Source organism: Blastococcus sp. SYSU D00868, assembly GCF_054050575.1.
In genome coordinates, this window is sequence record NZ_JBJGZO010000027.1 from 1 (window position 1) to 56,250 (window position 56,250).

A 56,250-nucleotide genomic window follows, 5' to 3' on the forward strand; every position below is an offset into this window, starting at 1 on the left:
GGGCGCGGGGCCCGCCCGAGGGGGGGGCCCGCCGCCGTCGGGGTATGGGGGCGGGCGTCAGTGGGCCTTGGCCAGCGTCCCGAGGTAGAGCTCGATCACCTTCGGGTCGTGCATGAGCGACTCGCCGGTGTCGGTGTAGGCGTTGCGGCCCTGGTCGAGCACGTAGCCGCGGTCGCAGATCTGCAGGCAGCGGCGGGCGTTCTGCTCGACCATGATGATCGACACGCCGGTGGCGTTGATCCGGCGGCACCGGATGAACACCTCGTCCTGGTAGGCGGGGGAGAGGCCGGCCGACGGCTCGTCGAGCAGCAGCACCGACGGCGACATCATGAGGGCCCGGCCCATGGCGACCATCTGCCGCTCGCCGCCGGACAGCGAACCGGCCTTGCCCTTGCGCCGCTCGCCGAGCAGCGGGAACAGGTCGATGACGTAGTCGAACCGCTCCTGGAACGTCTTGGGCCGCAGGTAGACGCCCATCTGCATGTTCTCCTCGATGGTGAGCGAGGGGAACACGTTGTTGTTCTGCGGCACGTAGCCGACGCCCAGCGACACCAGCCGGTGGGCCGGCGCCGAGGTGATGTCCTCGCCGCGCAGCGTCACCGTGCCCGAGCGGACCGGGATCAGCCCGAAGAGGGTCTTGAGCAGCGTCGACTTGCCGGCCCCGTTGGGGCCGATGATGCCGACCAGCTCGCCCTCCTGCAGGTAGAAGTCGGCGCCGCGGAGGATGTTGACCCCGGGCACGTAGCCGGCGACCAGGTCGTCGGCGCGCACGAGCGCCCCCTCGGCGAGGCGCACGTGCTCCTCGCGCGTCGCGGCCTTCTCGGCCGGGGTGAGCTCGGTGGCGCCGGCCGCGGCCTCGTCGGCGCGGGTGACGTCCTCGCCGGACTCGTCGACCTCGAACAGTGGCTCGCTCATCGCTGGGTCCCCTCGCGGTCGGTCTGCTCCGAGCTCAGGACCTCGCCGTCGGTGCCCTCCTCGGAGGCGATGGCCGCCTGGGCCTCGGCGAGCACCCGGTCCTCCTCCTCGACGGTCAGCGGCGCGTCGTGGTGGGCGCCCAGGTAGGCGTCGACGACGGCCTGGTTCTGGCTGATGGACTCCGGCGGGCCCTCCGCGATGACCTGGCCGGCGGCCATGACCACCACCCAGTCGCTGATGTCCCGGACGACGTCCATGTCGTGCTCGACGAAGATCACCGTCATGCCCTGCTCGCGCAGGTCCTTGACGTGCCCGAGCAGGCTCTGGGTCAGCGCGGGGTTCACGCCGGCCATCGGCTCGTCGAGCATGACGACCTTCGGGTCGCTCATCAGCGCCCGCGCCATCTCGAGCAGCTTGCGCTGACCACCGGACAGGGTGCCGGCGAAGTCGTCCTTCTTGGCGTCGAGCTTGAACCGGGCGAGCAGGTCGAGCGCCTTGGCGGTGTTCGCCTCCTCCTGCTTGCGCCAGCTCCCCGGCCACAGCGAGCGGAAGAAGCTCTCGCCGCGTTGCTCCTTGGCGCCGAGCAGCATGTTCTGCAGCACGGTGAGCCGGGACAGCGCCTTGGTCAGCTGGAAGGTCCGGACGACGCCGAGCCGGGCGACCTGGTGCGGCGAGAGCCGGCCCAGCGGCCGGCCGTCGAACGACCACGTGCCGGCGTTGGGCTGGTCGAACCCGGTGAGCAGGTTGAACAGCGTCGTCTTCCCCGCGCCGTTGGGGCCGATCAGCCCGGTGATCCCGCCGCGCTGGACCTCCAGGTGGTCGACCGACACGGCGGTGAGACCGCCGAAGGTGCGGGTGACGCCGTCGACGACGATCGCCGGGTCGGGCTTGGCGACCCCGACCTCCCAGGGCACGTCGCGCAGCGCGGCCTGGGCGAGCCGGGCCGGTGCGGCGCCGCCCGGGGCGGCCCCGGGCTGCTGGGAGGCCGCGGTGGCCCCCGTGGGCTGGTCAGCGGGCATCGAGCATCACCTCTCGTCGGTCACCGAGGATGCCCTGCGGTCGGAAGATCATGAGGAGCATCAGGCCCAACCCGATGATGATGAACCGGATGTAGGCGATGTCGGTGGCCGAGAGCAGGTCGCTCCACTCGAACAGGCCGAAGAACGAGTTGCCCTCGCCCACCAGCGCCGCCAGCGCGCTGTCGGAGAACGCGATGATGAACCACAGCAGCATCGCCCCGATGACCGGGCCGGCGACGGTGGCCGCGCCCCCGAGGATGAGCGCGCCGTAGGCGAGGAACGTGTTGGCGTTCTGGTACTGGTCCGGGTTCTGCGACCCGGTGCCGACCGCGTAGACCATCCCGCCGAGGGCACCGAAGACGCCGCCGAGCACCAGGGACTGCATCTTGAACGCGTAGACGTTCTTGCCCAGCGCACGCGCCGCGTCCTCGTCCTCACGGACGGCGCGCAGCACGCGGCCCCACGGGCTGCGCATCAGCGCCCAGACGAGCAGGCAGGACAGCAGCACGATCGCCCAGCCGACCGTGATGACCCACAGCTCGCTGCCGCGCCACCGGGTGCCGAGGATGTCGAACCGGCCGCTGACCGACCACGGGCACAGCGTGAAGAAGCTGCTGTTGAAGTCGAACAGGCCCTCGGTGCTGCCGGTGATCTCCGTGGAGCCCACCGACCGGAACAACAGCCGCAGGGCCTCCGCCGTCGCGATCGTGACGATCGCGAGGTAGTCGGCGCGCAGCCGCAGGGTGGGCAGGCCGAGCAGCAGCGCCAGGATCACCGCCGCGCCGAGGCCGACGACGACGCCGACCCAGAACGGCAGGTCCCACTGGGCGACGGAGATGGCGATGCCGTAGCCGCCCACCATCGCGAAGGCGATCTGCCCGAAGTTCAGCAGGCCCGTGTACCCGAAGTGCAGGTTCAGCCCGATCGCGAGCAGCGCGAAGAAGACCGCCTGGTAGGCGAACATCGCGCGGACGCCGAGCTGGAACGCGTCGAGGAGCTCTCCCACGGCCGGTCAGCCGATCCGTGCGCGGCTGCCCAGGATGCCCTGGGGCCGGATCATGAGGATGACGATCAAGAGGAGCAGACCTCCGACGTACTTCATGTCGTCGCGGATGACGAGCGTGGACATCTGCACGAACACGCCGACGATGACGCTGCCGACGAGGGCGCCGTAGGCGGTGCCGAGCCCGCCGAGGGTGACCCCGGCGAACATCAGCAGCAGCAGCCGGAAGCCCATGTCCCACTGGATCTGGTCCGACAGCCCGAGGAGCACGCCACCGAGCGCGGCGAGGGCGCCGCCCATGACCCAGACGACCAGGATGACCCGGTCCACGTTGATGCCGGAGGAGGCGGCCAGGTCGCGGTTGTCCGCGACGGCGCGCATCGCCTTGCCGATCCGGCTGCGCTGCAGCATCAGCGCGACGCCCAGGAGGACCACCAGCGAGATGATGATCGAGTACAGGTCGCGGTCGGTGAGCGCGAAGGCGCCGTAGTCGCGCGCCCGCTGGGACTGGTAGTCCAGGTAGGGGTTGGACCGGCCGCCGTAGATGACCTGGATCAGGTAGCGGACCGCCAGCGAGAGGCCGATCGACACGACCAGCGCCGCGACCAGCCCCGTCCCGCGCCGGCGCAGCGGCCGCCACAGCCCGATCTCGTTGAGCGCGCCGATCAGGCCGCCGACGACCACCGCGATCAGCGCCGAGGCGATCAGCGGGATGCCGCCGTCCACGTTGAGGTAGAAGGCGACGATCGCGCCGATGGTGACCAGCTCGCCGTGCGCGAAGTTGGTCAGCCCGGTCGTGCCGAAGATCAGGGACAGGCCCACCGCGCTGATCGCGATCAGCAGGCCGAACCGCAGGCCGTCGACGAACAGCTGGACGGCGAGGATGCGGTCGCTGCCGCCGCGCTCGCCGGTGTTCAGCCCGAAGTTCACCGGCTCGCGGCCGTTGAGCTCGACGGTCACCGTGCGGGTGTCGCCGCCCCCGCCGAGCTGGACGCCCTCGGGCAGGTCGTCGGTGTCGAGGGTGACGACGTACTCGCCCGGGCCGGGGACCGGGACCGAGAAGCGGCCCCGCTCGTCGCTCTGGGCCTCGCCGACCTCCTGGCCGTCGGCCGTCTCGACGGTGACCGTGACGCCCTCGATGGGGCCGGTGGTGTTCGTCGTGAGGGTGCCACGCACCTGCTCGTTCTCGGCCGAGGCGACGCCGGGGGTGAGGGCGGCGATCGACAGGCCGAAGAAGGTGACCAGCAGGACCCTCAGGAGGATCCGCCCGGCGGACGATCGGTGGCCGGGGGTACCGGCCCGTCCCGCGGAGGGGGACGGCGTCCGACGGGGGTCTTCCCGGCGGACGCGCTCTGGCGCGTGCGTCACGCGTGCTCCCTGCGTGTGAGTGGAGCACGGAAGGTAACCCAGAGAAGTTGCAAGTCTGTTCCGTCCCCGACCAGCTGTGACCGTTCCGCGACCAGCCACTCCCGTCACGCCCGTCCCGCGACGGCGCGTCACGGCGACCGCCGGGGCCGTCGGTGCCACCCTGCGCGCACCGTCCAGGGGAGGCATCCGGTGCCCGCATCCGGTTCTCGGTCCCGCATCGCGACGCGCGTGGCGCGTCCCGACGACCTGCCCGCCGTCCTCGCGCTGGTGCGCCAGCACCGGGCCGAGTCGCACGCCGAGGGCGTCCTCACCGGCCAGGCGCCCGGCAGCGCGGCGGCGGACGGGTTCCGGCGGCTGCTGGCCGACCCCGGCCACACCGTCGTCCTCGCCGTGCTGCCCGGGGCCGACGCGGGGGACGGCGCCGGGGGCGGCGCCGGCGAGCAGGTGGTCGGCCTGGCGGTCCTCGGCGTCGACCCGCTGTCGCGGGTGCTGGGCCTGCCGCAGGTGACCGTCGACAACCTGGTGGTGCACCGGGACCACCGGCGGCGCGGGGCGGGTACGGCCCTGCTGGCCGCGGCCGCCGAGCACGCCGGGCGCTGCGGGGCGGCGCACGTCGTCGCGGCGGTCGGGCCCGAGGCCGAGCGGCAGCGCTTCTTCGCGCGGATGGGCTTCGCGCCGCTGCACACGCGGCGCATCGTGCCCCGCGAGAACCTCCTCCGCGCGCTGGCGGGCTGGCAGCGCGGCCGGCCCCCCGTGCCGGCGCCGCGCCGGGTGACCGCCCGCCGGCGGCTGCCGGTGCCGGGCCTGCCGCTGGCCGCCCCGCGGGCGCGGGGGGCCTGAGGCGGGTCGCCCGCGAGTCAGGCGTCCAGCGTCATGCAGGTCAGCCGGGCGGTGGCGGTGACGCGGCCGGCGTCGTCGGTGACCTCGACCAGGAAGGTGGACAGCGAGCGCCCCCGCCGCACCGGCGTGGCCACGGCGGTGACCGTCCCCGAGGTGGCGGCCCGGAGGTAGCTCGCGTTGAGCTCGATGCCCACCACCCGGCGCTGCGGGCCGGCGTTGAGCGCCGCCGCCCACGAGCCGACCGACTCCACGAGCGCGCAGGTGGCGCCGCCGTGCAGCAGCCCGTAGGGCTGCTCGTTGCCGGCGACGGGCATCGTCGCGACCGTCCGGTCGGGGTCGAAGTCGGTGATGCGGATGCCGAGCTTGTCGTCCAGCGGGCTGCTCTGGCCGGCCGGGATCCAGTCGGGCGGGGCGAGGACGGTCACGGGACGGCACGGTAGCCAGCGGCCGCCGCGCCGCCGGGTCCGGCTCCTCCGCGGGTCGGGCCCTGTCGGTGCCCGGACCTAGGATCGCGGGCGATGTCCGCACCGGTCACCACCTCCGCGCCCGCCGCCCCCTCGACCCCGAGCGGGCCGCGCCCCCGCCTGCTGCTGCTCGACGGGCACTCGCTGGCCTACCGGGCCTTCTTCGCCCTGCCGGTGGAGAACTTCTCGACGACCACCGGCCAGCCGACCAACGCCGTCTACGGCTTCACGTCGATGCTGATCAACGTCCTGCGCGACGAGGCGCCCACGCACCTGGCCGTCGCGTTCGACGTCGGCCGCAAGACCTTCCGCAGCGAGATCTACGCGGAGTACAAGGCCAACCGGTCGGAGAGCCCCACCGACTTCCGCGGCCAGGTGAGCCTGATCCAGGAGGTGCTCGCCGCGCTGCACGTGCCGGTGATCACCGCCGAGGGCTTCGAGGCCGACGACGTCATCGCCACGCTGACCGTGCAGGCCGTCGACGCGGGCATGGACGTGCTGATCTGCACCGGCGACCGCGACGCGCTGCAGCTGGTCAACGAGCACGTCACCGTCCTCTACCCGCGCAAGGGCGTCTCGGACCTGACCCGGTTCACGCCCGAGGAGGTCGAGGCGAAGTACGGCCTGACCCCGGTGCAGTACCCGGACTTCGCGGCGCTGCGCGGCGACCCGAGCGACAACCTGCCCAGCATCCCGAGCGTGGGGGAGAAGACCGCGGCCAAGTGGGTCCGCGAGTACGGCTCGCTGGACGCGCTGGTCGACCAGGTCGACACCGTCAAGGGCAAGGTCGGGGAGAAGCTGCGCGAGCACCTGTCCTCGGTGCTGCAGAACCGGCGGCTCACCGAGCTGGACCGGCGGGTGCCGCTGGAGGTGGGGCCGGTCGACCTCGCCGTCCAGCCCTGGGACCGCAACGAGGTGCACACCCTCTTCGACAACCTGCAGTTCCGGGTGCTCCGCGACCGGCTGTTCGCCACCCTCACCAGCGCCGAGCCGGAGGTCGAGGGCGGCTTCGAGGTCACGGCCGACGAGGTCGCGCCCGGCGGCCTCGGCGCCTGGCTGGACGCGCACGCCCGCGGCCGCACCGGACTGGTCTTCCGCGGCACCTGGGGGCGCGGCACCGGCGAGCTGACCGGGCTGGCGCTGGCCGCCGGCGACGACCACGCCACCTACGTCGACCTCGGGCCGGACCTCGACGCGGCCGACGAGCAGGCCCTGTCCGACTGGCTGGCCGACGCCGACCGCCCGAAGGTCGCCCACGACGTCAAGGGCCCGCTGCTGGCGGTCTGGGCGCGCGGCTGGGAGCTGAACGGGCTCATCAGCGACACCGCGCTGGCCGCCTACCTGGCCACCCCCGGTCAGCGCTCGTTCGACCTCGCCGACCTGGCGGTGCGCTACCTGCGTCGCGAGCTCAAGGACGCCGCCGCGCCGGAGGGCCAGCTGACCCTCGACGGGATGGGCCCGAGCGAGGCGGACCTGGCCGCGGAGGCCGCGCACGCCGACGTCCTCAAGGCGGTGGCGGTCAACGACCTGTCCGACGCGCTCGAGCAGCTGCTCGGCCAGCGCGACGCGGACGGCCTGCTCGGCGACATCGAGCTGCCGCTGACCCGCGTGCTCGCGGCGATGGAGTTCCGGGGCATCGCCGCGGACCTGGACTTCCTGCACGAGCTGCAGCGGGAGTTCGCCGAGGGCGTCGCCGCCGCGGCGGCGGAGTGCTTCGCCGTCATCGGGCACGAGGTGAACCTCGGCTCGCCCAAGCAGCTGCAGGCCGTGCTGTTCGACGAGCTCGGGCTGCCCAAGACGAAGAAGATCAAGTCGGGCTACACCACCGACGCCGAGGCGCTGACCTCGCTGCTGGCGCAGACCGGGCACCCGTTCCTCGAGCACCTGCTGCGGCACCGCGACGTCACGCGGCTGCGTACGGTCATCGACGGGCTGATCCCGATGGTCGACGACGGCGGCCGCATCCACACCACGTTCCAGCAGACGATCGCCGCGACCGGGCGGCTGTCCTCGACCGACCCGAACCTGCAGAACATCCCGATCCGGACGGCCGAGGGGCGGCGCATCCGCCAGGCGTTCGTCGTGGGCGGCGGCTACGAGTCGCTGATGACCGCCGACTACAGCCAGATCGAGATGCGGATCATGGCCCATTTGTCCGGCGACGAGGGGCTCATCGAGGCGTTCACCTCGGGGGAGGACCTGCACTCGTTCGTGGCGTCGAAGGCCTTCGACATCCCGATCGAGCAGGTCGACCCGGAGATGCGCCGGCGGATCAAGGCCATGAGCTACGGCCTGGCCTACGGGTTGTCGGCGTACGGCCTCGCCCAGCAGCTGCGGATCACCCCGGAGGAGGCGCGCGGGCAGATGCACGCCTACTTCGAGCGCTTCGGCGGCATCCGCGACTACCTCGACTCCGTCGTCGGCGAGGCCCGGCAGACCGGCTACACGGTGACCACGCTCGGCCGGCGCCGCTACCTGCCGGACCTGACCAGCGACAACCGGCAGCGGCGGGAGATGGCCGAGCGGATGGCCCTCAACGCCCCGATCCAGGGGTCGGCCGCCGACGTCATCAAGGTGGCCATGCTCCGGGTCGAGGCCGCCATCGCCGCGGAGGGCCTGCGGTCGCGGATGCTCCTGCAGGTCCACGACGAACTCGTGCTCGAGGTGGCGCCGGGGGAGCGGGAGGCGCTGGAGACGCTCGTCCGCCGCGAGATGGCCGGCGCGGCGCAGCTGTCCGTGCCGCTGGAGGTCTCGGTGGGCTTCGGCAACAGCTGGGACGCGGCCGCCCACTGACACCGCGGTCCTCCGGACCGCACCGCGGCCAGGTGCCGTCCCCGGCCTGCGCTGAGCCGCTGCCCGTGTCCCGGTCGGGGGGGCCGCCGGGGGCCCCCCCCCCGGCCCCCCCCCCCCCCACCCCGCCCCCCCCCCGCCCGCCGGCCGGCGCGCCCCGCCCCCCCCGCCCCCCCCCCCCCCCCCCCCCCCCCCCCCCCCCCCCCCCCCCCCCCCCCCCCCCCCCCCCCCCCCCCGACGCAGGGACGGTCAGGACTCGAACGCGGCGTCGATGAAGTCGTCGACGTTGTCGGCGGTGACCACCGGGGCGTTGAGCACGATGGTCCGGGGCACCCCCTGGGAGTTCAGGTCGGACACGCTCTTGTCCTGGGCCACCAGGCGGGCCAGCCGGACACCGTCGGCCGCCTGGGTGTGCGGGTAGATGACGGTCGCCTGGAGGACCGAGTCACCGGACTGGATCTCCCGCATGGCGTTCGCCGAGCCCGCGCCGCCGACCATGAAGAACTCGTCGCGGCCGGCGTTCTCGATCGCGGCCAGGACGCCGACACCCTGGTCGTCGTCGTGGTTCCAGATCGCGTCGATCTGCGGGGCGGCCTGGAGGAGGTTGGCCGCCTCGGCCTCGCCGGACTCGACGGTGAACTCCGCCGCGACCCGGTTGCTCACCTCGAGGCCGCAGTCGGCCAGCGCGTCGGCAAAGCCCCGGCTGCGGTCCTGGGTCAGGGGCAGCGAGTCGATGCCGGCGATCTCCGCGATCACGGCGTCGGGCTGGTCGCCGAGCTGCTCGCAGATGTAGGTGCCGGCCGAGACGCCCATGCCGTAGTTGTCGCCGAGGATCGTGGCGCGGGCGGCGAAGGGGCTGTTGAACTCGCGGTCGACGTTGATGACCGGGATGCCGGCCTCCATGGCCTCCAGCGCGACGGGCGTCAGGGCGTCGCCGTCGAAGGGCAGCAGCACGATCGCGTCGACGCCGTCGTTGATGAACGTCTCGACCTGGGCGATCTGGGCGCTCACGTCGTTCGTGCCCTCGGCGACGATCAGCTCGACGTCGTCGTACTCCTCGTCCACCGCGCGGGCCGCCTCGGTGATGCCGGCCATCCAGCCGTGGTCGGCCGCCGGCGCCGAGAAGCCGATGCGGACGGTCTCGCCCTCCTCGTCGTTGTCACTCGCGGCGTTGTTGCCGCCGCCGCCCGAGTTCTCCGGCTCGTTGCCGGTGCAGCCGGCGACCAGGGCGCCGGCGCTCAGCAGGGCGGCCGCGGTGAAGGTCATCCGGCGGAAGGGACGCAGCCTCGCTGCAGACATGGGTTCTCCTCAGGTGTTCGCCTCCCTGGCTGGTCCGCCAGGTCGTGCTCGTCGGGGATTGCGGGTGCGGTGCTGGGTCCGGCGGGCGGGCACCCGACGGGTGGTGCTGGCCGGCTGCGGCGGTGGAGACGCCGCCAGGCGGTCAGGTCAGGTCGGGTCCGCGCCGGGGCGGGCGCCGCCGGGGCCGCCCGGGTCGCCGGTGCCGCCGGAGACCGCGCCGGCCGGACTGCCCTGGACGACGGGTCCACCGGAGGACCCGTCCTGGCCTGGCCGGCGGAAGGTGAAGCTCCCGGTGGCCAGCCGCTGCTGGAGCAGGACGGCGGCGACGATGATCACGCCGCGCGCGACCGCCTGCGCGGAGCTGGACAGGTCGTTGAGCGTGAAGACGTTGCCCAGCGTGAAGAAGATGATCACGCCGAGGACGGTGCCGACGATCGTGCCCCGGCCGCCGATCAGCAGCGTGCCGCCGATGACCACGGCGGCGATCGCCTCCAGCTCCCACAACGTGCCGTGGGTCGAGCTGCCGGTCGTCGTCCGGCCGATGATCATCACGGCCGCGATGCCGCAGGTGATGCCGGAGAGCACGTAGAGCTTCACCGTGTGCAGCTGCACCCGGATCCCGGCGAGCCGGGCGGCCTCGGCGTTCCCGCCGACGGCGAAGGTGCGCCGTCCGAACGTCGTCCGGTTCAGCAGGATCCAGCCGGCCACGGACACCAGCGCGAAGATGATGACGAGCGTGGGGACGCCCAGCACGTCGCCGGAGAAGAAGTCGAGGAAGCCGTCCTCCCGGACGATCTGCGTCCGCCGGTTCGCGATGATCTCGGCCAGGCCCCGGGCCGCCGTGAGCATGGCCAGGGTGGCGATGAAGGCGGCGAGCTTGCCGTAGGCGATCACCACGCCGTTGACCAGGCCCGCGACCGCGCCGACGACGAGCGCCGTGACGACGATGACGATCCAGTGGACGTCCTCGGCGAGCTGCTGCGTGGCCAGGGTGGTGGCCCACACCGACGCCAGCGCCGCGATGGCACCGACCGACAGGTCGATCCCGCCGCCGATGATCACGAAGGTCATGCCGATGCTGACCACGCCGACGATCGAGGCGCCCCGCAGGATCGTCAGGATGTTGTCGACGTCGGCGAAGCGGTCCCCGGCGGTGATCAGTCCGACGGCGCAGAGGATGACCAGCGCGACGACGAGGCCGAGGTTGCGGCCCACCGGCCCGGACATCAGACCCGGTCCCCTGCCGGGCTCCCGGCCGCGTCCGGCTGGTGCCGCGGACGCGTCCGCCGACGTCCCGGTCGTCGCCGTGGTGCTGCTGCTCATGCCACGTCCCCTTCGTGCTGCATCGTCATGGACACCGGGGTGCCCTGGTGGGCGGTCCCCTCCATCACCAGGTCGAGCACCCGGTGCTCGTCGAGCGCGTCGGCCCGCTCCTCGGCCACGACCGCGCCGTCGGCGATCACCAGCACCCGGTCGGCGAGCCCGAGGACCTCGGGGATCTCGCTGGAGACCACGACGACGGCGACGCCCCGGTCGGCCAGGTCGCGCACCACCGCGTAGATCTCCGACCGCGCGCCGACGTCGACACCGCGGGTGGGCTCGTCGAGGAGCAGCACGCGGCACTCGCGCAGCAGCCAGCGGGCGAGGACGACCTTCTGCTGGTTCCCGCCGGACAGCGTGCGGACCTCGCGGTCGACGTCGGCGGGGCGCACCTCCAGGGCACGCACCTGCTCGGACGCCGCGGCGCGCTCCGCTCCTCGGGCGAGGAAGCCGCCGCGGGCGAAGCGGGCCAGGCTGGAGATGCTGATGTTCCGGTAGACCGAGTCCCCGAGCAGGAGCGCCTGGCTCTTGCGCTCCTCCGGCGCCAGCCCCACGCCGGCGGCAACCGCGCCCCCGACGTCGCCGTTGCGCAGCCGCTTGCCGCCGACGCGGACGGTGCCGGCGGTCGCGCGCCGGGCCCCGAAGACGGTCTCCAGGATCTCCGAGCGCCCGGCACCCACCAGGCCGGCGAGCCCGACGATCTCGCCGGGGCGGACCGCGAAGGAGACGCCGGAGAAGGACCCCCGCAGGGACAGGCCCTCGACCTCCAGCAGTGGCGGCTGGTCGGCCACGACCGGGCCCCGGCGCTCCGGGAAGACGTACTCGATGGTGCGGCCGGTCATCAGCGTGATGACCTCGCGGGTCGGGGTCTCGCGCGCCGGCAGGCCCGTGGCCACCGTGGCGCCGTCCTTGAGGACGGTGATCCGATCACCGATCTGGCGGATCTCCTCCAGCCGGTGGGAGATGTAGACGACGGCGACGTCGTGGGCCGTCAGGTCGCGGACGACCGCGAACAGCCGCTCGACCTCCTCGTTGTCCAGGACCGCGGACGGCTCGTCCATGACGATGAGGCGCGCGTCCTGGGACAGCGCCCGGGCGATGCTGACCATCTGCTGCGCGGCGGCGGAGAGCGAGCCGACCTCGGCGGTGGGCCGGATCTCCGGGTGACCGAGCCGGGTGAGCAGTCGGGAGGCCGCCGCGTTGGCCACCGCCGGCCGGGTGAGCCCGAACCTCGCCTGCTCGCGGCCGAGGAAGATGTTGTCGGCCACCGTGAGGCCGGAGACCAGGTCGAGCTCCTGGTAGATCGTGGCGATGCCGAGGCTCATCGCGGCCTGCGGGCTGCTGAGGCTCACCTCCTCGCCCCGCCAGGTGATCCGGCCGGCGTCGGGCTGGTGGGCCCCGGCGAGCACCTTGATCAGGGTGGACTTGCCGGCCCCGTTCTGACCGAGCAGGCAGTGCACCTCGCCGGCGCGCACGTCCAGGTCGACGCCGCCGAGGGCGCGGACCCCGGGGAACGTCTTGACGATGCCGTGCATCTCCAGCAGCGGCGGCTGCGCCAGGGACGTCGTCACCGGGCCTCCTGCGGGTCGGGGGTCCGCGCAGCCGACGTCCTCCGGGCGACCCGGGGCACTTCTGCTCAACGCTGACCATTAGTGCGTGCAGGCGTGAACATATGGGCGGAGTCACAGGTGGTCAAGCGACGACCGGGGAGTTACCGAACCGCAACCTGGCGGGAACGCCCGGGGGGCCGGGGCCGGGCGGACGGGGCGCCCCGTCCGCGCGCAGGTCAGCGCGCGAGCGCCTGGTGGACCGAGTCCTCGTCGAGGAAACCCTCGATCGCCATGAGCGCGGCGCCGACACGCCCGGAGAGGTCGGGCGCGCTGCTGACGCTGATCTCCAGCGACCGGGCCGCCAGCGGCATCGAGCGCCGGTAGACCGCCTCGCGGATGCCCGCCAGCAGCGGGATGCCGGCCTGGGCGACCCCGCCGGTCATGACGATCCGGTGCGGGTTGAAGAAGTTGACCAGCGCCGCGAGCACCGTGCCGATCGTGCGCCCGGCCGCCCGGACCAGCTCCAGGGCCGGGCCGTCGCCCTGCGCGGCGAGCTCCACCACGTCCCGGGTCGTCGTGACCGGCAGCCCCATGGCCAGGGCGTCGCGCAGCAGCGCGCCGCCGCCGGCGATCGCCTCGAGGCAGTTGACGTTGCCGCAGCGGCACACCACCTCGCGCCCGTCGGGCTGGGCGACGTAGATGTGCCCGATGTCGCCGGCGCTGCCCTGCGCGCCGCGGTAGACGCTGCCCTCGACGACGACGCCGCAGCCGATGCCGGTGCCGACCTTGACCACGAGCACGTCCTGGTCCGAGCCGGCGACGCCCATCTCCCCGAGGGCCATCACGTTCACGTCGTTGTCGACGAAGACCGGGCACTCGAAGCGGCGGAACGCGTGCGGGATCGGGTGGTCGTGCCAGCCCGGCATGATCGGCGGGTGGGACGGCCGCCCGGTCGAGAACTCGACGGGGCCGGGCACCCCCACCCCGACGGCGCGGACGTCGGCGGCCGACAGGCCCGCCTCGTCGAGCACCAGCTGCGCCAGCCGGTCGGCCTCGACGAGCACCGGGCCGGGCCCCTCGGCGATGTCGATGGCGTGCCCGGCCGACGCGATGAGCTGGGCGGACAGGTCGGTGACCGCGACGTCGACGCTGGTCACCCCGAGGTCGACGGCGAGCACGCAGCCCGCCCGGCTGTTGAACCGCAGCAGCGTCGGCGGCCGGCCGCCGGTGCTCCAGCCGCGGCCGCCCTCCTCCAGGAACCCGGCGGCGATCAGCTGGTCCACCCGGGCGCTCACCGTGTTGCGCGCCGCGCCGGTCAGCGCCACCAGCTCCGCGCGGCTCCGCGCCCGGCCCGTGCGCACGTGGTGCAGCAGCGCGCCGGCGGAGGCGGAGGTGGCGGTCATGACGTCATCGTGGCACGCCCGCCGTCCCCCGCCCGCCGCTCGTGTCCCCGACCCCCGCCCGCGCCGCCCGCAGCAGGGCGGCGACGTCGGCGGGGTGCGTGTGCACCGTCATGTGCACCGCGCCCGGCAGCTCGACCAGCCGGCCGCGGGCCGCGGCGGCGGCCACGGCGGCGGCGAACGGCCGCGAGCACAGCCGGTCGCGGGTGCCGCGGACGACGGTCACCGGGACGGCCACGTCGTGCAGCCGGGCGGCGATCGGGTCCGGGGCCGCCCGCCGCCACAGCGCCGCCATCGCCCGGGGGCCGGTCGTGAGCCACTGCGCCAGCACGAGCGGCACCTGCCACCACGGCTCGGCCCAGGCCGTGACCAGCCAGCGGCCGGCCAGCCCGGCCGGGGAACGCAGCCGCGGATCGGTGGTCGGGCCGAGCAGGACGACGGCCGCCACCCGCGGGTCGGCCGCGGCCGCCGCCACGACCTGGCAGCCCTGCGAGTGGCCGACCAGCACGACCGGTCCCGGGCCGAGCGCGGCCCGCAACCGGGCGGCCAGCGCGTCCAGGGGCGGGACCGGGCCCCGCCGCCCCATCCCGGGCAGCGGGACGACGTCGGCGTCGACCCGCGCGCGCACCCCGGTCAGCGACCGGCCGTCGAGGCCCAGGCCGGGCACGAGGACGACGCGCACCGGGGGCATCCGTCCGGTCTACCGGGCGCGGGTCCCGGGCGCGATCCGGTTCACCCGCGTGAGCGGGGAGGACGCGGGTAGAGGCTCTGACTGTGTCCCGAGTCGCCCGGGTCGGAATCGGGCGGGGCCCGAGTTGGAGTGGGAGGATGGAGTCATCATGACGACATCACGAGCGGCCACCGAGGCGAACGACCGCCCCGGAGCGACCACCACGTCCGGGCGACCGCGGGTCGTCATCGTCGGCTCCGGTTTCGGCGGCCTGTTCGCCGCCAAGGCGCTCAAGCGCGCGCCGGTGGACGTGACGGTGATCGGCAAGACCAGCCACCACCTGTTCCAGCCGCTGCTGTACCAGGTGGCCACCGGGATCCTGTCCGAGGGCGAGATCGCCCCGGCCACGCGCGAGATCCTGCGCGGGCAGCACAACGCCCGGGTGGTGCTCGGCGAGGTCACCGACATCGACCTGGCCGCCCGCACCGTCACCTCGACGATCCTGGGCCGCACGACGGTGCACCCCTACGACGAGCTGATCGTCGCCGCGGGCGCCGGGCAGTCCTACTTCGGCAACGACCAGTTCGCCGAGTTCGCCCCGGGCATGAAGAGCATCGACGACGCCCTGGAGCTGCGCGGCCGGATCTTCGGCGCGTTCGAGCTGGCCGAGCTGGCCACCAGCCAGGAGGAGATCGACCGGCTGATGACCTTCGTGGTCGTCGGCGCCGGCCCCACCGGCGTGGAGATGGCCGGGCAGATCGCCGAGCTGGCCCGCCGCACGCTGCGCCGCGACTTCCGCAACATCGACCCGACCCAGGCGCGGATCATCCTGCTCGACGCCGCGCCCAAGGTGCTGCCCAGCTTCGGCGAGAAGCTCGGCGACCGCGCCCGCCGGCAGCTCAACCGCATCGGCGTGGAGGTGCAGCTGGGCGCGATGGTCACCGACGTCGACGCCGACGGCCTCACGGTCAAGGACGGCGACGGGCAGGTCCGCCGCATCCCCGCCGCCACCAAGATCTGGGCCGCGGGTGTGCAGGCGTCGAACCTGGGCCGCAGCCTCGGCGAGCAGTCCGGCGCCGAGGTGGACCGGGCCGGCCGGGTGTCGGTGCAGCCCGACCTCACGCTGCCCGGGCACCCCGAGGTGCACGTCGTCGGCGACATGATGAGCCTGGACAAGCTGCCCGGTGTCGCCCAGGTCGCTATCCAGGGCGGCCGCTACGCCGCGAAGGCGATCCAGCTGCGCCTGGCGGGCAAGCCGGCGCAGCAGCCCTTCCGCTACAAGGACAAGGGCTCGATGGCGACCATCTCCCGCTTCTCCGCGGTCGCCGACATCAGCCGGTTCAAGTTCGAGGGCTTCATCGCCTGGGTGCTGTGGCTAGTGGTGCACCTGATGTACATCGTCGGGTTCAAGAGCCGCATCACCACGGTGTTCCACTGGCTGATCAGCTTCCTGGGCCGCGGCCGCTCCCAGCGGGTGGCCACCCAGCAGCAGGTCTACGGCCGGCTGGCGCTCGAGCAGCTGGGGCCGGACTTCTCGGTCTCCAAGACCGGCGGCCCCAAGGACGGCGAGGCGGCCGGGCGCGAGGACGTGACGGAGCGCCGCTCGGCCTAGCCGGGCGGGCCGAGCCAGGCGTCCAGCGCGGCGGTGACCAGGGCCGGGGTCACGACGTGGCCGCCGTCGAACTCGTCGTAGGTCACGTCGTAGCCGGCCCGCGTGAGGTCGCCGGCCACCCGGCGGCCGCACCGGTCGACCGGCAGCACGCGGTCGCCGGTGCCGTGCGCGACCCAGATCCGCGGGCGGCCGGTGCGCGCCGGGGCGGCCACGAAGCCGGGTGAGAAGGCGAGCACCGCGTCGGCCAGGTCGCCGTTGACCAGGCCGAGCGAGAGCGCGTAGGACGCGCCGTCGGAGAAGCCGCCGAGGGCGATCCGGCCGACCGGCTGCCGGGCGAAGACCTGCTCGAGCGCGGCGTCGAGGACGGCGACGTCGCGGCCCAGCCGGCCGGCCACGAGGTCCCACGTCACCGCGACCGACGACGGCGCCAGCACGAGCGCCCCGTGCGCGGCCGCGGGCCCGCCGACGGCGGCCAGGCCCTGCGCCGCGGAGCCCCCCGCCCCGTGGAAGAACACCAGCAGCGGCCGCGGGCCCGGCGCCCGGGCGGGGACGAGCAGCCGGGCCTGCGCGTCCGGCCCCAGGTCGAGCGCCCGCTCCCCCGGCGGGTGCGGCACCGCCGCCGGCGCGGCGGGCGGCCGGCTGGACAGCCGGCCGCTCGCGGCCCGCCGTGGGGCGGTCACGCCGAGCCGGGCTCGGCCATCTTCGCGTGGGCCGCGGACTTGAGCCTGTCCGGCAGCACGCTGTTCGCCGCGGCCTGCGCCTTGGTCATCAGCGACCCCGCGACGACCTTGTCCTTGCCGGCCATCAGCGCGTCGAAGCCCTGCTTCGCCACCTGCGCCGGGTCGTCCTTCGGGCCCTGGCCGAGCTTGGTGTCGAGCAGGTCGCCGCGCTCGAAGAACTCGGTGTCGGTGGGCCCGGGCATCAGCGAGGTGACGGTGACGCCGGTGTCGCGCAGCTCGGTGGCCAGCGCCTCGGCCAGCGACTGGACGAAGGACTTCGAGGCGTTGTAGACCGCCTGGTGGGGCCCGGGCATGGTCGAGGCGATCGACGAGGTGAACAGCACCCTGCCCTCGCCGCGGGCGGCCATGTCGCGGAGGAACAGCTTGGCCAGCCGGAAGGTGGCCGTGACGTTGAGGTCGATGATCGACTGCTCGTCCTCGATCGGGTTGTCGACGAACGGCCCGCCCTTGCCGACCCCGGCGTTCAGCGCCACGGCCGCGACCGGCCGGCCGGTGGCGGCGACCGCGGCGTAGAGGCCCTCGACGCCGTCCCGGGTGCGCAGGTCGGTCCGCACCGCGGCGACGTCCACGCCCTCGGCGCGCAGCTGGTCGGCGGCCGCGGCCAGCTCGGCGTCCTCGGCGTTGACGACCAGGTCGAAGCCGTGGGTGGCGAACTGCCGGGCGAGCTCGAGGCCGATGCCGCTGGAGGCGCCGGTGACGACGGCGAGGGGGCGTGAGGTCATGGGGTCTCGTTACCCGGGGCGGCGGTGGGGACACCCGCCGGCTCCACCGCCCCCTCCGCCACCACCTGCGCCGCGACCGCGCGCAGGTCGCCGGTGCGCCGCCAGGCGGTGAGCTGGCGGGTGGCCGACGTGCCCCGGTCCAGCAGCCGCTGCAGCAGCCCGGTCACCTCGGCCCACTCGCCGGCGGCGCGCAGGTCGTCCTCGAGCTCGCCGAGGAAGCGGTCGAGCAGGGCCCGCGCCGGGAGCAGCTCGCCGCGCACCGGGTCGAACAGCTCGCCGCCCAGCCCGTCGCGGGCGGCGCGCCACCGGGCGGCCCGCAGCAGCTCCGGCCGCGGGTCGGGGGCAGGCTCGCCGTCGGCGGCCCGCGCCGCCAGCACCCGGACCAGCGACCGGACCAGCCCGGCGTGCAGCACGGCGTCCTCGGGCGAGGTGCACACGTCGGCGATCCGGAACTCGACGGTGGGCAGGTGCGCCGACGGCCGGACGTCCCAGTACACCTGCGAGGCGTCCGCGACGACGCCCGCGGCGACCAGGCCGGCGACGACCTCCCGGTAGGCCGCGGCCGAGCCGAGCTGCTCGGGTGCGCCGGCGTGCGCAAAGCGCCCCCACCACACGGTGCGGAAGCTCTGGTAGCCGGTGGCCAGCCCGTCGTGGAACGGCGAGCTGCCGGTCATCGCCAGCAGCAGCGGCAGGTGCGGCCGGGCCCGGTCCAGCACGGCGACGGCGGTGTCGGTGTCGGGGACGCCGACGTGCACGTGGCAGCCGCAGATGTCCTGCTGCCGGGCCAGCACCCCCCACCGCTCCCCCATCGCCCGGTAGCGGTCGGCGCCGGTGAGCGGCTGCTGCTGCCAGCTGCCGAACGGGTGGGTGGAGGCCGGCAGCAGGACCAGGCCGTCGCGCGCGGCCGCCGCGGCCGCGTCCCGCCGGGCGGCGACCAGCTCGGCCCGGACCTCGGCGAGCGTGGTGCACACCTCGGTCGTCGTCTCCAGCTGGGTGGTGACGATCTCCGGGTGCACCCGGCGGCCCGCCTCCCCGGCCAGCGCGGCCGCCACGGCCCGCGGCGCCGGGGTGAGCGCGAGCGTCCCGGGGTCGACGCAGTGGAACTCCTCCTCCACGCCGAGGGTGACCCCCACCGGGCCGGTCACGGCTCGGCGTACCAGGCGAAGCCGAGGCCCGGCACGACCACCCGCCCGCCGCCGGCACCCAGCGGGCCGTCGCTGCCGTGCACCCAGGCGAGCGTGCCGAAGCCGGTGACGGTGTCGGCGTCCACCGCGCGCGGGCCGGGGGCGACGTTGGCCAGGCCGACGAACGCGCCGCCGCGGGGGTGCCGGCGCCGCCACGCCAGGACGGCGTCGTCCCCGGCGTCGAGCAGCTCGGCCTCCACCCCGCCGCGCAGCGCCACCAGCGACCGGCGGACCTCGCCCAGCCGGCGGACGGCGGCGAGCACCCGCCCCTCGAGCGTCGCGGGGTCCCGCGCCCGGTCGGCCGCGGCCCAGTCCATCGGCGGGCGGTGCATCCACCGGTTGTCCGGGGCGCGGGCCGGGTCGGCGAGGTAGCCGGCGTCGTTGCGCAGCGCGAGCTCGTCGCCCATGTAGAGCAGCGGGATCCCGCCCCACGCGTAGACCACGGAGTACAGCAGGACCAGCCGGCGGATCCCGGCCTCCAGCGCCGCGGCGTCGCCGGCCTCCAGTGCGGCCTCGATGCCGCACAGGGAGGCGGTGGACCCGGAGATCCGGGCGTCGCCGGTGGCCTCGTTCTCCTGGAACGGCGCGCCGCGGGCGAACGACCCGGGGAAGCGGCCGGAGTAGAAGTCGTTGAGGAAGCGCCGGTGCGCGAAACCGTCCAGCCCGACCGCCGCGGCGTCCTCGTCGGTGACCGCCCAGCCGATGTCGTCGTGCCCGCGCACGTAGGTCACCCACGTGGTGGTCGGCGGGACCGGCCGCATCCGGCCCAGCGCGTGCCGGGCCAGCCGGACGTCCCGCGTCGCGAGGCTGCTCCACAGCTGCACCATGAGCGAGTTGTGGTACGCCAGCTCGCACTCGGGCCGGTACCGCTCGTGCGCCCCGAGGTAGGGCACGAGGTCGTCGGGCGCGACGATCGCCTCCGCCTTGAACACCACGCCGGGCGCGGCCAGCCGGGTCAGCGCGTGCAGCAGCTGGAGGAGGGTGTGGCCCTCCGGCTGGTTCTGGCAGGTGGTGCCCAGCCGCTTCCAGAGGAACGGGACGGCGTCCATGCGGAAGACGTCGACGCCGCGGTTGGCCAGCCAGGTGATCTCGCCCAGCATCGCGAGGGTGACCTCGGGGTTGGTGTAGTCGAGGTCCCACTGGTAGGGCCAGAACGTCGTCCACACCCAGCCGCCGGCGCCGTCGCAGGCCTCGGGCACCCAGCTGAATGACCCCGGCGCCCGGTCGGGGAACACCTCGGGGATCGTCGCGTCGTAGGCGTCGGGCATCGTCCGGTCCGGGAAGGCGGTGTAGAAGCCCGCGTACGCCGGGTCGCCGGCCAGCCAGGCCCGGGCCCACGGGTGCTCGCGCGCCGTGTGGTTGACCACCAGGTCGATGCACAGGCTCATGTCCCGCTCGTGCAGCGCCGCCGCGACCGCCTCGAGGTCTGCCATCGTGCCCAGCCGGGGGTCGACGGCGCGGTGGTCGGCGACGGCGTAGCCGCCGTCGTTCTCGCCCTCGCGCGGGCGCAGCAGCGGCATCAGGTGCAGGTAGGTGGTGCCCAGGCCGGCCAGGTGGTCCAGGTGGCCGGGCAGCCGGTCGAGGGTGCCGCAGAACCGGTCGACGTAGCAGACGTAGCCCTGCATCCGCGCCCGCAGGAACCAGCCCGGGTCGATCTCCCGGCGGCGGTCCAGCCGCCGCAGCTCCGCCGGGCGGTCGGCCGCCGCGGCCAGGACGACGCCCAGTGCCCGCGCCAGCAGCGCGTCCGCACGGTCGGCGCCGTAGAGCGCCGCCAGCGGCTCGTGCACGTCGAGGAGGGCGAGGTCGGCGCGGGCGAGGAAGGCGTCGGCCTCGGCGCCGAGGGCCGCCTCGGCGTCGGCGGCCAGCCCGGGGCGCAGCGCGGCCCACGCCCGCGCGGCCGCCGCCCGCCCCTCGGCGGTGGAGGCCGTCACCGGGCCCGTTGCGATCGGTCTCGGCGGCTGCTCACCCGGCCAGTATCTCGGCGGTGTTCGCCCACGGCAGAGCGGCGGCACGGCGGCCCCGGCAGGGCGTTCACTGGTGCACGTAAGCGTGTAATCACCGCCAGGGAGGTCGCCGTGGACCAGGACACCGCCGCGCTCGACGCCTACTCGGCCACCGTGACCGCCGTCGCGGCCGAGCTCGCCCCGCACGTCGCCGCCCTCGCCGTCTCCGGCCCGGGCGGGCGCGGCGGCGCCGGGTCCGCCGTCGTCGTGCCCGGCGACCGGCTGCTGGTCACCAACGCCCACGTCGTCGGGTCGGCCCGCACCGGCCGCGCCGTGTTCTCCGGCGGCACCGAGAGCGACGTCGACGTCGTCGGCGCCGACCCGCTGTCCGACCTCGCCGTCGTCCGCGCGCGCGGCCCGGTGCCCGCGCCGGCGGCGCTCGGCGACGCGGCCGGGCTGCGGGTCGGTCAGCTCGTCGTCGCCGTCGGCAACCCGCTGGGCCTGGCCGGCTCGGTCACCGCGGGGGTGGTCAGCGGCGTGGGCCGGTCGCTGCCGACCCGCGACGGCCGGACGGCGCGGGTGGTCGAGGACGTGATCCAGACCGACGCGGCGCTGAACCCGGGCAACTCCGGCGGGGCGCTGGCCGACTCGGCCGGCCGCGTGGTCGGCATCAACACCGCCGTCGCCGGCTGGGGGCTGGGCCTGGCCGTGCCGGTCAACGCCACCACCCGGCGGATCCTCGCCGCGCTGGAGACCGACGGTCGGGTGCGCCGCGCCTACCTCGGTCTGGTGAGCACGCCGGCGCCGCTGCCGGCGGACCTGGCGGCCCGGACCGGACGGCGGCGCGGGCTGCGGGTGCTCGACGTCGTCCCCGGCTCGCCGGCCGCGCGGGCGGGGCTGCACGCCGGGGACCTGGTGCTCGAGGCCGGCCGCTCCCCCGTCGCGGAGGCGCAGAGCCTGCAGCGGCTGCTGTTCGCCGACGCCATCGGCGTCCCGCTGCCGGTGACCGTGCACCGCAACGGCGCGATGGTCGACGTGGTCGCCGTCCCCACCGAGCTCACCGGCTGACCCACGGCCTCCCCCCATGGGGGCGGTCGGGGCCCTCGACCTGCAGCACCTCCCCGGTCCGGTCGATGCTGATCGGGACGAGAGGCGGGGACGTGCACGGAGACCGGGCCACCGGTGTGGGGCTGCTCGCACTGCTGTACGGCGTGAGCGGGCTGCTCTGCGCCGCCGGCGCGCTGTGGCCGATGGACCGGGACTCCCCGGTGGCCCTGCTCGGCGTCCTGGCCCTCGTCGGCCTGGGCACCGCGGCCGTGCTGTGGTTCCGCCGCGCCGACCTGCCCGACCGCGGCGTGCACGTCGCGCTCGCCGCGGTCAGCCTGCTGATCGGCGCGCTGGCCTGGCAGTCGGTGACCGCCGCCGGGGTCGTCGGGCTCGGCCCGGCCATGGTCGCCGTCGGCGTGTTCACCGGCCACTTCCTGCCCGCGCGGGCCGCCCGCATGCACGTCCTGCTGCTGCTCGTGGCCGCGACCGCCGGCGCCGTCGCCGCCGCGCCCGGCGGCTTCACCTCCCCCTGGATCACCACGGTGACGACGGTGGTGGTCCTCAGCGAGGCCCAGCTGCGGATCTCCGTCCAGCTGCGGCACGCCGCCGGCACCGACCCGCTGACCGGGGTCGCCAACCGCCGCAGCTGGGAGGCCGAGGCCGGCCGCGACCTGGCGCACGCGCACCGCAGCGGCGAGCCGCTGACCGTCGCCGTCCTGGACCTCGACCACTTCAAGGCCGTGAACGACGAGGACGGCCACTCCGCCGGCGACGACCTGCTGCGCACCCTGGCGACCGCGTGGAGCCGTGAGCTGCGCGGCGCCGACCTGCTGGGCCGCTACGGCGGCGACGAGTTCGTGCTCTGCCTGCCCGGCACCGACGCGGCCTCCGCGCGCGAGCTGGTCAGCCGGCTGCGGGCCAGCCACCCGGCGCCCTGGTCGCTGGGGACGGCGTCCGTGCGCCCCGGCGACACCCTCGACGACCTGCTCCGCCGCGCCGACGAGGAGCTCTACCGCGCCAAGCGGGCCCGCACCCGCTGAGGCCGGAGGACCCTGGCCGGGCACCGGCCGGCCCCGGCAGCGTGGCCGCACGCTGCGCGGAGGGAGTCGGCCATGCCCGGGATCGTCGTCTGCGGCGGAGGGGTGGTCGGCCTGGTCGCCGCCATGACGCTGGCCCGCGACGGCTGCGACGTGACGGTGCTGGAGGCCGACCCGGACGGCGCACCGGTGACCGCGGCCGCGGCGTGGGACTCGTGGCGGCGGCACGGGGTGGCGCACTTCCACCAGCCGCACACCCTGCACGCCCGCTTCCGCGAGGTCTGCGACGCCGAGCTGCCCGGTCTCACCGACCGGCTGCGCGGCGCCGGCTGCGCCTCCGTCGACCCGCTCACCCCGATGCCGCCGGGGATCACCGACGGCGCGCCGCGGCCCGGCGACGAGCGGTTCCGCGTCGTCACCGGCCGCCGCCCGGTGGTCGAGTCCGCCGTCGCGGCGGCCGCCGAGGCGCAGCCCGGGGTCACGGTGCGGCGCGGCGTGCGGGTCGCGGAGCTGCTGACCGGCACGCCGGCCCTGCCCGGCATCCCGCACGTGACGGGTGTGCGGACGACGACCGGCGAGGTGCTGCCGGCCGACCTCGTCGTCGACGCCGGCGGCCGCCGCACCCGCTCCGGGGAGTGGCTGGCCGGCATCGGCGCCCGGCAGCCGCTGGTCGAGTCCGAGGACCTCGGCTTCGTCTACTACACCCGCTACCTCACCGGCCCGACGCCACCGGTGCGGCGGGGCCCGCTGCTGGTGCCGCTGGGCAGCCTCTCGGTGCTCACGCTGTACGCGGACAACGACACCTGGTCGGTCACGCTGTTCACCCGCACCGGCGACGCCCTGCTCAAGGGGCTGCGCGACCCGGCCGCCTTCGACCGGGTGGTCGCCGCCTGCCCCCTGCAGGCGCACTGGCTGGACGGCCGGCCGCTGAACGGCGTCCGGGCGATGGCCGGCACGCTGGACCGCCACCGCGGCTTCCTGGTCGACCGCCGCCCGGTGGTCACCGGCTTCGTCGCGGTCGGCGACGCCTGGGCCTGCACCAACCCCTCGGCCGGCCGCGGGCTGAGCATGGGCGCGGTCCAGGTGCAGCTGCTGCGCGCGGTCGTGGCCGCGCACCTCGACGACCCCGCGGCCCTGACCACGGCGTTCGCCGAGGCGACCGCGTCGGCCGTCGAGCCCTTCTACCGCAGCCAGGTGGCCGCCGACCGGGTCCGCGTCGCGGAGATGCGGGCGCTGGCCGAGGGCCGCCCGGCGCCCCCGGCGACGTCCCCGCTGGCCCGGCTCCAGGCCGGCTCGGCGACCGACCCCGAGCTGTTCCGCGCGCTGCTGGAGATCATCCTGTGCCTGGCGCCGCCGGGCGAGGTGCTGGCCCGGCCGCTCGTGCGGGACCGTCTGGAGGCGCTCGGCGACGTCGTCCCGCGGCCGTTCCCGGGCCCCGACCGCGCCCGGCTGGCGGAGCTGCTGGCGGGGTGATCAGCCGCGGCGCCAGTCGTCGGACCGCAGGTGGGAGCCGGCCATCGGGCCCATCTGGAGCATGCCGCCGTCGACGGGCCACGACGCCCCGGTCACGTAGCCGGCCGCCGGCGAGGCCAGGAACGCCACCACCGCGGCCACCTCCCGCGCGTCGCCGGGGCGGCGCAGCGGCACGCCGGGGCGCTCGTGGCCCGGCGCGGTCGGGTCCTCGTCCTCCTGGCCGGTCATCGCCGTGGCGATCTCGCCCGGCGCCACGGAGTTGACCGTGATCCCGTGCTCCGCGAGCTCCAGCGCGGCCACCTTGGTGAGCAGGCCGAGCCCGCCCTTGGCCGCGCAGTACGCCGCCGCCCCGACCCGCGGGGCGACCTCGTGCACGCTCGTGATGTTGACGATCCGGCCGCCGCGTCCGGCGGCGACCATGCGGCGGGCCGCCCGCTGGAGGCAGAGGAAGGCGCCGTCCAGGTCGGTGGCCAGCACCTCCCGCCAGGTGCCGAGGTCCAGGTCGAGCAGCGGCGTCATGTGCCCGGTGCCGGCGTCGTTGACCAGGACGTCGAGGCCACCGAGCTCGTCGGCCAGCTCGTCGACGACGTCGGCGGCCTCGGGCAGCCGGGTGAGGTCGAGCGGGCGCAGTTCGGCGCGCCGGCCCAGCGCCCGCACCTGCTCCACCGTGGCCCGCCCGGCCGCCTCGTCGCGGTGCCAGGTGACACCGACGTCGTGGCCCTGCTCGGCCAGCGCCACCGCGACGGCCCGCCCGATCCCCGACTCCGACCCCGTGACCACCGCGACCCGGTGCGCGTGCTCCGTCATGACTGGTCCCCCATGACCGCGACGCTAGGGACGGTCGGCCGCTCCCGCAGCCCGGGAGAAGCGCGCGCCCCACGACCGCACCCGCTCGACGAGCTCCGGGGGCTCGACGACGGTGAACTCCGCCTCCGTCGTCCCCAGGGCGAACACCGCCCACTCCAGCGCGTCGGACTCCATCGACACCCGGCAGCGGCCCGCCCCGTCGTCGGTCACGGTGGCCCAGCGGCCGATCCGTTCCCGGACCTCGCCGGCCGGGGCGCGGACCACCGCCGTGACCGGCGTCCCCGGCCGGTTGCCCAGCCCGGCCTGCACGAAGGCGACGACGTCCCCGCCCGGCAGCGACCGGGGCGCGAACCGGGCGCCGGTCGCCCGCGGGCCGGTCAGCCGGTCGAGCCGGAAGGTGCGCCAGTCGCCGCGGCCGGTGTCGTGGGCGACCAGGTACCAGCGGCGGCGCAGCGGCACGAGCCGGAAGGGCTCGACCAGCCGCTCGCTGCGCCCGCCGCGGGCGTCGGTGTAGTCGAAGGTGAGCCGGACGGTGTCCCGGCAGGCCTGCGCGATCGTGGTGAGGACGGCCGGGTCGACGGCGGTGTCCCCGCCGGCCCACGGGACGGCGGCCGTGGCGGCGGCCAGCGCGTCGACCCGGCGGCGCAGCCGCGGCGGCAGCACCGGCACGACCTTGGCCAGCGCGCGGACCGAGGACTCGGCCATGCCGGCGACCGCCGCCTGCGCCGCGGCCTGCAGCCCCACCGTCAGCGCGACCGCCTCCTCGTCGTCGAGGACCAGCGGCGGTAGGGAGGCCCCCGGCGCCAGGCGGTAACCACCCGCGACGCCCGGGGTCGCCTCGACGGGATAGCCCAGGTCGCGCAGCCGCTCGACGTCCCGGCGCAGCGTGCGCAGCGAGACGTCCAGCCGCTCGGCGAGGTCCGCGCCCGCCCAGTGTCGGCGGTCCTGCATCAGCGAGAGCAGGCGCAGGGTGCGGTTCCCGGTGTCGGCCACGAGACGAGATTGTCGGCCAATGCGGTCAGGAACTGGCACCGATGGGGGAGAGACTCGTCCCATCGGAACCCGACGGCGAGAGGTGACAGCCATGACCAGCACCACGAGCACCCTGACCCGCGAGCGCGCCGACATCCTGGAGACCCTGCGCGCGCACCGCCTCTTCCTCCGGTACACCGTGCAGGGGCTGACCGAGGAGCAGGCGCGGGAGCGCACCACCGCCAGCGAGCTGACCCTCGGCGGGCTGGTGAAGCACGTCGCGCACTGCGAGGCGAGCTGGGCGGAGTTCATCGAGCACGGCCCCGCCACGATGGCCGGCCCCGACGACCCGGAGCAGATGGCCCGCTGGCAGGCGGAGTGGCACATGGCCGACGGCGAGACGCTGGCCGACGTGCTCGCGCACTACGACGAGGTGGCCGCCCGCACCGACGAGCTGGTCGCCTCGCTGCCCGACCTCGACGCCGACCACCCGCTGCCGCCCGCGCCGTGGTTCGAGCCGGGGGCGCGCCGCTCCGCGCGCCGGGTGTTCCTGCACATCGTCGCCGAGACCGCCCAGCACGCCGGGCACGCCGACATCCTGCGGGAGTCCCTCGACGGCCAGAAGACGATGGGCTGACCGCGGTCCCCCGCCGGCCAGGCCCGGCGGAGCGGACCGCTCCGCCGGGCACTCAGCCGTCCTCCTCCAGCTCCCGCACGCGGGCCTCGGCGCGGTCGCGCGCGGCGGCCGCGTCGCGGGCCTGCCGCTCGGCGGTGGTGCGGTGCCGCTCGGCCCGGCGCAGGACGGCGGCGACCTCCCCGGCCTCCTCCTCGACGCGGGCGAGCTCCGCGGTGAGCTCGTCGACGCGGGCCTGCAGCCGCTCGTGCCGCTCGTCGAGCTCCCCGGCACGGTCGCGCTCCTCGGCGGCGCGGGCGGCGGTCTCCTCGGCCAGCGCCGCCGCGGCCGCCGCCTCCTCGCGCGCCTCGGCCAGCTCCCGCCGGCGCTTCTCCTCGGCCGCCCGGCGGGCCTCCTGCTCCCGTTCCCGCCGCCGCTGCTCCTCCCGCGCCCGCCGGTCGGTCGCGTCCTCGCCCCGCTTCGGTCGCGCCCGGCCCGCGGGCGCGGGCGCCGGGTCCGGCACCACCCGCAGCTGGGGCCGGATCCCGGTGACCCCGCCCATCCCGCTGTAGGACAGCGGCGAGGTCAGCCGCCCGGCCAGCACCGCCTCCCCCGCCTCGGGATCGGCCATCGCCGCGCGCAGCGTGTCCTCCACCTGGCCGGCGACGGCGGTGCTCACCGCGTGTCCGCGCTCCCGCGCCCGCGCCGCGGCCTGCCGGGTCAGTGCGGACAGCAGCTGCCCCCGCTGCGCGTTCAGCGCCCGCAGCTGGTCGCCGGCCAGCGAGTCCTGGGCGTCGCGCAGCAGGCCGCCGAGCTCGACCAGCGCCTCGATCTCGTCGCGGTGGGCCCGCACGAGCACGTTGACCACCCAGGCGGCGGTGGAGGGCTTGGGCAGCGCGCCGATCGTCCTGGCCAGCGCCCGGTCGCCGGCCGCGCGGGCGTCGTCGACCAGGGCCGTCCGGGCCGCGACGAACTCCTCGGGGGGCACGGCGTACAGCTCGTCGGCGACGTCGTCCAGGTCCACAGCCGTTTCGTAGCACCCGCCGCGCCGGACGCGCGCGCCCGTCACGCCGGCCGGACGATGCACAGCAGCCCCGGTCCGCGCGCGGCGGTCCGGGGCTGCTGCCACTCGGGGTGCCCGGCAGAGGCCGGGCGGATCAGCCGAAGATCAGCACCCCCAGCACCGTGGCGGCGATGAGGCCGGCCATGACCGGGACGAACAGGAGCCGGGCCAGTTCCACCGCGGACACCCGGCAGAAGCCGGCGACCGCGAGCAGCGAGGACCAGGCCACCAGCGTCCCGCCGCCGGACCAGATGTTGCCCATCTGCCCGATGGCGGCCAGCGTCGGGCTGCTCACCCCGGAGCCCTCGGACAGGGAGCCGGCCAGCGCCCCCGTCAGCGGCAGACCGGAGAAGCCGGAGCCGTCCAGGCCGGCGACCACACCCACGAGCATGATGCCGAGCGCCGTGATCAGGCCGCTCTCCGGCAGTGCCTCCTGCGCCTCGGTGACGAGGTCGAACAGCAGGCTCGGGCCGGTCTCGTCCTCGGGCAGACCGAGGATCTGCCCCGAGAAGTCGCCGCTGCCGATGAAGAAGAACCCGGCGATCGGCAGCACCACACCCATCGCCTTGAAGGCGAAGACCAGGCCGTCGATGATGTGGTCGGCCGCCGTCTCCAGCATCTGGGCACCGCTGCGGGCATAGGCGGCCGCGAACATGATCAGCACCGCGATGCCACCGACGAGAGCCGCCGCCTCCCCGCCCGCGAGGTCGTCCACGTCGTCCGAGACCGTGGCGACGATCAGGTAGATGACCAGCGCCAGATAGGCCAGCGGCACGATGATGGCGAACGCCTTGGAGGCCAGCGGCTTCTCCACCGGCTGGATGGTGTGCGCCTCCGCCGGCACGGGGCCGCCGGCGGGGGTGCCGACCAGGGCACGGCCCTTGCCGAGCCGGGTGGCGATGGTCTCGGCCTCGTCGCGCGGCGCGGTCCCGCCTCCGCCGGTGGTGCTGGCGGCCCCGACCAGTTCTCGCTGGCCGCTGGCCGACGGGCCGGCACCACCGGTCTCGTCGACCGGCAGTCCGCCGCCCGGGCGGCCGTGTCCGCCATGGCCGCCGGCCGGCAGACCCTCGGCGGCGTCCTCGATCGCCTCGGCGTCCGCGCTGCCGGAGCGGCGGTCGCCCGCGGCCTCCCACTCCGCCAGCAGGGCGTCGGACGGCTGGCGCATCTTGCGGAACTCCATCGCGTAACCGATGGCGATGGCCACGGCGCCGACGATCAGCGACAGGACCAGCGCCCGGTCGGCGACGAGGGAGACGTCGTCGATACCGGCCGTGGTGGCCGACAGCTGCGGCGCCACCCCGATGATGTAGTCCGACGACAGGGCCATGCCCTGGCCGGCGACCGCCACGGTGAAGCCGATGGCCAGCGGCCGGAGGCCCGACCGGACCGCCACCGGGATCAGGACGGCGCCCACGAGCGGCACGGCCGGTGTCGGCCAGAAGAACAGCGAGATGAAGTACGTGACGATGATCAGCGTCCACCAGGACAGGTGCGCGTTGCGCATGACCTTCCGGAAGGGCGCGACCATCCTCCGGTCGGAGCCGAGGCCCTCCAGCGACCGCAGCATCGCCGTGACCATCGCGATGATCAGGAAGATGTTGAACAGCGCTGTCGCCGCCGCCAGGCTGGCGTTGAACACGGACGCGATCCCGGTCAGGAGACTCCCCGACCAGACCAGTGCGGTGAGGAACGTGGCCAGCACGGCTGGGACCACGATGTTCTTGCGCATGATCATCGTGGCGAGGATGACGATGACCCCCGCCAGGAAGACCCAGTGCGCTGCTTCGAGTTGCATCGACGCCCCCAGGGGTGAGCCCAATGTGATGGACAGCACCGTCCCGGACGGGGGGTGTGACGTCCATCAGCGAAGTGCACATCCGCCCGACCCCGGAATGTGCAGCGTGCCGTAGGAACGTTCATCCCGTGTTGGCACGCTGTGCACACGGAACGAAGGGAGTGGGCGTCTCGTGACCTCGATCCGCCAGGAGCGACCCGTCCGGCCCCGCACTCCCCCGACCGGGAGTCAGCTGCCACCGCGCGCCGGGTGGTTGCTCGCCGCCCTGCTGGGCGCCACGTTCCTCGGCACGGTCAGCAACAACATCGTCAACGTACCGCTGCGGCAGATCACCGACGACTTCAGCAGACCGGTGAGCCAGGGCGTGCTGGTGGCCTCGGCGACCGTCCTCGTCCTGGCGGTCGCCATGCCGACCACCGGCTGGATCAGCGACCGCCTCGGCCGGCGCCGCACGCTCGTCCTGGCCATGTCCGTGCTCACCGTTGGCACCCTCGGCGCGGCACTGGCGCCGAGCCTGGGGCTGCTGGTGGCCAGCCGCGCCGTCCAGGGGATGGGGTGCGCGCTGGTCCCCGTCGCGGTCATGGGCACCCTGGCCCGCACCTGGCCGGACGATCGCCGCAGCCGGGTGATGGGCGCCTGGGGGGCGGCCAACGGCATCGGCCAGGCGGTCGGCCCGCCGATCGGCGGCCTCCTGGCCGACGCCTGGGGATGGCGGTCGATCTTCTGGATCCTGCTGCCGGTGACCCTGGGCGTACTGGTGCTGGCCTGGACCATGATGCCGCGCGACCCGGCCCAGAAGGTGTCGCTGGACGTGCCCGGCGTCGGTTCGCTGACCCTCTCCGTCGCGGCGCTGATGGCGGCGGTCACCATCGCGCCGCAGGACGGCGTGCCGCTGTGGGCCCCCCTGGCGGCCCTCGCGCTGGGCCTGGGCTCGCTCGCCTGGTTCGTCGTCCACGGGTTGCGCCGGCCCGCCGGCTTCGTCGACCCGCGCCTGCTGATCGAGCGGCGCTGGCTCCGCAGCGCGATGGGCGTCTTCGTGCAGCAGGTGACGCTGTTCTCGGTGCTGGTCGCCGTCCCCCTCCACCTGACCGGGGTCGTCCGGCTCTCCGGGACCGTCACCGGGTTGCTCGTCTTCCTCCTGCCGCTGGTCTGGGCGGCCTCCGCGCCGCTCATCGGGCGGCTGGCCGACCGCACGGGACCCCGGCCGGTGCTGCGGGTCGGGCTGGTCGTGCTCGTGGTCGTGTCGGTCACGCTCGCCGTCTTGCTCGGTGACCGGTCGACCGCGACCCCCGCCTTCGCCGCCGTGCTGGTCGTGGCCGGCCTCGGCGTCGCCCTGGTGCAGACGCCGTCCCTGACCGGGGCGACCCGGTCCCCCGCTGGCCAGAAGGGCTCGGGGCTGGGGCTGTTCAACATGATGCGGTTCGTCGGCGCCTCGGTGGGCGCCGCCGCGGTCGCGGCCGCCTACCCCGGCCACCTGGACTGGCTGTTCGGCGGCTGCGCGGTGATCGCCGTCCTGGGTCTCGCGGTGAGCTTCACCGGCCGGGAGGTGCCCGACGACACCCCGGCACCCGAGCCTGCCGAGGGACCCGCCGGCACCTGAGCCCGGCGCCGCCGACGCCGGCCCCAGGGCTGCCGGGAACGGACGGCCGACGATCGTGCCCGTACCGGGCCGCCGTCACACTGGTGATCGTGCACACCGTCCGCCCCATTCCCTGTGCAGACCGCCCGTGACCCGGGTCACGGTCCTCGCTAGCGTCCAGCTCAAGATCAACCACTGGACCGGTGACCGACCCGGCGCCGACCTGGGCAGACGTGCGCCCTGGTGCTCCTCCGGGTCCGGCACCGTCGCGGAATCGGAGGCATCGTGACCGCTGCACACTGGGTCTACCTGGCCGGGGTGGCCTCGCTGATCGTCGTCATGGTCATGCGCAAGAACGTGATCATCCCGGCGATCGTGGCGACGCTGCTCACCACGTGGGTCTACACCGGCGACTTCCTGAACGCGCTGGGCTCGGTGTTCAGCGCCAGCATGGTCGCCACCACCGAACTGCTGAACATCTTCCTCGTCCTGGCGGTCGTCTTCGCGCTGCTGGCGGCCATGCGGTCGATCGGCGCCGACCAGCGGATGATCGCCCCCGTCGCGAAGCTCATGAAGAACGGCCCCGTCTCCTTCGTCGTCCTGTTCGTCGGCACGTACCTGCTCTCCCTCGTGTTCTGGCCCACTCCGACGCTGGCGCTGATGGCGGCGGTCGTCCTGCCCGCGGCGGTGCGCGCGGGGCTGTCGCCGCTGGCCGCCGCCATGGCCATCGCCATCGCCGGCCAGGGCATGGCGCTCGCCTCCGACTACGTCATCGGGGTCGCGCCGAGCCTGTCCGCGGCAGGAGCCGGCGTCCCCGCCGACGACATCGCCGACCGCGCACTGGTCCTCAGCTGGATCGTCGGCGCCGTGGCCATCGGCATGACCTACGTCCTGCACGTCCGCCGGCGTACCCGTGCCGTGGCGCGCGCCGGTGGCGGCACCGGCGAGGAGCCCACGTCCGCTGCCACCCTGACCGTCGAGAGCGTGCCCGCCGCGGTCGGCGAGGCGATGACCACCAAGCACGAGCCGCAGGCCACGGCGACCCGGCCCCGCGTGAGCGCGCCGGCCGGCGGCGGAGGCACCTGGGACGGCGCGGGCAACGGGCACGCCGGCCCCGGAAACGGCCATGCCGGCAACGGCAACGGCAACGGCAGCACGAGCGACCGCACGAGCGAGGGCGCGACCACCGGCGGCATCGCCGGCTTCTTCAGCCGCGGGGAGGCGACCGTCCCCGACGGCCCCCGCGCGCGGCTGTTCGCCATCGCGGTCCCGGTCGCCTTCGCCGCGCTGGTGCTCTACATGCTGCTGGGCAAGGTCACCGACCTCGTCCCCGAGGTCGAGGCCGGCTGGGGCGCGGCGCTCGTGGGCGGCCTGGCCGTGGTCCTCATGCTCGGTGTCAGCCTCAGCTCGGGTGGCGACGGCCTGGAGCGCGCCGGCGAGCACTTCGTCGGCGGGCTCGTGTTCGCCTTCAAGGCCATGGGCGTCGTCATCCCGGTGGCAGGTTTCGTGCTCGTGGGCATCTCCGACTTCGCCGGCCGGATCATGCTGCTGCCGGAGGACGCCGAGGCGCCCGGCTTCCTGTTCGACGCCATCGCCAGCGGCGAGCGGTTCATCCCCGACAACGGCGTCGTGGTCATGTTCGCCATGCTGCTGGCCGGCATGCTCATCGGCCTGGACGGCTCCGGCTGGGCCGGCCTGCCGTTCACCGGCGGGCTCGCCGAGGCCTTCGCCAACTCCACCGGCGGCGACACCGCCACCCTGGCGGCGATCGCGCAGAACGGCGCCAGCTGGACCGGTGGAGGCACCCTGCTGATCTGGTCCTCGCTCATCGCCGTCGCGGGCCTGACCGGGGTGCCGGTCAGCACGCTGGCCCGCAAGCTGTTCGTCCCCGTCGTCAGCGGGCTGCTGGTCAGCGTGGTCGTCGCGGCGGTGATCTGGTGAGCGCACCCGCCGCCCGGCCGACCGTGCGGGCGTTGGCCGCCGACGTCCGCGGACGCCGTCGCTCGCCGCTGGAGGTGCTCGACGAGTCGCTGGCCCGGATGGCCGCCGTCGAGCCCACCGTCCGCGCCTTCGTCGCGGTCGACGAGGAGGCGCTGCGCACCGAGGCCGCGGCGATGTCGGCCGAGGCCGCGCGGGGGCAGCTGCGTGGGCCGCTGCACGGTGTGCCGGTCGCCGTGAAGGACCTGATCGACGTCCGGGGTCTGCCCACCCGCGGGGGCTCACGGGTGACGGAGGAGCACGCCGCCGCAGCCGACGCACCGGTCGTGCGGCGGCTGCGCGCGGCCGGCGCGCTGGTCCTCGGCAAGACGGCGACGCACGAGTTCGCCCACGGCGTCACGACCCCGCCCACCCGGAACCCGTGGGATCCCACCCGGATCCCCGGCGGCTCGAGCGGCGGGTCGGCCGCCGCGGTGGCCGCCGGGGAGTGCCCCGCTGCGCTGGGGAGCGACACCGGCGGGTCGATCCGCGTACCGGCCGCCCTGTGCGGCGTCTCGGGACTGCGGCCGCGCCGGGGCGACATCCCGACGGACGGCTGCCTGCCGTTCTCGGCCCGGCTCGACACGTGCGGTCCCCTGGCCGGCGACGCCGAGGACCTGGCCCTGCTGTACGAGGTCCTCGCCGACGCCCCGTGCACACCGGACCAGGGACTGGCCGGGCTGCGCGTGGGCACGGTGCCGGCGCAGCAGCTCGGCGAGGTCGATCCCGAGGTGCTGGCCGCGGTCGACGAGGCCGTGCAGGTCCTCGCGGCCGCCGGCGCGGCGACGCGACCGGTGCGGGTCCCGCACTTCGGCTCGTGGAGCGCCCCGCGCACGACGTACGTGCTGCACGACTTCCTCACCGTGCACCGTTCGGCCGGCTGGTATCCCGGCCGCCGCGACCGCTACGGGGAGGAGGTGGCCAGTTACCTGGCCGTGGCCGAGGGCATCACCGGAGAGGTCCGCGACGCCGCCGTCCGGGAGCTGCAGCGCCTGGAGGACGAACTGCTGCGCGGCCTGCGCGACGTCGACGTGCTGGTGCTGCCGACCACCGCCGTCCCGGCGCCCACGGTGGCCGAGAGCGCGTTCCGCGCCGACGGCGGCGGCCGGTCCCCCCTCGTGGGGACCCTCATGCGCCTGTGCGGGCCGTTCAGCTGGTGCGGCCTGGCGGCGGCGAGCATCCCGTGCGGCACCACGGCCGGCGGGTTGCCGGTGGGGCTCCAGATCGTGGGCCACGACGTGCCGACCGTGCTCGCTGCGGCCGTCCGCTACCAGTACCTGACCGACCACCACCTCCGGACGCCGGAGCTCGGCCTGCTCACCGCGGCGCCGGCGTAGGTCCCGGCACGGGGTGGTCCGGCCGGCGTCACGCCGGCCGGACCACCCGGTCCACCTCGGCGCCGGTGTCGGCCAGCATGTCGAGGGTGTGCGCGAGCCACACGGCGAACTGGTTCTCCGCCTGCCGCAGGTCCATGCCGAGCAACCGCGAGGCCCGGTCCAGCTTGTAGAGCATCGTGTTGCGGTGGATGTGCAGGTCGCGGGCGGCGGCGTTGACGTTGCCACCGGCCGCCACGTAGGCGAGCACGGTGGCCTCGAGCTCTCCGGCAGCCGGGTCGCGCAGCGGCGCCAGCACGTCGGTCGCGAAGGAGCGGCCGGTGCGGCTGGTCGCCACGCCCTCCAGCACGGCGTGCACCCGCAACTCCTGGTAGCCGCACACGGGCGGCAGCCCGAGCCGGCCCTGCAGCCCGTGCGCGAGACGGGCCTCCCGGTAGCTGTCGGGGATGGCGAGCGCCCCCACCACCGGCCGCCCGTAGGCGACCCGGACCGGCCGACCGCCCTGGTCCTTGCGGCGGGAGAGGTACCGGTGCAGCGCGGTCGCGTACTCGCCGATGGTGGCCGTGGCGTTGTCCGGGGTCCCCATGGTCCCGCGGCGGGCAGCCTCGCGGACGACGACGAGCACGTCGCCGACCATCGCGGCCTGGGTGTGCCGGTCCTGCTCGGGCAGCAACCGGGCCGCCTGCACCGCGATCCCCTGCAACCGGGTGGTCGAGTCCGCGTCGGCCGCGGTGGTCAGCCCCGAGGCGACGACGACACCGAACCAGGAGCGCACCGGGAACTGGTAGTGCGTCGCCCGGGCGCTGATGTCCTCCAGCGTCGCGAACCGCCCGTGCAGCAGGCCGTGCACGAAGTCGCCCCGCGCCTGCTCCTTGGCCCGCTGGACGCTGCGCAGCCGCAGCATCTCCGTGCCGACGATCGAGGCGGCCTGCTCGACGAGCACCCGGTGCTGCGCCAGGTCGTGGGGATGCGGGTCGTCGCTCTCCTCCAGCAGCAGGATCCACCCGTCGTGCCGCCCGCCGAGCACGATCGGGGTGAGCACGCAGACCAGCTGGCGGCCGTCGAGGACGATCTCGGCCAGTCGGGGGTGCAGCTCCTTCGGCTCCCCCGCCACCCCGAGCCGCTCGGCCTGCGCGGAGAAGGCGGCAGCCAGCGCGTCACCCTCCACCGCCCGGGGCAGCGGCTGCTCGAGGGCGGCCAGCCCACCCGACGTGTCGAACACGGCGACCGGTCGCCGCGACATCCGCGACATCTGGCTGCACAGCGCCGCCAGCTCCGCGCCCCGGTAGAGGAGGTCTGCCAGCGCCCGGTGGACGGTCAGCCCGTACCGCAGGTCGTGCGTCTCCCGCGCGAGGGTCAGCTCGGCGACCAGCCGGCTGACCGTGGTGAACGGCACCTGGTCGACCATCGTGGCCAGCGGCAGCCGCGAGGCGGCGCCGGCGTCGGCCGGACCGGCGGTGTGCCCGTCGACGAGCAGCGCGGCCGCACCCCGGGCGGCCACCTGCGCGGCGGCCTGGTCCAGGAACATGCCCGCCTGGGCGAGGTCCGTGGAATGCGCGTGCACGAGGACGCCGCTCAGCGGCTCCTCCTGAGCCATCGCCGCCTGCCACGGCACGACCCAGTCCAGACGGGTCACCGCGCCGGCGCGGCCGGCGTGGATCCGCGCCCGGCGCAGGGCCGGCTCCTGGAGCAGGCGGGCCAGGGTCAGCGCGTCGTCGGAGTGGGCGTGCGGCATGAGCTGCCCCTTCGGTCAGAGTGCACAAGTGCATACCCGCTCGGGCGGGCAGTGTCACCATTGCTGTCGGTCATGTCAGCCCGCGAGGGTGGGGTTCCCGCCGTCCTGCCCCGTTCGGGGGACGGCTGTCGATCGGCCGGCTGCGGCCGGAGGAGGAGAGTCTCGTGCACCAGGTCTTCCGGATCACCCTCGACGACGCCCTGCCGGTGCTGCAGGCCGCCCGGGCCAAGGCCGAGGAGATCGGCGTCAAGCAGACCCTGTGCGTGGTGGACGACGGCGGCAACGTCGTGGCCCTGCACCGGCTGCCCGGGGCTCGGCTGACCGGGGTGGAGATCTCGATCGCCAAGGCGTTCACCGCCGCCGGCCACGAGCGGGCCACCCACCTGTTCAACGAGCCGCCGAACGGCCCGGCCCTGCCCGGCAACGAGGCGTTCGGGATCAACCAGATGCTGCCCGGCAAGTTCGCGATCTTCGTCGGCGGCTTCCCGATCGTGCACGAGGGCCAGATCGTCGGCGGGCTCGGGGTCAGCGGCGGTAACGGCGAGCAGGACAAGGCCGTCGGCGCCGCGGGCCTGCAGGCCTTCGCCGACCACATCGCGCAGGTCGGCGTCGGCCAGCGCCCCTGAGGTCGGCGCTGCACACGCGCCTGGGCCCGCCTCCCGTCCTGGGGAGGCGGGCCCTGTCGCGTCCTGACAGGGGTTCGCCGGGACGTCGGCCGCCGCGGACGGCGGCCTGCGTCTCAGCCGCCGCGGACGGCGGCGAGCAACTCGACCTCGACCGGCGCGCCGGAGGGCAGCGTCGCCACCCCGATCGCGCTGCGGGCGACGACGCCCCGCTCCCCGAGCCGCTCGGCCAGGACCACCGACGCACCGTCGGCGACCGCCGCGTGCTGGGTGAACCCGTCGACGGCCGCGACGAACACGGTCAGCTTCAGGCACCGCTCCACCGCGTCGAGCGAGCCGAGGGCCTCGGCGACCGCGGTGAGCGTGTTGCCCGCCGCGATGCCCGCCGCCTCGCGGGCGGTGTCGAGGTCGACCTCCCGGCCGACGGTGCCGCGGACGAGCAGCTCCCCGTTGCGCCGGGGGGTCATCCCCGCCGTCCAGACCATGCCGCCGTGGACGACGGCCGGCACGTAGGCCCCCTGCGGCGGGACGGCGGTCTGCCGCTGCGTCTCAGACACCGAGCGCCACCCCGTCCTGACGCGGGTCCGCCCCGCCGGCCAGCACGCCGCGCTCGGCGTCGACCGACACGACCAGCCCGCTGCCGCCGGCGCCCCACGCGCCCATGTCGCGGACGACGTGCCCCCGCTGCTCGAGCTCGGCGATGGTGGCCGCGCCCAGCCGGCTCTCCACCTGCAGGGTCTCCGGGCTGCCCACCGCGTCGGCGTCGCTGCCGGGGTGCACGGTGAACCGGGGCGCGGCCACCGCGGCCTGCGGGTCGAGCCCGCCGTCGACCAGGTGCGAGATCAGCTGCATGTTCCACTGCACCTGACCGTCGCCGCCGGGGGTGTTGCCCACGTGGCGGAGCCCGCCGGCACGGTCGGTCACGACCCAGGCGTTGAGCGTGTGCAGCGGCTTGCGCCGCGGCGCCAGCGCGTTGGGGTGGCCGGGCACCAGGTAGGCGCCGCGGCCGAGCCGGTTGTTCAGCGCGATCTGGGTGCCCGGCACCGAGATGCGCGCGCCGTAGGTGAAGGCCAGCGAGGAGATGGCGCTGACGGCGCGGCCGTCGGCGTCGACGGCCAGGCAGCTGGTGGTGTCGCCGGCCGTGCCGACGCCCATCCCGACCACCTCCGGCTCCTCGGCGAGCTCCCGGCGGGTGCGCGCGAGCGTCTCCGGGTCGAGCAGGCCGCGCCACTCGTCGGTGTCGGAGCCGCAGCGCTCGTAGCGGTCGCGGAAGGCCCGGCGGGCGGCCAGCGTCATCCGGTGGACCGCGTCGCCGCCCAGGGTCGGCAGCCCGGTGAGGTCGCCGTCGAGCAGGCCGGCCTGCTGCAGCACCATCCAGCCCGGGGTGGGCGGCGGGGTCTGGTGCACGAGCAGGTCGCCGTAGGGCGCCACGATCGGGTCGAGCACGGGCGCGTCGGCCGCGTCGGCCCACTCGTCGCCGGAGAAGGGTGCGCCGCCGTCGCGCAGCAGCGCGACGGCCCGCTCGGCCAGCTCCCCGCGGTACAGCGCCAGGGGGTCGGCGGCCAGCAGCTCGATGCTGTCGGCCAGCTCCGGCGCCGGCAGCCGGTCACCGACCGCGGGCAGCCGGCCGCCGGGCATCAGCCAGCGGCTGAGCCCGTCGTCGCGGACCAGCGACCCGGCGTGCTCGGTGATGTCGGCCCGGTTCTTCACCGAGCACGGCACCCCGGCCCGGGCCGCGGCGGCGACCGGCGCCCACAGCTCGGCCAGCGACCGGGTGGCGCCGGCCGCGTGCAGCGCGGCGATCGCGCCCAGGGCGCCGGGGACGGCGACCGAGCGGGCGCCGCCCAGCGGCAGCGCGGTCAGCCCCTCGTCGAGGTAGGCCTCCGCCGAGGCGCCGTCGGGCCCGTAGCCGCTGCCGTTGACGGTCCACACCCGGCCGTCGGGCTCGCGGACGACGAAGAACGCGTCACCGCCGATGCCGCACTGGCCGGGCAGGGTCAGCCAGGCCATGGCCGTCATCGCCAGCGCGGCGTCGACCGCGTTGCCGCCACCGGACAGCACGGCGGCACCGAGCTGGCTGACCGCCGGGGAGCTGCTGGTGACCATGCCCCCGGTGGCGATCGTCGGCCCGCGCCCGGCCTCCTCCCCCGGCGTCCAGGTGCCGGTGCCGGCCGCCATCAGCCGGCCGCCGGGGGCTTCCGCCGGCGGGGGCCGCCCTCGAGCACGTCGCGCTCGGAGATGCCCACCAGCACCTGGCCGTCCTCCTCGCGGACGGGGTAGGTGCGGATCGGCTCGGTGGCCGGCGGCTGGATCGGCGCGCCCGTGCCCAGGTCGAAGACGCTGTTGTGGCAGGAGCAGCGGATGCCGTCGTCCTGCAGCTTGCCCGAGCTGAGCAGGCAGTCCAGGTGGGTGCAGTAGTTCGAGGTCGCGTAGGCCTTGCCGTCGAGGCGGGCCACGGCGATCTCCAGCTGCCCCTTCTCCGTCTCGGCGTAGAAGCGCCGCACGTACCCCTCGGGCACCTGGCCCTTGCGGCAGATGCGGACGAACTGGCACTCGGTGCTGGCCGCGGCGAGCTCCGCGTCGCTGACCGGCGTGGGCTTGGAGGTGTCGGACACGGTGTTCTCCGGGGTGCTCATGCGCTCAGGTACACCGTCTTGTCGGCCGTGTAGAAGGTCATCATCGCTTCTCCTGCCTGCTCCTTCGAGGTCTGCGTGCTGCTGTCCTTGAGACCACCGAAGGGCGCGTTCATGGACTGACCGGTGGTGGTCTGGTTGATCTTCACCAGACCGGCGGGAACCTCGCGAGCGAAGCGCAGGGCCCGGGTCAGGTCGTTGGTGACGATCCCGGCGGACAAGCCGTACCGGGTGGCGCCGGCGAGCCGGATCGCCTCGTCGAAGGACCCGACGCGCAGCACCGCGAGCACCGGGCCGAAGACCTCCTCCTTCGCCAGGGCCGAGTCCGGGTCGACGTCGGTGAAGACGGTCGGCCGGACGAAGTGGCCGTGCGCGAGGTCCTCGCCCTCGGGGGCGTCGGGACCGCCGGTGACCAGGCGGGAGCCGGCATCCAGGGCTCGCCGGATGTGGCCGACGACGTTCTCCTTCTGCCGCGCGGTGGCCTGCGGGCCGGCGTCGACGCCGTCGGCCAGGCCGTTGCCCAGCCGCAGGGCCTCCGCCTTGGCGACGATCCGCTCGACCAGCGCGTCGTGCACCGCGTCGTGGACGAGCACGCGGCTGGTGCCGGTGCAGGCCTGACCCGCGAGCCCGAACCCACCCTTGGCGACGAGCGCGGCGGCGCGGTCGAGGTCGGCGTCCTCCAGCACGATCATCGGGTTCTTGCCGCCCATCTCCAGCTGGGTGCGCTGGCTGGCGCGCACCGCGGAGTGGATCGACTCGCCCACCGCGGTGGAGCCGGTGAAGGTGACCGCGTCGAGCCGGTCGTCGGCGACCAGCGCCTTGGACACCTCGGCGCCGCCGTGCAGGACGGCGAGGGCGCCGGCGGGGACGCCGGCTTCCAGCAGCGCCTCGACCAGGCGGTTGCCCAGCAGCGGGGTGACCTCGCTGGGCTTGAACACCACGCCGTTGCCGGCGGCCAGGGCCGGGCCGAGCTTGCGGGAGGGGATGTTGAGCGGGAAGTTCCACGGGGTGATCGCGGCGACCACGCCGACCGGGCCGCGCCAGGTGAACAGCAGGCTGCCGTCGCTGCTGGGGATCGTCTGGCCAGTGGTGCGCAGCGCCTCCCCGGCGTAGAAGCGCAGGTTCATCGGCGTCCGCGAGACCTCCATGGTGGCCTCGGCGCGGGTCTTGCCCTCCTCGCGGACGACCTCCTCGACCAGCGAGGCGCGCTGCCCCTCGAGGACGGCGGCGGCCCGCTCGAGCACCGCGCCGCGCTGCTCGGGGGTCTTGGCCGCCCACTCCTGCCACCCGGCCTGGACGCCGGCGACCGCGGCCTCGGCGTCCTTGGCGTCGGACTCGGGGTAGACGCTGACGAGGTCCCGCTCGTCGGCGGGGTTGCGCCGCTCGTTGGTGCGGCCGGTGACCGAGTCGACCCACTGGCCCTCGATCAGGTTCTTGACGGCAGTCATCAGGCGTTGACCTCCTCGGCGTCGAGCAGCTCCTCGAGCTCGACGTCGGTGTCGGCGAGCTGCTCGGCCCGCACCGGGATCTCCAGGTCGATCAGCTCGCGGGCGACGGACACGTCCTCGCCCCGCTCGACGCTGGCGGCCGCGACCACCACGCCGTCGCGCAGCCAGAACACCGTGCCGTCGAGCGCGGACAGGTCGCCGCGGCTGACCATCTCGTCGCCCGGGCGGATGCCCCCGAGGCCGAGACCCTGGATGTTGACGTCGTACTGGTCGGTCCAGAACCAGTGGGGGTCGGCGAAGGTGGCCGGCTTGCCGGCGATCGTCTTCCCGATGGCCGCGGCCTGCTGCTGCGCCACGTCGACGTGCTCGACGCGCAGCCGGCCGTACCGCGGGTGGTCGTGGGCGGCGACGTCGCCGGCGGCGAAGACGGTGGGGACGGAGGTGCGGCACTCCGCGTCCACCTCGACGCCGTTGCCGACGACGAGGCCGGAGCGGACGGCGACCTCGGTGTTGGGCTCGATGCCGATGCACACGACCAGCTCGTCCACGGTCTCGGTACCGCCGTCCCGGCTCAGCGTGACGCCGTCGCCGCGGACCTCGATCGAGTGGATCGGCCGGCCGAGGCGGAACTCCACGCCGCGGTCGGCGTGCAGCGCCTGCACGGCGGTGCCGATGTCGGCCCCCAGGCCGCGGGCCAGGATCAGCGGGTCGCGGTCGAAGACGACCGCCTCGGCCCCGCGGCCGACGGCGGCGGCGGCGACCTCGGTGCCGAGGAAGCCACCCCCCAGGACGCCGATGCGGCGGCCCGGGGCGAGCCGGTCGCGCAGCCGGTCGCTGTCGGCCAGCGTGCGGATGGTGTGCACGCGGTCCCCCTCGACGCCGGGCAGCCGGCGAGGCCGGCCGCCGGTGGCGAGCACGACCAGGTCGGCCGCGACGCTGCTGCCGTCCTCCAGCAGCACCGAGGCGCCGCCGGCGTCGATGCGCTCCACCGGGGAGCCGGTGCGCAGGGTCACGTCGTTGGCCGCGCACCACTCCGGGTCGAGCAGCCACAGACCGGCCTCGCCGGCGCCGGCCAGGCGCTCCTTGGACAGCATCGGCCGCTGGTAGGGGCCGGTCGGCTCGTCCCCGACGATCACGACGGGTCCGGCGAACCCCCGCCGGCGCAGAGTGCGGGACAGGGCGGCGGCGACGTGCCCGGCCCCCACGACCACGACCGTCTGCGCCGCGGTCACGGAGTCACCGCCGGGGCGTCCTCCAGGCCACTGCTCTCCCGCGGCGTGGCCGGCGCCCGCCCGACGAGCACGGCACCCTCCTCCGTCACCATCACCGGCCAGGTGGCCTGGCAGCCGGGCTGGTCCTCCGGTCGGCCGGTGCGCGGGTCGAACTTCCACTGGTGCCCGGGGCAGATCACCTGGCCGTCGAGGATCGTGCCCTTGGAGAGGAACCGCTCCTTGTGCACGCACACGTCGTCGAGCGCGAACACCTCGTCGTCGATGAGGAACAGCGCCACGGGGGAGCCGTCGACGGTCACCTGCTTCTTCTTGCGCCGGGCGAGCTCCTTGAGCTCGGCGACGTGCACCCACTCGCTCATGGGTTCCTCCGGTGGTCTGGGGCGGCGATGGGGAGAGAGGTCGGTGAACAGCCGAGCGGGGTGCCGGGGACGGGCGTCCCCGGCACCCCGCTCGTGGCCGGACGGAGGGTCAGGCCTGGGCACCCTCGAGGTCGGGGGCGACGTAGGAGTCGTAGAGCGACTTGGTGTAGCTGAAGCGCATCTCCGCGCCCCACCGGATGAACTGCAGGCAGCGCTGCTGCAGCTCGACGGTGTTGGCGTGCTCGAGCACGATCTGGAAGCCGCGCTCGCCGTGGACGACGTCCGAGGTGATGTGGAGGTCGAAGAACTCGATCTCGTCCTCGGTGAAGCCGTAGGTCTCGCGCAGCGGGACGATCTGCTTCTTGTAGATGTCCGGGACCTGGGACTCGAGGCCGACGACCAGGGCGGCGGTGGCCACCACGAAGTGCTCGCGGTAGGCGGTCGCGTAGCACCAGGCCTGCAGGCCGCGGGTCACCGCGTTGGCGTTGTTCGGGTCCTCGATGCGCTCCCGGGTGGTCCCGCAGGCCTCGCCGAAGCGGATGAGCAGGTCGGTGTGGCGGATGTCGGCCAGCTCCTCCTCGTACATGTTCTGGAGGAGGAAGTCCTTCGCCTCGGTGCAGGTGTCCGGGGTGTTGGCGTACACGATGCCCAGGTAGTCGGCGAACGGGCCGACGTACTGGTAGTGGTTCTCGGCCCACCGGGCGAAGTGGTGGCGCTGGAGCTTGCCCTCGGCCCACGCCTTGCTGAACGACGCGTTCTTGGCCTCGCGGCCCTTGATCGCGTCCAGCATCGCGGCGCGGAACTCCTCGGGGCCGAGCAGCCCGGTGGTGGGAGCGAGCGTCTGGGTCATGGGATCGCCTTCTCTCGATCGGCTCCAGGTCTGTGGCTTGCGGTACCCAGTCTGACCCAGCTCAATGGTCTGGCTCACGGTCAAGGTGCACAGGGATGGCCGGGATCGGTGGGCACTTCGACCAAGACACCTCCGGGGGAGCCCGGGAGACTGCTGACCGTGCCCGGATCCACCAGCACCACCTCCCCCGTGCCCGCCGCCCCGACCGCGCCCACCGCGCGCCCGGCCGACCGGATGACCACCGGCCTGCGACAGGCCCTCGTCGTCGTCCTGGCCGTGGTCAGCGGGGCCACGGACGCGATCGGCCTGATCGCCCTCGGCGGCGCCTTCACCAGCGTGATGACCGGCAACCTGGTGATCCTCGGCGTCTCGGCGAGCACCGTCGACGGCGCGCTGGCGATCGCCTCGGGTGGCGCGATCGTCGCCTTCTGCATCGGCGCCTGGCTGGGCGCGCGCCTGGCCGGCGGCGCGCGTCCGGGGGACGCCGTGTGGCCGCGGCCGGTGACGGTCGGGCTGGCCGTCGAGCTGGCGCTGCTCACCGCCTACGCGGTGGGGTGGTGGGTCTCCGGCGGGGAGCCGGGGTCGGTGCTCACCCAGGTGCTGCTGTTCACGATGGCCTGCGCGCTGGGCATCCAGAGCAGCACCGTGCAGCGGTTCGGCGTGAACGGGCTGTCGACGACCTACCTCACCGGCACGCTCACCACGGTGGTCATGAAGCTGACCGCGGGCAAGGGCCTGGGCGAGGTGCGCGGCAGCCTGGAGATCCTCGCCGGCCTGGTCGTCGGCGCGGCGGCCGGCGCGGCCCTGCTCGAGCTCGCCCCGCTCACCGCGCCGGTGCTGCAGGTCGGCGGCCTGGCCGCGGTGCTGCTGACCGCGGTCGTGGTGACCCGCCGCCGCGGCTGACCTCAGGCCGGCAGCCCGCCGACGAAGGCGAGCACCCGCGACCACAGCAGCTCCGTCGCCGCCGCGTCGTGCTCGTCGGGCAGCGACGCGTCGGTGAACAGGTGGCCGGTCCCGGCGTAGTCGAAGCTCTCGGCGGGCGCCCCCGCGGCGCGGACCGCGCCGAGCACCGCGTCGACCCAGTCCTGCCGGCGGAACGGGTCGCCGAGGGCGTAGTGCAGCTGCGCCGGGACGCCGGCCGGCCAGCCGGGGGCACCCAGCAGCTCCAGCGGCAGCGCGCCCGAGAGCAGGACGGCGCCGCTCACCCGCCGCCGCGTCGCGACGTGCTCGGCCATGCCCCCGCCGTTGGAGAAGCCGGCGACGACGAGGCCGTCGGGGAGGTCGGCGACCGCGGCCTCCGCGCGGGCCATGAGCGCCGGGTAGCCGATGGCCTCGGCGAACGCCGCGGCCTCCTCGTAGCCGTCGAAGACGCGGCCGTCGTACTGGTCGACGACGCGTACCTCGTGCCCGGCGGCGCGCAGCCGGTCGGCCGCGTCGAGCACGCCCGGCCGGACGCCGAGGACGGAGTGGAACAGCGCGACGGTGGCCATGGGGACTCCTCGGATCGGATGAGCTGTACGCTGTCCAATATAACTGGACGGCGTACAGTTCGCCACCGTGGAGAACCGCCGCACCCCCGGTCAGCGGGCCGGGCTCAGCCGCGACCAGGTGCTCGCCGGGGCCCGGGCGCTGCTGGCCGAGGGCGGCGCCGACGCCCTCACCATGCGCGCCCTGGCCGCCCGGCTCGGCGTGCGCCCGAACGCGCTGTACAGCCACGTCGCCGACAAGGACGAGCTCCTGGAGGCCCTCGTCGACGACGCCCTCGCCGCGGTGCCCGACCCGGCGCCGGACGTCGACTGGCGCACGGGGTTGCGCGACCTCATGGCCGCGAGCCACCGCGCCCTCCTGGGATCCCCCCAGCTCGTGCCCCTGACGCTCGGCCGCGGCTCGCGCGGGCCGCACGCCCGGCGGCTCGGCGAGGGCGTGACCGCGCTGCTGGCCCGCGGCGGGGTGACGGGCGCGCCGGCGCGGGAGGCGCTGCGGGTGCTGGTCGTCTACACGATCGGCTTCGCCGCCTTCGAGGTGCGGCCGGGCTTCACCGACGCCGACCCCGCGCAGCGGCGGGCCGACCTGGACCGGACCTACGAGCGCGGGCTGGACTGGCTCCTGGCCGGGATCGCGGGCTGACTCCCGTCGGGCCGCGATCCCGGCCAGGAGGATCCCGGCCCTTCGCCGTCAGGCCGTGTCGCGCTCCGCGGTCCGGGCCCCCGCCCACAGGTCGATGCCGGCGTCGACGGCGTGCTGGTCGATGCGGGCGAGCTCCTCGTCGGAGAAGTCGGGGTGGGCCAGGGCCGCGACGTTCTGCTCGAGCTGGCCGGCGCTGCTGGCGCCGATCAGCACGCTGGTCACGCGGGGGTCGCGCAGCGCCCACGCCAGCGCCATCTGCGCCAGCGACTGGCCGCGGTCGGCCGCCATCGCGTGCAGCGCGCGCACGTGGGTCAGCGCCTCGTCGGTGAGCAGGTCCGGCGTCAGCGACTTGCCCTGGGTGGCCCGCGACCCCTCGGGGACGCCGTCCAGGTACCGGTCGGTGAGCATGCCCTGGGCCAGCGGGGAGAAGGCGATGCAGCCCGCGCCGACCTCGGCCAGCGTGTCGAGCAGCCCCTCGGTCTCGATCCAGCGGTTGAGCATCGAGTACGAGGGCTGGTGGATCAGCAGCGGCGTCCCGAGGTCGGCGAGGATCGCCGCGGCGCGGGCGGTGTCGGCCGGCGAGTACGAGGAGATCCCCGCGTAGAGGGCGCGCCCGGACCGCACCGCGGTGTCCAGGGCGCCCATCGTCTCCTCCAGCGGCGTCGTGGGGTCGGGCCGGTGGGAGTAGAAGACGTCGACGTACTCCAGGCCCATCCGCCGCAGCGACTGGTCCAGGCTGGCCAGCACGTACTTCCGGGAGCCGCCGCCCTGGCCGTAGGGGCCGGGCCACATGTCCCAGCCCGCCTTGGTCGAGATCACCAGCTCGTCGCGGTACGGGCGGAAGTCGTCGCGCAGGTGCCGGCCGAAGTTGGTCTCCGCCGAGCCGTAGGGCGGCCCGTAGTTGTTGGCCAGGTCGAAGTGGGTGATCCCGAGGTCGAAGGCCCGGCGCAGGACGGCCCGCTGCCGCTCCAGGGGGACGTCGTCGCCGAAGTTGTGCCACAGCCCGAGGCTGATCGCCGGCAGGTCGAGGCCGCTGCGGCCGGTGCGGCGGTAGGACATGGACGCGTAGCGGTCGTCGGCCGCGCGGAAGGTCATGCGGTCATCGTCGCCGACGGCTCCCGGCGCCCGCGCGGCTACCCGCAGCCGTCGGGGTCGTCGCCGAACACCGTCGCCAGCGAGAACTCGCCCTCGAGCTCGTAGGTGCCCGGCCGGGGCGCCTGCAGCGTGACCCAGCCGTCGGGGGTGGGGGTGAGGCAGGCGGTGGTCTCCGGGTCGACGGTGCTGCGGGCCACCAGGTAGCGGCTGGGCCGGACGCGCACCTCGTGCGACGCGGTGTCGGGGACGGCGACGACGAGCTCGGCCGGCGTGGTGGAGACCAGGGCCAGCGGCTCGGGCACGATCGGCGTCGGGGCGTCGACCCGGTAGAGCGTCCACTGCTCGTCCTGCCACACCAGGGTCAGGTAGGGCAGCCCCGAGCCCACCAGCTCGGCCTCGGGGAGGTCGCGGGCCACCGGGTCGGCCGCGACCGCGATGTAGGCGACCGCGTTCTCCGCCAGCCACTGCCGGTAGCCGGCGGCGTCGGGCCCGCCGGGCTCGAAGAACTCGCCGTTGCGGTGGTTGTCGGTCTGGTCCTCCCAGCCGCGGGCCAGCGCGACCTCGGGGCCGAGCTCGTGGGAGCCGGCCCGCGACCAGTTGTCGACCAGCTCCACCCGGTGCCCGGCGAGGTCGGCGCGGCCGAGCAGCTCGGCCCGCAGCCCGGCGTAGGCCTCGGCCCGGTAGCCGTCGCTGAGCGCGGTGACCTCGTCGCGCGCCGCCGCGAACGCCGTCCAGCCCAGCGCCGGCAGCAGCGCCAGCAGCAGCGGGCGGCGGTCCCAGCGGGACCAGGCCACGACGACGCACGGCAGCACCAGGTAGGCGAAGCGGCCCATGTTCGCGCCGACGCCGGTGGGCACCAGGAACAGCAGCAGCGCGGCCGCGCCGGTCAGCGGCGCCAGCCAGCGCTGCGGCGTGCTGCGCAGCGCCGGCCACACCGCCGCCGCCGCGGCCAGCGTCAGGGCCAGCGTCGTCCACGGGAACTGGTAGGCCCCGGGGGCGCCGAACAGGGCGACCGGCACGACCACCCCGGCGCCGGCGCCGGCCAGGGCGGCACGCACGCCCGGGGAGCGGTGCCCGCCGCGGGCGAGCAGCGGCAGCGCCACCAGCCCCGCGAAGGCCGGCACGAGCGGGCTGGCCAGGCCGGAGAACGCGACGAGGACGGCGCCCAGCGCGTGCCGCCGGCCGCGCAGCGCCAGCGCACCGGCGATCGCGATCGCCGCGCCGACCGCGAAGGCCACCCGCCCGGCGAGCAGGTTGCCGACCGCCGCGGCGGCCACCGCGTAGCGGAACAGGACGGGGTGGGCGGTCCCCCGCGACAGCGGGAAGGCCATCGCGACGACGGCCAGCGGCGCCAGCAGCACCAGCGCGCGCGACCCGACGACCAGGGACAGGAAGGGCACCAGCGACGAGTAGGCGCCCGGCGAGATCCCGCCGAACCAGCCGAACCAGTAGGTGACGCCGACCCCGGCGTCGGCGGCCTCCTGGCGGGCCAGCGCCGCCTGGACGTCGGCCAGCGGCGGGTCGAGCAGCCACACGGCCAGCACCGCGACGACGGCCGCGAGCACCGGCCCGAGCGTCACCGCGGCCGGCGCCAGCCCCCGCCGGGGCGCCGCGGGCGGACCGGCGAGCGCCGTCATCCGGCGGCTGCCGCGACCCGCCGGGCGCGTACGTGCCGGGTGCCGAGCAGCAGCACGCCGCCCACCAGCACGAGCAGCCCGACGCCGGCGACCACGTCGAGCAGGTAGTGGTTGCCGGTGGCCATGACGACGACGAACGTGGTCAGCGGGTACAGCACCGCGAGCACCCGCACCCAGGGGCGGCGGACCAGGAGGAACACCACGATCCCGCACCACGCCGCCCAGGCGCAGTGCAGCGACGGCATCGCGGCGAACTGGTTGCTGATGGCGTTGCTGGCCGGCGACCCGGAGGTCGGCCACCACCCCCAGGACGAGGTGAGCCGCATGACGTCGACGAAGCCCTCGGCCGGCACCAGCCGCGGCGGGGCGGTGGGCCACAGGTAGAAGCCGACGAGCGCGAAGAACGTCGTCCCCATCCAGACGTTGCTGGCCAGCCGGTAGTGCGCGCGGCGGCGGCGGTACAGCCAGATGAGGACGACCGGGGTGAGGTAGAGGTGGAACGAGGCGTAGTGCAGCGCCACCACCGACCGCAGCGCGTCCGAGCCGTGCGCCAGCGCGTTCAGGCCGCGCTCCCAGGCCAGGCCCCAGGCGTCCTCGAACCGCAGGATCGCGTCGGCGTTGGCGTAGGCCTCGGAGTGGACCTCACCGACGCCGTTGCGGACGTGGGAGTAGAACCGGTACAGGCCGTAGAGCAGCACGAACTCGAACCACCACGGCACCCCGGCCGGGCGCAGCAGGCGGGCGACGCGGGTGCGGCGCGCCGGTCCGGCGGTCGTCGCGGCGGGCTGCGGGGTGCCGAGCAGGTCCCCGGGCGCCCGGGTGCCGCTCACGGCCACGGTCTCGGTCACGCACCCTCCCCATCTCGGCCCCCGCGGGCGTCCCCCGTCCCTCATCGGCCGGCCGGGATCCGGGCCTGACCGTCTCCGGACGGCGCCCGCGCCGCGGGAGCGTGGACCCCGACGACCCCCCGCGGCGGCTCGACCTGCGGCAGAGCGCGGTCGGCGGGTCCGGCGGCGCTGCGGAGGGTCACCTTATGCGAGGACCGCCCGCGGCGGTGAGCAGCGCGTTCGCCCGGTCCCGCCGCACGGCGGGCCCGCCACGCGCCGTCAGACGACGGTCGCGGTCCGCCGGTTGCGCAGCTGCCGGACCCCGAGGAGGACCGCGCCGCCGACGACGAGGAGCAGGGCCACGCCGGCCACCACGTCGAGCAGGAAGTGGTTGCCCGACCCCATGACGACGAAGAAGGTGCTCAGCGGGTACAGCACGCCCAGCACGCGGACCCAGGTGCGGCGCACCATCGCGACCAGGACGATCCCGCACCACAGCGCCCAGGCGCAGTGCAGCGAGGGCATCGCGGCGAACTGGTTGCTGATGGCGTCGCTGGCCGGCGCCCCGGAGGAGGGCCACCAGCCCCAGCTGGCCGTCTGGCTCATCACGTCGACGAAGCTCTCCGACCGCAGCAGGCGCGGCGGGGCGGTCGGCATGAGGTAGAAGCCGAGCAGCGCCACCGCGGTGCTGGCCATGAGGGTGGCGCTGACCACGCGGTACCGGTCGCGCCGCCGGCGGTAGAGCCAGATCAGGACGGCCGGCGTTACCAGGAAGTGCAGCGTGGCGTAGTGCAGCGCCACCGCCGCGGACAGCACGCCGGAGCCCTGCACCCAGTCGTTGAGCCCGCGCTCCACGGCGAGGTCCCAGGCGTCCTCGAGGTCCAGGATCGCCGCCGCGTTCGCGAACGCGACGGAGCTGACGTCCCCGACGCTGTTGCGGACGAGGGAGTAGAGGGCGTAGAGGACGGCCAGCAGGCCGATCTCGCACCACCAGGGCAGCCCGCCGGGACCACGCAGCCGGGTCCGCCGCGGGCGGGCGACGGGACGGGCGACCACTCGGGCAGGGTCGAGGGCGCCGAACGCGTCCCCGCGGGCGGGGAGCCGCGTCCCGGGGACGGCCACTGTCTCGGTCACACCTGACTCCCCACTCGTCGCGGCGGCGCGCTGTCGGACCCCTCATCGGCGGGCCGGACACCGGCCTTGACCGCGCGAGACCCGGCGGGCCCGGATCCCGTGCGGATCCCACCCCTCGGGGGGAGCGCGGGGCCGGGCGCGGGATGCCGGCCGGGCGGGAGGGTTCGGGCCGCGGCCGGGCCCGGGGTCAGCGCCGTCCCCACGCGCCCCCGGAGGTCCCCGTGCAGTTCCTCGCGCTCGTCGCCGTCCTCGTCGCCGTCCTCGTCGTCGTCCGGCTCGGGGCGGCGATCGCCGGCGCGGTCGTGAAGGGCCTCGTCTGGCTGCTCATGCTGGGGCTCGTCCTCCTCGTGCTCACCGCGCTGCGGGGGGTGGTCCCGGAACGCGCACCCGACGGTGAGGGCGGCCCGGCGACGTCGCGGTCGGCCACCCTACGCAGAGACCGGCTCACCGGTGAACAGGTCATTCCCGCCCGCGTGCCGCCGGGCCCGTGATCCAGGTCACTCGCCCCGCTGCCGCCCCTTGTACTCCTCCGTCAGTAGCTGCTAACGTTCGCGATCACTGACGGATGACCGAGCGAGTGGAGGCGGGACATGGGTGCTCCGGTGGCGTTCTTCGAGGTGAGCAGCCCCGACGCGGAGCGGGCGCAGCGGTTCTACGGCGAGCTGTTCGGCTGGCAGGTGGCCGCCGACCCGGAGATGGGCGGCTACGGCCTGGTGGACACGGCCGCGGGCGAGGCCGCGATCGGCGGCGGCATCGGGCCGGTCGAGGACGGCGACACGGCCGGCGTCCGCATCTACGTCCGCGTGGACGACCTGGAGGCGGCGCTGCAGCGCGCCGAGCAGCTGGGCGGGACGCGGCTGGTGCCGCCGACCGACCTGCCGGCCGGCTACGGGCGGTTCGCCCTGTTCGCCGACCCCGACGGCAACGCCGTCGGGCTCTGGGACTGACGGTGCCCGCGGCAGCGCCGGCGGCCGGGGAGCCGCTGGACGAGGCGATGCGCGCGCTGGCCGAGCCCCGCCGGCGGGCGATCCTGCGGCTGGTGGCGCACGACGAGCTGGCGGCCGGCGAGATCGCGGCGGCGTTCGAGGTGACCCGGACCGCGGTCAGCCAGCACCTCACCGTGCTGAAGAACGCCGGGCTGCTGTCCGAGCGGCGGGAGGGCACCCGGCGGCTGTACCGGGCGCGGCCGGAGGGGTTGGCCGAGCTGCGGGAGTTCCTGGACCAGATGTGGTCGTCGGCGTTGGATGACGCGCGGCGCCTGGTGGAGGCCGACCGTGCCGCGCGGGACCGCGGTGTGGAGGACGACGATGACGACCGCTCCTGAGCCCGCCGGCGCGACGGTGCTCCCGCTGCGCCGCCCGCCGATCCGCCAGTCGACCGTGGTGGCCAGCGACCGCGCGCACACCTTCGAGGTCTTCGTGGCCTCGATCGGCGCCTGGTGGCCGGTGGAGCCCTTCTCCGCCGGCGGCGGGCGGGTGCGGGACGTGACGTTCGAGCAGCGCCTCGGCGGCCGGGTCTTCGAGACCTGGGACGACGGGAGCACCGTCGACTGGGGAACCGTGCGGGTGTGGGAGCCGCCGCACCGGTTCGCCATGAGCTGGCTGGTGACCGGGACGCCCACCGAGGTGGAGCTCACCTTCACCGCCCTGGGCGCGGAGCGCACCCTCGTCGCGGTCGAGCACCGCGGCTGGGAGGCGCTGAGCGACGCCGAGCTCGGCGCCGACTGCGCCCTGCCCGGCGGCTACGCCGGTGGCTCGTTCACCCGGGGCTGGGCGACGATCCTCGGCTCCTTCACGGCCTCGCTCGGCGGGGCCCCCTCCCCCGACCTCCGCACCGACGACGCCGAGGAGACCCCGTGAGCGACAAGCAGCACTTCCTCTACCGGCTCCTGCCGCCGCGGCCGGACTTCGCCTTCACCATGACGCCGGAGGAGGCCGCGGTCATGGCCGAGCACGCCGCCTACTGGCGGGGCCTGATGGACGGCGGCACGGCGGTCGCCTTCGGCCCGGTCGTCGACCCGGCCGGGGCGTGGGGACTGGGCCTGCTCGAGGTCGACGACCCGGCGGAGGTGGACCGGGTGCGGGCCGGCGACCCGGCCGTCACCTCGGGGACGGCCACCGCCGAGGTGCACCCGATGATCAACACGATCGTCCGGCCGCACGCCGGCTGAGCCGCCGCGGGTCCGGCGCGGTCAGATCTCGATCTCCGCCTGGACCCGCGGGATCTCCGCCGGCAGCTCGCGGGCGAGGAAGCCGAGGCCCCCGATGGCCGCGGCGAGCCGCTCCCCCGCCCGGCCGTGCAGGTGGGCGGCCCACACGGCGGCCTGGTCCGGCTCGGCGCCGCGGGCGAGCAGGCCGGCGGTCACCCCGGCCCGCACGTCGCCGGAGCCGGAGACCCCCAGGCCGGCGCCGCCGCTCTCGTCGCGCCACAACGACCCGTCGGGCGAGGCGATCCACGAGACGACGCCGCCGACGGCCACCACGGCACCGGCCTGCTCGGCCAGCTCCAGGGCGGCGCCGGCGGGGTCGTCGTCCACGTCGGCCTGCTCCCGGTGCAGGGTCAGCGCCAGCTCGCTCGGGTTGGGCGTGAGCACCGCCCGGCCCTCCAGCCGGCGCAGGCAGCCGGGGTCCGCGGTGACGCTGGCGATGCCGAGGGCGTCGAGCACCACCGGGCAGCCCAGGTGCGGCAGCAGCCGGTCGGTGAGGCGCTGGGCCTCCTCGACGTCGGTCATCCCCGGGCCGACCAGGACGGCGGAGGCCCCGTCGGCCAGGCCCTCCAGCCGGTCGACGGCGTCCGCGGACAGGGCGCCGCCCGGCGTCTCCTCCAGCCCGCGCACCAGCGCCTCGGGCAGCGCGACCGACAGCGTGCTGGCGACGCTGGCCGCCGTCGCCACCTGGAGCTTGCCGGCGCCCGCCCGCATCGCCGCCTCCGCGGCCAGCAGCACGGCGCCGGGGACCTCGGCGCTGCCGCCGACGATGAGGATCCGGCCGCGGGACTCCTTGCCGCCGGTCGGCGCCGGCAGCCGCCAGCGGCGCAGCAGCTGCGGGGTGACCAGCTCGTGGTCCCGGTCAGCCACGGCCGACCCCCGGCTCCGCGGGCACGGGCTCCTCCTCGGTCACGGGCTCCTGCGCGCGGGTCAGGTGGCCCACCGCGTTGGCCTCGACGAGCTGCAGCGAGCCGTCCTCGCCGGCCTCGTAGCGGGTCACCGAGCAGTTGGCCACCGGGTCACGCTTCTCGAGGTCGAGCAGCTCCTTCTCGGTCAGCCCGTCCAGTACGTAGCGGAACACCATGATCACCGCCTGGTGCGAGGTGACGAGCAGCCGCTCGCCGGGCGAGTCCAGGCGGGCGCCCATGAGCACGCTGCGCACCCGGAGCGCGACGTCGGCCCAGCTCTCGCCACCCGGGGGCCGGTAGTAGAACTTGCCGAGCAGGTCGCGGCGCTGCGCCTCCTCCGGGTACTCGGCTCGGATGCCGGTGCCGGTCATCCCGTCGAAGGCGCCGAAGTCCCGCTCGCGGAGCCGCTCGTCGTAGCGGACGGGCAGGTCCAGCCCCGCCGTCCGCACCGCGATGTCCAGCGTGTCCGCGGCGCGGGTGAACGGCGAGCTGAGCAGCGCGGTGGGCCGCCGGTCGGCGGGCAGCTCCCCCAGCCAGGCGCCCAGCGCCTCGGCCTGGCGGCGGCCCGTGTCGGACAGCGGGACGTCGGGGTCGCGGACGTCGAGCTGCAATCGGGCCGCGCCGGTCCGGCCCGCGGCGGCGTCGGCGACGTTGCCCTGGCTCTCCCCGTGCCGCACCAGCCACAGCGCCGTCGGACCGGGGGTGGCGGGCACGGCGGCTCCTCGTCGTCCGGGGGCGGCGCCGGCGGACGCGCGGCGCCGATGCCCCCTAGCCGCGCGGACCGGCCGCCAAACGACGTGCGCGTTCCCCCGGCCGTCCGTCTACACGCCGCGACCGGCACGTTGCCGGTGGTGTCCGTGCGTCGCGGGTGCTGCGGGACCGGCAACGCACGAGGAACACCCGCGACGTGCGCGGGCCGGGCACGGGCCGCGGTGGCGTCAGGTGGACGCCGAGGCGAGCCGGAGTCGCTGCGGCGTCTCGTCGTCCATCGTGGCGAAGAACCCGCCGACCGAGTCCAGCAGGTGGTCCAGCGACTCAGCGCGGTAGAGCACCGGCTGGAAGTGGGTGATGTCGTACTCGGCGGTGCCCATCGCCAGCAGGTCCAGCGGCCGGATGTCGACCGAGCGGAACTCCTCGATCTCGCCGTAGGACGACAGCAGGCCCGCGCCGTAGCAGCGCAGCTCGCCGCGCTCGGCGATGACACCGAACTCGCAGGTGAACCAGAAGACCTTGGCCAGGAAGCGGAGGGCGGCCTCGTCCTCGAGCCGGCGGGCCGCCTCCCCCGTCAGCCGGTGCAGCTCGGCGAACGGCGGCGAGGCCAGCAGCACCCCGTGCCCGATGACCTCGTGCACCAGGTCGGGCTCGGGCGTGTACAGCGGCTGGGAGGGGTGGCGCAGGTACTGGGTGGAGTGGAACGTCCGGTCGGCGAGCGCCCCGTAGAACGTGCGCAGCGGCACGAGCCCGGGGGCCGGGTCGAAGGTGAAGCCGGTGCGGGCGCCCACCCGCTCGGACACCTCGGTGAGCTGGGGGACGCGGTCGGTGGGCAGGCCGACGGCCTCCCACGCCTCCAGGTAGGCCGAGTGCGCGTACCGCCGGTGCTTGACCGTCAGCTCGCGGCAGACCGTCCGCCAGACCTGGTGCTCCTCGTCGGTGTAGTCGACGGCCGGCACCGGCTCCCCCGGCCGCCAGCCCAGCGCCACCCGCGCGATCGCGCTGCGCCGCGCCAGGTAGACCGGGTCCGCCACGCCCGGGTGGTTCGGCGCGAGGTGGACCGTCACGCTCCCGTCGTCGTGCTCCTCGACCGGGGAGTACAGCTGCCCGTCCTCGAACATGACTCGTGCTCCTCCCGCTACTCGCCGTCCGCGTGCCCGGCCGGCACGACCCGTCCGGTCACCTCGCCGAGGCAGATCCGCTCGCCGCCGCTGCCGGGTGCGGTGGCGCTGACGGTGACCTCGTCGCCGTCCTCGAGGAAGGTGCGGGTCGTCCCGTCGGCGAGCCGCAGCGGCTCGGTGCCCCCCCACGACAGCTCCATCAGCGAGCCGCGCTGGTCGGGCCGGGGCCCGCTGACCGTGCCGGAGGCGTAGAGGTCCCCTGTCCGCAGCGCGGCTCCGTTGACCGTCAGGTGGGCCAGCTGCTGGGCCGGGGTCCAGTACAGGCCGGCGAACGGCGGGCGGCTGACCACCTCGCCGTTGAGCCGGACCTCGAGGGTGAGGTCCAGCGCCCAGGGGTCGTCGGCGTCGTCGAGGTAGGGCAGCAGCGGCACGTCCCGCGCCGGCGCCGGGACGCGTGCCGCCTCGAGCGCCGCCAGCGGTACCACCCACGGCGACACCGAGGTCAGGAACGACTTGCCGAGGAACGGTCCCAGCGGCACGTACTCCCAGGCCTGCAGGTCGCGGGCCGACCAGTCGTTGACCAGGCAGACCCCGAACACGTGGTCGGGGAAGGCGCCCAGCGGCACCGGGCTGCCCAGCGCCGAGGGGGTGCCGACGACGAAGCCGACCTCGGCCTCGATGTCCAGCCGCTGCGACGGGCCGAAGGTGGGCGGCGCGTCGCCCGAGCCCGGACGCTGACCGCGTGGGCGGACGACGGGGGTCCCCGAGACCCGCACGGTCCCGGCGCGGCCGTGGTAGCCGACCGGCAGGTGCTTCCAGTTCGGCAGCAGCGGCGGCGAGCCCGGACGCAGGATCCGGCCGAGGTTCTCCGCGTGGTGCTGGGAGCTGTAGAAGTCGACGTAGTCGGCCACCTCGACGGGCAGGTGCAGCGTGACGTCGTCCCGGGGCACCAGGTGCGGCGCGACCCGGTCGCGGGCGGCTGGGTCGGTGAGCCAGTCGGTGACCCGGGCGCGCAGCTCGCGCCACGCCGCCGGCCCGCGGGCCAGGAAGGCGTTGAGCGAGCCGGTG

At 75.2% G+C, this 56,250-nt stretch carries 53 protein-coding genes (1 of these 53 only partly in view); 18 read left to right on the top strand and 35 right to left on the bottom strand.

Going from position 1 to position 56,250, the window contains the following annotated elements; all coding sequences use genetic code 11:
- Positions 1-57: 57 nt before the first annotated feature.
- Genes ACI79F_RS18900 through ACI79F_RS18915 form a run of 4 tightly spaced genes read right to left on the bottom strand, consistent with a single transcriptional unit; the run spans position 58 to position 4,113 of the window.
- Positions 58-915 (bottom strand): ABC transporter ATP-binding protein, encoded by an 858-nt coding sequence (locus ACI79F_RS18900; RefSeq protein ID WP_456547238.1) that lies wholly within the window; start codon positions 913-915, stop codon positions 58-60.
- On the bottom strand, positions 912-1,934 hold the full coding sequence (locus tag ACI79F_RS18905) for an ABC transporter ATP-binding protein (protein ID WP_456547237.1): 1,023 nt from the start codon (positions 1,932-1,934) through the stop codon (positions 912-914). The genes ACI79F_RS18900 and ACI79F_RS18905 overlap by 4 nt, the downstream gene beginning before the upstream one ends.
- Positions 1,924-2,940 (bottom strand): branched-chain amino acid ABC transporter permease, encoded by a 1,017-nt coding sequence (locus ACI79F_RS18910; protein WP_456547236.1) that lies wholly within the window; start codon positions 2,938-2,940, stop codon positions 1,924-1,926. Before ACI79F_RS18910 ends, ACI79F_RS18905 begins: the two co-directional genes overlap by 11 nt.
- Positions 2,941-2,946: 6 nt before the next feature.
- Positions 2,947-4,113, bottom strand: a complete 1,167-nt coding sequence (locus ACI79F_RS18915) for a branched-chain amino acid ABC transporter permease (protein ID WP_456578933.1) — start codon at positions 4,111-4,113, stop codon at positions 2,947-2,949.
- Positions 4,114-4,533: 420 nt separating this feature from the next.
- Here ACI79F_RS18915 and ACI79F_RS18920 point away from each other — a divergent pair, with 420 nt between their 5' ends.
- A complete protein-coding gene (locus ACI79F_RS18920) occupies positions 4,534-5,145 on the top strand; it encodes a GNAT family N-acetyltransferase (protein WP_456547234.1) in 612 nt (203 codons plus the stop codon).
- A gap of 17 nt (positions 5,146-5,162) precedes the next feature.
- Here ACI79F_RS18920 and ACI79F_RS18925 read toward each other — a convergent pair whose 3' ends face one another.
- The gene (locus tag ACI79F_RS18925) at positions 5,163-5,570 is read right to left on the bottom strand and encodes a PaaI family thioesterase (RefSeq protein ID WP_456547233.1); all 408 of its coding nucleotides are present in this window, start codon (positions 5,568-5,570) and stop codon (positions 5,163-5,165) included.
- 93 nt (positions 5,571-5,663) lie between these two features.
- On the opposite strand from ACI79F_RS18925, the gene polA reads away from it, so the two are divergent.
- Complete coding sequence (polA, locus tag ACI79F_RS18930; protein WP_456547232.1) at positions 5,664-8,402, top strand: DNA polymerase I; 2,739 nt, start codon at positions 5,664-5,666, stop codon at positions 8,400-8,402.
- A gap of 246 nt (positions 8,403-8,648) precedes the next feature.
- Here polA and ACI79F_RS18935 read toward each other — a convergent pair whose 3' ends face one another.
- From ACI79F_RS18935 to ACI79F_RS18955, 5 genes are all read right to left on the bottom strand, one after another.
- A complete protein-coding gene (locus ACI79F_RS18935; RefSeq protein ID WP_456546374.1) occupies positions 8,649-9,698 on the bottom strand; it encodes a substrate-binding domain-containing protein in 1,050 nt (349 codons plus the stop codon).
- 147 nt (positions 9,699-9,845) lie between these two features.
- Complete coding sequence (locus ACI79F_RS18940; protein WP_456546375.1) at positions 9,846-10,925, bottom strand: ABC transporter permease; 1,080 nt, start codon at positions 10,923-10,925, stop codon at positions 9,846-9,848.
- A 92-nt stretch (positions 10,926-11,017) separates the two neighbouring features.
- Positions 11,018-12,589, bottom strand: a complete 1,572-nt coding sequence (locus ACI79F_RS18945; RefSeq protein ID WP_456546376.1) for a sugar ABC transporter ATP-binding protein — start codon at positions 12,587-12,589, stop codon at positions 11,018-11,020.
- A gap of 215 nt (positions 12,590-12,804) precedes the next feature.
- On the bottom strand, positions 12,805-13,971 hold the full coding sequence (locus ACI79F_RS18950) for an ROK family protein (protein WP_456546377.1): 1,167 nt from the start codon (positions 13,969-13,971) through the stop codon (positions 12,805-12,807).
- 4 nt (positions 13,972-13,975) lie between these two features.
- Entirely contained in the window at positions 13,976-14,659 is a 684-nt protein-coding gene (locus ACI79F_RS18955) for an alpha/beta fold hydrolase (protein WP_456546378.1), read from the bottom strand.
- 148 nt (positions 14,660-14,807) lie between these two features.
- Between ACI79F_RS18955 and ACI79F_RS18960 the strand changes: the two genes are divergently transcribed.
- The gene (locus ACI79F_RS18960) at positions 14,808-16,250 is read left to right on the top strand and encodes an NAD(P)/FAD-dependent oxidoreductase (protein WP_456546379.1); all 1,443 of its coding nucleotides are present in this window, start codon (positions 14,808-14,810) and stop codon (positions 16,248-16,250) included.
- On the opposite strand, the gene ACI79F_RS18965 is transcribed toward ACI79F_RS18960, so the two are convergent.
- Genes ACI79F_RS18965 through ACI79F_RS18980 form a run of 4 tightly spaced genes read right to left on the bottom strand, consistent with a single transcriptional unit; the run spans position 16,247 to position 20,827 of the window.
- Positions 16,247-16,930 carry an alpha/beta hydrolase gene (locus tag ACI79F_RS18965; protein WP_456546380.1) on the bottom strand — a complete coding sequence of 228 codons (684 nt, stop codon included), beginning with the start codon at positions 16,928-16,930 and terminating at the stop codon, positions 16,247-16,249. The two genes, ACI79F_RS18960 and ACI79F_RS18965, sit on opposite strands and share 4 nt — an antisense overlap.
- Positions 16,927-17,712, bottom strand: coding sequence for an SDR family NAD(P)-dependent oxidoreductase (locus tag ACI79F_RS18970; protein WP_456546381.1), 786 nt, complete (start codon positions 17,710-17,712; stop codon positions 16,927-16,929). The genes ACI79F_RS18965 and ACI79F_RS18970 overlap by 4 nt, the downstream gene beginning before the upstream one ends.
- On the bottom strand, positions 17,709-18,857 hold the full coding sequence (locus ACI79F_RS18975) for a carboxylate-amine ligase (protein WP_456546382.1): 1,149 nt from the start codon (positions 18,855-18,857) through the stop codon (positions 17,709-17,711). The genes ACI79F_RS18970 and ACI79F_RS18975 overlap by 4 nt, the downstream gene beginning before the upstream one ends.
- Positions 18,854-20,827 carry an alpha-amylase family protein gene (locus ACI79F_RS18980; RefSeq protein WP_456546383.1) on the bottom strand — a complete coding sequence of 658 codons (1,974 nt, stop codon included), beginning with the start codon at positions 20,825-20,827 and terminating at the stop codon, positions 18,854-18,856. Before ACI79F_RS18980 ends, ACI79F_RS18975 begins: the two co-directional genes overlap by 4 nt.
- A gap of 144 nt (positions 20,828-20,971) precedes the next feature.
- Here ACI79F_RS18980 and ACI79F_RS18985 point away from each other — a divergent pair, with 144 nt between their 5' ends.
- The 3 genes from ACI79F_RS18985 to ACI79F_RS18995 all read left to right on the top strand — a co-directional run bounded on the left by ACI79F_RS18985 (position 20,972) and on the right by ACI79F_RS18995 (position 24,396).
- Positions 20,972-21,907 (top strand): S1C family serine protease, encoded by a 936-nt coding sequence (locus tag ACI79F_RS18985; protein WP_456546384.1) that lies wholly within the window; start codon positions 20,972-20,974, stop codon positions 21,905-21,907.
- Positions 21,908-21,999: 92 nt separating this feature from the next.
- On the top strand, positions 22,000-22,926 hold the full coding sequence (locus ACI79F_RS18990; RefSeq protein WP_456546385.1) for a diguanylate cyclase: 927 nt from the start codon (positions 22,000-22,002) through the stop codon (positions 22,924-22,926).
- Positions 22,927-22,998: 72 nt separating this feature from the next.
- Complete coding sequence (locus ACI79F_RS18995) at positions 22,999-24,396, top strand: NAD(P)/FAD-dependent oxidoreductase (RefSeq protein WP_456546386.1); 1,398 nt, start codon at positions 22,999-23,001, stop codon at positions 24,394-24,396.
- Here the strand turns inward: ACI79F_RS18995 and ACI79F_RS19000 are convergent, their stop codons facing one another.
- Together ACI79F_RS19000 and ACI79F_RS19005 are read right to left on the bottom strand one after the other, a co-directional pair.
- A complete protein-coding gene (locus ACI79F_RS19000) occupies positions 24,397-25,203 on the bottom strand; it encodes an SDR family oxidoreductase (RefSeq protein ID WP_456546387.1) in 807 nt (268 codons plus the stop codon).
- A 24-nt stretch (positions 25,204-25,227) separates the two neighbouring features.
- Entirely contained in the window at positions 25,228-26,196 is a 969-nt protein-coding gene (locus ACI79F_RS19005) for a helix-turn-helix transcriptional regulator (RefSeq protein WP_456546388.1), read from the bottom strand.
- Between the two features lie 91 nt (positions 26,197-26,287).
- On the opposite strand from ACI79F_RS19005, the gene ACI79F_RS19010 reads away from it, so the two are divergent.
- Positions 26,288-26,812 carry a DinB family protein gene (locus tag ACI79F_RS19010; RefSeq protein WP_456546389.1) on the top strand — a complete coding sequence of 175 codons (525 nt, stop codon included), beginning with the start codon at positions 26,288-26,290 and terminating at the stop codon, positions 26,810-26,812.
- A 52-nt stretch (positions 26,813-26,864) separates the two neighbouring features.
- Here ACI79F_RS19010 and ACI79F_RS19015 read toward each other — a convergent pair whose 3' ends face one another.
- Together ACI79F_RS19015 and ACI79F_RS19020 are read right to left on the bottom strand one after the other, a co-directional pair.
- Positions 26,865-27,812: a hypothetical protein gene (locus ACI79F_RS19015; protein ID WP_456546390.1), complete on the bottom strand. Its 948-nt coding sequence runs from the start codon at positions 27,810-27,812 to the stop codon at positions 26,865-26,867.
- A 133-nt stretch (positions 27,813-27,945) separates the two neighbouring features.
- Complete coding sequence (locus tag ACI79F_RS19020) at positions 27,946-29,646, bottom strand: hypothetical protein (protein WP_456546391.1); 1,701 nt, start codon at positions 29,644-29,646, stop codon at positions 27,946-27,948.
- 253 nt (positions 29,647-29,899) lie between these two features.
- Between ACI79F_RS19020 and ACI79F_RS19025 the strand changes: the two genes are divergently transcribed.
- From ACI79F_RS19025 to ACI79F_RS19035, 3 genes are all read left to right on the top strand, one after another.
- Positions 29,900-31,246 carry an MFS transporter gene (locus tag ACI79F_RS19025; protein ID WP_456578934.1) on the top strand — a complete coding sequence of 449 codons (1,347 nt, stop codon included), beginning with the start codon at positions 29,900-29,902 and terminating at the stop codon, positions 31,244-31,246.
- Positions 31,247-31,510: 264 nt separating this feature from the next.
- The gene (locus tag ACI79F_RS19030) at positions 31,511-33,166 is read left to right on the top strand and encodes a hypothetical protein (protein ID WP_456546393.1); all 1,656 of its coding nucleotides are present in this window, start codon (positions 31,511-31,513) and stop codon (positions 33,164-33,166) included.
- Entirely contained in the window at positions 33,163-34,539 is a 1,377-nt protein-coding gene (locus ACI79F_RS19035; RefSeq protein WP_456546394.1) for an amidase, read from the top strand. Before ACI79F_RS19030 ends, ACI79F_RS19035 begins: the two co-directional genes overlap by 4 nt.
- A gap of 28 nt (positions 34,540-34,567) precedes the next feature.
- Here the strand turns inward: ACI79F_RS19035 and ACI79F_RS19040 are convergent, their stop codons facing one another.
- Positions 34,568-36,271 (bottom strand): PucR family transcriptional regulator, encoded by a 1,704-nt coding sequence (locus tag ACI79F_RS19040; RefSeq protein ID WP_456546395.1) that lies wholly within the window; start codon positions 36,269-36,271, stop codon positions 34,568-34,570.
- 164 nt (positions 36,272-36,435) lie between these two features.
- On the opposite strand from ACI79F_RS19040, the gene ACI79F_RS19045 reads away from it, so the two are divergent.
- Complete coding sequence (locus ACI79F_RS19045; protein WP_456546396.1) at positions 36,436-36,897, top strand: GlcG/HbpS family heme-binding protein; 462 nt, start codon at positions 36,436-36,438, stop codon at positions 36,895-36,897.
- Between the two features lie 113 nt (positions 36,898-37,010).
- Here the strand turns inward: ACI79F_RS19045 and ACI79F_RS19050 are convergent, their stop codons facing one another.
- The 7 genes from ACI79F_RS19050 to ACI79F_RS19080 all read right to left on the bottom strand — a co-directional run bounded on the left by ACI79F_RS19050 (position 37,011) and on the right by ACI79F_RS19080 (position 43,416).
- A complete protein-coding gene (locus ACI79F_RS19050) occupies positions 37,011-37,451 on the bottom strand; it encodes a RidA family protein (RefSeq protein ID WP_456546397.1) in 441 nt (146 codons plus the stop codon).
- On the bottom strand, positions 37,444-39,072 hold the full coding sequence (locus tag ACI79F_RS19055) for a gamma-glutamyltransferase family protein (protein WP_456546398.1): 1,629 nt from the start codon (positions 39,070-39,072) through the stop codon (positions 37,444-37,446). Before ACI79F_RS19055 ends, ACI79F_RS19050 begins: the two co-directional genes overlap by 8 nt.
- Positions 39,072-39,530 (bottom strand): Rieske (2Fe-2S) protein, encoded by a 459-nt coding sequence (locus ACI79F_RS19060; protein WP_456546399.1) that lies wholly within the window; start codon positions 39,528-39,530, stop codon positions 39,072-39,074. The genes ACI79F_RS19055 and ACI79F_RS19060 overlap by 1 nt, the downstream gene beginning before the upstream one ends.
- Positions 39,527-40,975, bottom strand: coding sequence for an aldehyde dehydrogenase family protein (locus ACI79F_RS19065; RefSeq protein WP_456546400.1), 1,449 nt, complete (start codon positions 40,973-40,975; stop codon positions 39,527-39,529). Before ACI79F_RS19065 ends, ACI79F_RS19060 begins: the two co-directional genes overlap by 4 nt.
- Positions 40,975-42,207 carry an NAD(P)/FAD-dependent oxidoreductase gene (locus ACI79F_RS19070; RefSeq protein ID WP_456546401.1) on the bottom strand — a complete coding sequence of 411 codons (1,233 nt, stop codon included), beginning with the start codon at positions 42,205-42,207 and terminating at the stop codon, positions 40,975-40,977. The genes ACI79F_RS19065 and ACI79F_RS19070 overlap by 1 nt, the downstream gene beginning before the upstream one ends.
- A complete protein-coding gene (locus ACI79F_RS19075; protein WP_456546402.1) occupies positions 42,204-42,566 on the bottom strand; it encodes a Rieske (2Fe-2S) protein in 363 nt (120 codons plus the stop codon). The genes ACI79F_RS19070 and ACI79F_RS19075 overlap by 4 nt, the downstream gene beginning before the upstream one ends.
- Before the next feature lie 109 nt (positions 42,567-42,675).
- Positions 42,676-43,416 carry a TenA family transcriptional regulator gene (locus ACI79F_RS19080; RefSeq protein WP_456546403.1) on the bottom strand — a complete coding sequence of 247 codons (741 nt, stop codon included), beginning with the start codon at positions 43,414-43,416 and terminating at the stop codon, positions 42,676-42,678.
- A 159-nt stretch (positions 43,417-43,575) separates the two neighbouring features.
- On the opposite strand from ACI79F_RS19080, the gene ACI79F_RS19085 reads away from it, so the two are divergent.
- Complete coding sequence (locus ACI79F_RS19085) at positions 43,576-44,319, top strand: YoaK family protein (RefSeq protein ID WP_456546404.1); 744 nt, start codon at positions 43,576-43,578, stop codon at positions 44,317-44,319.
- Between the two features lie 2 nt (positions 44,320-44,321).
- On the opposite strand, the gene ACI79F_RS19090 is transcribed toward ACI79F_RS19085, so the two are convergent.
- Positions 44,322-44,906 carry a dienelactone hydrolase family protein gene (locus ACI79F_RS19090; RefSeq protein ID WP_456546405.1) on the bottom strand — a complete coding sequence of 195 codons (585 nt, stop codon included), beginning with the start codon at positions 44,904-44,906 and terminating at the stop codon, positions 44,322-44,324.
- A 67-nt stretch (positions 44,907-44,973) separates the two neighbouring features.
- Here ACI79F_RS19090 and ACI79F_RS19095 point away from each other — a divergent pair, with 67 nt between their 5' ends.
- Positions 44,974-45,543 (top strand): TetR/AcrR family transcriptional regulator, encoded by a 570-nt coding sequence (locus ACI79F_RS19095; protein WP_456546406.1) that lies wholly within the window; start codon positions 44,974-44,976, stop codon positions 45,541-45,543.
- 48 nt (positions 45,544-45,591) lie between these two features.
- Here the strand turns inward: ACI79F_RS19095 and mgrA are convergent, their stop codons facing one another.
- From mgrA to ACI79F_RS19115, 4 genes are all read right to left on the bottom strand, one after another.
- Positions 45,592-46,638: an L-glyceraldehyde 3-phosphate reductase gene (mgrA, locus tag ACI79F_RS19100; protein ID WP_456546407.1), complete on the bottom strand. Its 1,047-nt coding sequence runs from the start codon at positions 46,636-46,638 to the stop codon at positions 45,592-45,594.
- Positions 46,639-46,676: 38 nt separating this feature from the next.
- Complete coding sequence (locus ACI79F_RS19105) at positions 46,677-48,275, bottom strand: hypothetical protein (RefSeq protein ID WP_456546408.1); 1,599 nt, start codon at positions 48,273-48,275, stop codon at positions 46,677-46,679.
- Positions 48,272-49,123 (bottom strand): phosphatase PAP2 family protein, encoded by an 852-nt coding sequence (locus ACI79F_RS19110; protein WP_456546409.1) that lies wholly within the window; start codon positions 49,121-49,123, stop codon positions 48,272-48,274. The genes ACI79F_RS19105 and ACI79F_RS19110 overlap by 4 nt, the downstream gene beginning before the upstream one ends.
- A gap of 258 nt (positions 49,124-49,381) precedes the next feature.
- The gene (locus ACI79F_RS19115) at positions 49,382-50,236 is read right to left on the bottom strand and encodes a phosphatase PAP2 family protein (protein ID WP_456546410.1); all 855 of its coding nucleotides are present in this window, start codon (positions 50,234-50,236) and stop codon (positions 49,382-49,384) included.
- A 221-nt stretch (positions 50,237-50,457) separates the two neighbouring features.
- Here ACI79F_RS19115 and ACI79F_RS19120 point away from each other — a divergent pair, with 221 nt between their 5' ends.
- From ACI79F_RS19120 to ACI79F_RS19140, 5 genes are all read left to right on the top strand, one after another.
- A complete protein-coding gene (locus ACI79F_RS19120; RefSeq protein ID WP_456546411.1) occupies positions 50,458-50,727 on the top strand; it encodes a hypothetical protein in 270 nt (89 codons plus the stop codon).
- Between the two features lie 99 nt (positions 50,728-50,826).
- On the top strand, positions 50,827-51,183 hold the full coding sequence (locus ACI79F_RS19125; protein ID WP_456546412.1) for a VOC family protein: 357 nt from the start codon (positions 50,827-50,829) through the stop codon (positions 51,181-51,183).
- Positions 51,184-51,185: 2 nt separating this feature from the next.
- Positions 51,186-51,560 carry an ArsR/SmtB family transcription factor gene (locus ACI79F_RS19130; protein ID WP_456546413.1) on the top strand — a complete coding sequence of 125 codons (375 nt, stop codon included), beginning with the start codon at positions 51,186-51,188 and terminating at the stop codon, positions 51,558-51,560.
- Complete coding sequence (locus ACI79F_RS19135; protein ID WP_456546414.1) at positions 51,544-52,095, top strand: SRPBCC domain-containing protein; 552 nt, start codon at positions 51,544-51,546, stop codon at positions 52,093-52,095. The genes ACI79F_RS19130 and ACI79F_RS19135 overlap by 17 nt, the downstream gene beginning before the upstream one ends.
- Entirely contained in the window at positions 52,092-52,406 is a 315-nt protein-coding gene (locus ACI79F_RS19140) for a YciI family protein (protein WP_456546415.1), read from the top strand. Before ACI79F_RS19135 ends, ACI79F_RS19140 begins: the two co-directional genes overlap by 4 nt.
- A 21-nt stretch (positions 52,407-52,427) precedes the next feature.
- Here the strand turns inward: ACI79F_RS19140 and ACI79F_RS19145 are convergent, their stop codons facing one another.
- From ACI79F_RS19145 to fahA, 4 genes are all read right to left on the bottom strand, one after another.
- Positions 52,428-53,312, bottom strand: coding sequence for an NAD(P)H-hydrate dehydratase (locus ACI79F_RS19145; RefSeq protein ID WP_456546416.1), 885 nt, complete (start codon positions 53,310-53,312; stop codon positions 52,428-52,430).
- Positions 53,305-54,063 carry a histidine phosphatase family protein gene (locus ACI79F_RS19150; protein ID WP_456546417.1) on the bottom strand — a complete coding sequence of 253 codons (759 nt, stop codon included), beginning with the start codon at positions 54,061-54,063 and terminating at the stop codon, positions 53,305-53,307. Before ACI79F_RS19150 ends, ACI79F_RS19145 begins: the two co-directional genes overlap by 8 nt.
- Before the next feature lie 225 nt (positions 54,064-54,288).
- Entirely contained in the window at positions 54,289-55,182 is an 894-nt protein-coding gene (locus ACI79F_RS19155) for a phenylalanine 4-monooxygenase (protein WP_456546418.1), read from the bottom strand.
- A 17-nt stretch (positions 55,183-55,199) separates the two neighbouring features.
- A protein-coding gene (gene fahA / locus ACI79F_RS19160; protein ID WP_456546419.1) for a fumarylacetoacetase crosses the window boundary here: on the bottom strand, positions 55,200-56,250 show its 3' portion. It continues 191 nt past the right edge of the window; 1,051 of the gene's 1,242 nt are visible here — the last part of the coding sequence; its start codon lies off the right edge, out of view; it ends in the stop codon at positions 55,200-55,202.

Excerpts from the sequence above, each read along its gene's own strand:
- ACI79F_RS18900 (WP_456547238.1), bottom strand. The coding sequence starts at position 915 with ATGAGCGAGCCACTGTTCGAGGTCGACGAGTCCGGCGAGGACGTCACC.
- ACI79F_RS18905 (WP_456547237.1), bottom strand. The coding sequence starts at position 1,934 with ATGCCCGCTGACCAGCCCACGGGGGCCACCGCGGCCTCCCAGCAGCCC.
- polA (WP_456547232.1), top strand. The coding sequence starts at position 5,664 with ATGTCCGCACCGGTCACCACCTCCGCGCCCGCCGCCCCCTCGACCCCG.
- ACI79F_RS18935 (WP_456546374.1), bottom strand. The coding sequence starts at position 9,698 with ATGTCTGCAGCGAGGCTGCGTCCCTTCCGCCGGATGACCTTCACCGCG.
- ACI79F_RS18940 (WP_456546375.1), bottom strand. The coding sequence starts at position 10,925 with ATGTCCGGGCCGGTGGGCCGCAACCTCGGCCTCGTCGTCGCGCTGGTC.
- ACI79F_RS18950 (WP_456546377.1), bottom strand. The coding sequence starts at position 13,971 with ATGACCGCCACCTCCGCCTCCGCCGGCGCGCTGCTGCACCACGTGCGC.
- ACI79F_RS18955 (WP_456546378.1), bottom strand. The coding sequence starts at position 14,659 with ATGCCCCCGGTGCGCGTCGTCCTCGTGCCCGGCCTGGGCCTCGACGGC.
- ACI79F_RS18960 (WP_456546379.1), top strand. The coding sequence starts at position 14,808 with ATGACGACATCACGAGCGGCCACCGAGGCGAACGACCGCCCCGGAGCG.
- ACI79F_RS18970 (WP_456546381.1), bottom strand. The coding sequence starts at position 17,712 with ATGACCTCACGCCCCCTCGCCGTCGTCACCGGCGCCTCCAGCGGCATC.
- ACI79F_RS18995 (WP_456546386.1), top strand. The coding sequence starts at position 22,999 with ATGCCCGGGATCGTCGTCTGCGGCGGAGGGGTGGTCGGCCTGGTCGCC.
- ACI79F_RS19000 (WP_456546387.1), bottom strand. The coding sequence starts at position 25,203 with ATGACGGAGCACGCGCACCGGGTCGCGGTGGTCACGGGGTCGGAGTCG.
- ACI79F_RS19010 (WP_456546389.1), top strand. The coding sequence starts at position 26,288 with ATGACCAGCACCACGAGCACCCTGACCCGCGAGCGCGCCGACATCCTG.
- ACI79F_RS19020 (WP_456546391.1), bottom strand. The coding sequence starts at position 29,646 with ATGCAACTCGAAGCAGCGCACTGGGTCTTCCTGGCGGGGGTCATCGTC.
- ACI79F_RS19040 (WP_456546395.1), bottom strand. The coding sequence starts at position 36,271 with ATGCCGCACGCCCACTCCGACGACGCGCTGACCCTGGCCCGCCTGCTC.
- ACI79F_RS19055 (WP_456546398.1), bottom strand. The coding sequence starts at position 39,072 with ATGGCGGCCGGCACCGGCACCTGGACGCCGGGGGAGGAGGCCGGGCGC.
- ACI79F_RS19060 (WP_456546399.1), bottom strand. The coding sequence starts at position 39,530 with ATGAGCACCCCGGAGAACACCGTGTCCGACACCTCCAAGCCCACGCCG.
- ACI79F_RS19065 (WP_456546400.1), bottom strand. The coding sequence starts at position 40,975 with ATGACTGCCGTCAAGAACCTGATCGAGGGCCAGTGGGTCGACTCGGTC.
- ACI79F_RS19075 (WP_456546402.1), bottom strand. The coding sequence starts at position 42,566 with ATGAGCGAGTGGGTGCACGTCGCCGAGCTCAAGGAGCTCGCCCGGCGC.
- ACI79F_RS19080 (WP_456546403.1), bottom strand. The coding sequence starts at position 43,416 with ATGACCCAGACGCTCGCTCCCACCACCGGGCTGCTCGGCCCCGAGGAG.
- ACI79F_RS19090 (WP_456546405.1), bottom strand. The coding sequence starts at position 44,906 with ATGGCCACCGTCGCGCTGTTCCACTCCGTCCTCGGCGTCCGGCCGGGC.
- mgrA (WP_456546407.1), bottom strand. The coding sequence starts at position 46,638 with ATGACCTTCCGCGCGGCCGACGACCGCTACGCGTCCATGTCCTACCGC.
- ACI79F_RS19105 (WP_456546408.1), bottom strand. The coding sequence starts at position 48,275 with ATGACGGCGCTCGCCGGTCCGCCCGCGGCGCCCCGGCGGGGGCTGGCG.
- ACI79F_RS19125 (WP_456546412.1), top strand. The coding sequence starts at position 50,827 with ATGGGTGCTCCGGTGGCGTTCTTCGAGGTGAGCAGCCCCGACGCGGAG.
- ACI79F_RS19135 (WP_456546414.1), top strand. The coding sequence starts at position 51,544 with ATGACGACCGCTCCTGAGCCCGCCGGCGCGACGGTGCTCCCGCTGCGC.
- ACI79F_RS19155 (WP_456546418.1), bottom strand. The coding sequence starts at position 55,182 with ATGTTCGAGGACGGGCAGCTGTACTCCCCGGTCGAGGAGCACGACGAC.